This window comes from Streptomyces sp. NPDC104106 (assembly GCF_055584345.1).
Genome location: NZ_JBVJMF010000019.1, coordinates 115,343 through 163,630 on the forward strand (window position 1 = coordinate 115,343; position 48,288 = coordinate 163,630).

The 48,288-nt window shown below is 72.8% G+C and carries 45 protein-coding genes (1 of these 45 running past the window's edge); 22 read left to right on the forward strand and 23 right to left on the reverse strand.

Annotated elements, in window-relative coordinates:
* The 4 genes in view from pcaH to ACZ60X_RS34360 are tightly spaced (at most 16 nt apart) and all read right to left on the reverse strand, a layout consistent with a single transcriptional unit that may run on beyond the window.
* On the reverse strand, nucleotides 1-15 hold the start of the coding sequence (gene pcaH / locus ACZ60X_RS34345; RefSeq protein ID WP_469607037.1) for a protocatechuate 3,4-dioxygenase subunit beta. The gene continues 759 nt to the left of window position 1, outside the view; 15 of the gene's 774 nt are visible here — the first part of the coding sequence; it begins with the start codon at nucleotides 13-15; its stop codon lies off the left edge, out of view.
* Nucleotides 16-31: 16 nt separating this feature from the next.
* Complete coding sequence (locus ACZ60X_RS34350; protein ID WP_469607040.1) at nucleotides 32-1,252, reverse strand: thiolase family protein; 1,221 nt, start codon at nucleotides 1,250-1,252, stop codon at nucleotides 32-34.
* On the reverse strand, nucleotides 1,249-1,893 hold the full coding sequence (locus ACZ60X_RS34355; RefSeq protein WP_469607042.1) for a CoA transferase subunit B: 645 nt from the start codon (nucleotides 1,891-1,893) through the stop codon (nucleotides 1,249-1,251). The genes ACZ60X_RS34350 and ACZ60X_RS34355 overlap by 4 nt, the downstream gene beginning before the upstream one ends.
* The gene (locus tag ACZ60X_RS34360) at nucleotides 1,893-2,648 is read right to left on the reverse strand and encodes a CoA transferase subunit A (RefSeq protein ID WP_469607045.1); all 756 of its coding nucleotides are present in this window, start codon (nucleotides 2,646-2,648) and stop codon (nucleotides 1,893-1,895) included. The genes ACZ60X_RS34355 and ACZ60X_RS34360 overlap by 1 nt, the downstream gene beginning before the upstream one ends.
* A 182-nt stretch (nucleotides 2,649-2,830) precedes the next feature.
* Between ACZ60X_RS34360 and ACZ60X_RS34365 the strand changes: the two genes are divergently transcribed.
* A complete protein-coding gene (locus tag ACZ60X_RS34365) occupies nucleotides 2,831-3,295 on the forward strand; it encodes a MarR family winged helix-turn-helix transcriptional regulator (protein ID WP_469607048.1) in 465 nt (154 codons plus the stop codon).
* A gap of 163 nt (nucleotides 3,296-3,458) precedes the next feature.
* On the opposite strand, the gene ACZ60X_RS34370 is transcribed toward ACZ60X_RS34365, so the two are convergent.
* The gene (locus tag ACZ60X_RS34370; RefSeq protein ID WP_469607050.1) at nucleotides 3,459-4,511 is read right to left on the reverse strand and encodes a DUF3048 domain-containing protein; all 1,053 of its coding nucleotides are present in this window, start codon (nucleotides 4,509-4,511) and stop codon (nucleotides 3,459-3,461) included.
* 204 nt (nucleotides 4,512-4,715) lie between these two features.
* Complete coding sequence (locus ACZ60X_RS34375; RefSeq protein ID WP_469607052.1) at nucleotides 4,716-5,777, reverse strand: ATP-dependent DNA ligase; 1,062 nt, start codon at nucleotides 5,775-5,777, stop codon at nucleotides 4,716-4,718.
* A gap of 104 nt (nucleotides 5,778-5,881) precedes the next feature.
* On the opposite strand from ACZ60X_RS34375, the gene ligD reads away from it, so the two are divergent.
* From ligD to ACZ60X_RS34390, 3 genes are all read left to right on the forward strand, one after another.
* Nucleotides 5,882-6,901, forward strand: coding sequence for a non-homologous end-joining DNA ligase (gene ligD / locus ACZ60X_RS34380; RefSeq protein ID WP_469607053.1), 1,020 nt, complete (start codon nucleotides 5,882-5,884; stop codon nucleotides 6,899-6,901).
* Complete coding sequence (locus ACZ60X_RS34385; protein ID WP_469607148.1) at nucleotides 6,813-7,241, forward strand: hypothetical protein; 429 nt, start codon at nucleotides 6,813-6,815, stop codon at nucleotides 7,239-7,241. The genes ligD and ACZ60X_RS34385 overlap by 89 nt, the downstream gene beginning before the upstream one ends.
* 241 nt (nucleotides 7,242-7,482) lie before the next feature.
* On the forward strand, nucleotides 7,483-8,556 hold the full coding sequence (locus tag ACZ60X_RS34390) for a LacI family DNA-binding transcriptional regulator (RefSeq protein WP_469607056.1): 1,074 nt from the start codon (nucleotides 7,483-7,485) through the stop codon (nucleotides 8,554-8,556).
* Nucleotides 8,557-8,714: 158 nt separating this feature from the next.
* On the opposite strand, the gene ACZ60X_RS34395 is transcribed toward ACZ60X_RS34390, so the two are convergent.
* Nucleotides 8,715-9,503: a VOC family protein gene (locus ACZ60X_RS34395; RefSeq protein ID WP_469607058.1), complete on the reverse strand. Its 789-nt coding sequence runs from the start codon at nucleotides 9,501-9,503 to the stop codon at nucleotides 8,715-8,717.
* 273 nt (nucleotides 9,504-9,776) lie between these two features.
* Here ACZ60X_RS34395 and ACZ60X_RS34400 point away from each other — a divergent pair, with 273 nt between their 5' ends.
* Entirely contained in the window at nucleotides 9,777-10,022 is a 246-nt protein-coding gene (locus tag ACZ60X_RS34400; RefSeq protein ID WP_469607150.1) for a WhiB family transcriptional regulator, read from the forward strand.
* A gap of 74 nt (nucleotides 10,023-10,096) precedes the next feature.
* Here ACZ60X_RS34400 and ACZ60X_RS34405 read toward each other — a convergent pair whose 3' ends face one another.
* The 4 genes from ACZ60X_RS34405 to ssgD all read right to left on the reverse strand — a co-directional run bounded on the left by ACZ60X_RS34405 (nucleotide 10,097) and on the right by ssgD (nucleotide 14,646).
* Nucleotides 10,097-11,071, reverse strand: coding sequence for an acyl-ACP desaturase (locus ACZ60X_RS34405; protein ID WP_469607060.1), 975 nt, complete (start codon nucleotides 11,069-11,071; stop codon nucleotides 10,097-10,099).
* Between the two features lie 253 nt (nucleotides 11,072-11,324).
* Nucleotides 11,325-12,101: a dimethylargininase gene (gene ddaH / locus ACZ60X_RS34410; protein WP_469607063.1), complete on the reverse strand. Its 777-nt coding sequence runs from the start codon at nucleotides 12,099-12,101 to the stop codon at nucleotides 11,325-11,327.
* A 169-nt stretch (nucleotides 12,102-12,270) separates the two neighbouring features.
* Complete coding sequence (locus ACZ60X_RS34415; protein WP_469607066.1) at nucleotides 12,271-13,896, reverse strand: ABC-F family ATP-binding cassette domain-containing protein; 1,626 nt, start codon at nucleotides 13,894-13,896, stop codon at nucleotides 12,271-12,273.
* 333 nt (nucleotides 13,897-14,229) lie between these two features.
* A complete protein-coding gene (ssgD, locus tag ACZ60X_RS34420; protein ID WP_469607069.1) occupies nucleotides 14,230-14,646 on the reverse strand; it encodes a spore wall synthesis regulator SsgD in 417 nt (138 codons plus the stop codon).
* A gap of 252 nt (nucleotides 14,647-14,898) precedes the next feature.
* Between ssgD and ACZ60X_RS34425 the strand changes: the two genes are divergently transcribed.
* The gene (locus ACZ60X_RS34425) at nucleotides 14,899-15,999 is read left to right on the forward strand and encodes a WD40/YVTN/BNR-like repeat-containing protein (protein WP_469607072.1); all 1,101 of its coding nucleotides are present in this window, start codon (nucleotides 14,899-14,901) and stop codon (nucleotides 15,997-15,999) included.
* A gap of 12 nt (nucleotides 16,000-16,011) precedes the next feature.
* On the opposite strand, the gene ACZ60X_RS34430 is transcribed toward ACZ60X_RS34425, so the two are convergent.
* Complete coding sequence (locus ACZ60X_RS34430) at nucleotides 16,012-16,308, reverse strand: YciI family protein (protein ID WP_469607074.1); 297 nt, start codon at nucleotides 16,306-16,308, stop codon at nucleotides 16,012-16,014.
* A 58-nt stretch (nucleotides 16,309-16,366) separates the two neighbouring features.
* Here ACZ60X_RS34430 and ACZ60X_RS34435 point away from each other — a divergent pair, with 58 nt between their 5' ends.
* Nucleotides 16,367-17,110, forward strand: coding sequence for an endonuclease V (locus ACZ60X_RS34435; RefSeq protein ID WP_469607077.1), 744 nt, complete (start codon nucleotides 16,367-16,369; stop codon nucleotides 17,108-17,110).
* On the opposite strand, the gene ACZ60X_RS34440 is transcribed toward ACZ60X_RS34435, so the two are convergent.
* Both ACZ60X_RS34440 and ACZ60X_RS34445 read right to left on the reverse strand, forming a co-directional pair.
* Nucleotides 17,074-17,262, reverse strand: coding sequence for a hypothetical protein (locus ACZ60X_RS34440; RefSeq protein WP_469607080.1), 189 nt, complete (start codon nucleotides 17,260-17,262; stop codon nucleotides 17,074-17,076). The genes ACZ60X_RS34435 and ACZ60X_RS34440 overlap by 37 nt on opposite strands.
* A gap of 147 nt (nucleotides 17,263-17,409) precedes the next feature.
* A complete protein-coding gene (locus tag ACZ60X_RS34445) occupies nucleotides 17,410-18,588 on the reverse strand; it encodes a saccharopine dehydrogenase family protein (RefSeq protein ID WP_469607081.1) in 1,179 nt (392 codons plus the stop codon).
* Nucleotides 18,589-18,865: 277 nt separating this feature from the next.
* Between ACZ60X_RS34445 and ACZ60X_RS34450 the strand changes: the two genes are divergently transcribed.
* The 3 genes from ACZ60X_RS34450 (at nucleotide 18,866) to ACZ60X_RS34460 (ending at nucleotide 23,495) form a co-directional block, all read left to right on the forward strand.
* A complete protein-coding gene (locus tag ACZ60X_RS34450; protein ID WP_469607083.1) occupies nucleotides 18,866-20,002 on the forward strand; it encodes a CaiB/BaiF CoA transferase family protein in 1,137 nt (378 codons plus the stop codon).
* A gap of 64 nt (nucleotides 20,003-20,066) precedes the next feature.
* Nucleotides 20,067-21,281 carry an acetyl-CoA C-acetyltransferase gene (locus ACZ60X_RS34455; RefSeq protein ID WP_469607085.1) on the forward strand — a complete coding sequence of 405 codons (1,215 nt, stop codon included), beginning with the start codon at nucleotides 20,067-20,069 and terminating at the stop codon, nucleotides 21,279-21,281.
* 42 nt (nucleotides 21,282-21,323) lie between these two features.
* A complete protein-coding gene (locus ACZ60X_RS34460; protein WP_469607086.1) occupies nucleotides 21,324-23,495 on the forward strand; it encodes a 3-hydroxyacyl-CoA dehydrogenase NAD-binding domain-containing protein in 2,172 nt (723 codons plus the stop codon).
* 224 nt (nucleotides 23,496-23,719) lie between these two features.
* Here the strand turns inward: ACZ60X_RS34460 and ACZ60X_RS34465 are convergent, their stop codons facing one another.
* Nucleotides 23,720-24,472, reverse strand: a complete 753-nt coding sequence (locus ACZ60X_RS34465; protein WP_469607089.1) for a MerR family transcriptional regulator — start codon at nucleotides 24,470-24,472, stop codon at nucleotides 23,720-23,722.
* Nucleotides 24,473-24,707: 235 nt separating this feature from the next.
* Here ACZ60X_RS34465 and ACZ60X_RS34470 point away from each other — a divergent pair, with 235 nt between their 5' ends.
* The 3 genes from ACZ60X_RS34470 to ACZ60X_RS34480 are packed head-to-tail and all read left to right on the forward strand — an operon-like array spanning nucleotide 24,708 to nucleotide 27,674.
* Nucleotides 24,708-26,174, forward strand: a complete 1,467-nt coding sequence (locus tag ACZ60X_RS34470) for an amino acid permease (protein ID WP_469607092.1) — start codon at nucleotides 24,708-24,710, stop codon at nucleotides 26,172-26,174.
* Between the two features lie 43 nt (nucleotides 26,175-26,217).
* Nucleotides 26,218-26,706 (forward strand): macro domain-containing protein, encoded by a 489-nt coding sequence (locus tag ACZ60X_RS34475; RefSeq protein WP_469607095.1) that lies wholly within the window; start codon nucleotides 26,218-26,220, stop codon nucleotides 26,704-26,706.
* Nucleotides 26,703-27,674 (forward strand): adenosine kinase, encoded by a 972-nt coding sequence (locus ACZ60X_RS34480; RefSeq protein WP_469607098.1) that lies wholly within the window; start codon nucleotides 26,703-26,705, stop codon nucleotides 27,672-27,674. The genes ACZ60X_RS34475 and ACZ60X_RS34480 overlap by 4 nt, the downstream gene beginning before the upstream one ends.
* A gap of 11 nt (nucleotides 27,675-27,685) precedes the next feature.
* Here the strand turns inward: ACZ60X_RS34480 and ACZ60X_RS34485 are convergent, their stop codons facing one another.
* A complete protein-coding gene (locus tag ACZ60X_RS34485; protein ID WP_469607100.1) occupies nucleotides 27,686-29,188 on the reverse strand; it encodes a M1 family metallopeptidase in 1,503 nt (500 codons plus the stop codon).
* 224 nt (nucleotides 29,189-29,412) lie between these two features.
* Between ACZ60X_RS34485 and ACZ60X_RS34490 the strand changes: the two genes are divergently transcribed.
* A complete protein-coding gene (locus ACZ60X_RS34490) occupies nucleotides 29,413-31,413 on the forward strand; it encodes a Xaa-Pro dipeptidyl-peptidase (protein ID WP_469607103.1) in 2,001 nt (666 codons plus the stop codon).
* Nucleotides 31,414-31,652: 239 nt separating this feature from the next.
* On the opposite strand, the gene ACZ60X_RS34495 is transcribed toward ACZ60X_RS34490, so the two are convergent.
* Nucleotides 31,653-32,564, reverse strand: coding sequence for an FAD-dependent oxidoreductase (locus ACZ60X_RS34495; RefSeq protein WP_469607152.1), 912 nt, complete (start codon nucleotides 32,562-32,564; stop codon nucleotides 31,653-31,655).
* Between the two features lie 100 nt (nucleotides 32,565-32,664).
* Here ACZ60X_RS34495 and ACZ60X_RS34500 point away from each other — a divergent pair, with 100 nt between their 5' ends.
* Nucleotides 32,665-33,708 carry an oxidoreductase gene (locus tag ACZ60X_RS34500; RefSeq protein WP_469607106.1) on the forward strand — a complete coding sequence of 348 codons (1,044 nt, stop codon included), beginning with the start codon at nucleotides 32,665-32,667 and terminating at the stop codon, nucleotides 33,706-33,708.
* A gap of 200 nt (nucleotides 33,709-33,908) precedes the next feature.
* Complete coding sequence (locus ACZ60X_RS34505) at nucleotides 33,909-35,549, forward strand: ABC-F family ATP-binding cassette domain-containing protein (protein ID WP_469607109.1); 1,641 nt, start codon at nucleotides 33,909-33,911, stop codon at nucleotides 35,547-35,549.
* A gap of 11 nt (nucleotides 35,550-35,560) precedes the next feature.
* Here ACZ60X_RS34505 and ACZ60X_RS34510 read toward each other — a convergent pair whose 3' ends face one another.
* Together ACZ60X_RS34510 and ACZ60X_RS34515 are read right to left on the reverse strand one after the other, a co-directional pair.
* Nucleotides 35,561-36,130: a DinB family protein gene (locus tag ACZ60X_RS34510; protein WP_469607111.1), complete on the reverse strand. Its 570-nt coding sequence runs from the start codon at nucleotides 36,128-36,130 to the stop codon at nucleotides 35,561-35,563.
* 204 nt (nucleotides 36,131-36,334) lie between these two features.
* Nucleotides 36,335-38,746 carry a Tex family protein gene (locus ACZ60X_RS34515; protein WP_469607114.1) on the reverse strand — a complete coding sequence of 804 codons (2,412 nt, stop codon included), beginning with the start codon at nucleotides 38,744-38,746 and terminating at the stop codon, nucleotides 36,335-36,337.
* A 178-nt stretch (nucleotides 38,747-38,924) separates the two neighbouring features.
* Here ACZ60X_RS34515 and ACZ60X_RS34520 point away from each other — a divergent pair, with 178 nt between their 5' ends.
* Together ACZ60X_RS34520 and ACZ60X_RS34525 are read left to right on the forward strand one after the other, a co-directional pair.
* Entirely contained in the window at nucleotides 38,925-39,884 is a 960-nt protein-coding gene (locus tag ACZ60X_RS34520) for a GlxA family transcriptional regulator (RefSeq protein ID WP_469607117.1), read from the forward strand.
* Nucleotides 39,885-40,015: 131 nt separating this feature from the next.
* A complete protein-coding gene (locus ACZ60X_RS34525) occupies nucleotides 40,016-40,651 on the forward strand; it encodes a DJ-1/PfpI family protein (protein WP_469607118.1) in 636 nt (211 codons plus the stop codon).
* Here ACZ60X_RS34525 and ACZ60X_RS34530 read toward each other — a convergent pair.
* The gene (locus tag ACZ60X_RS34530) at nucleotides 40,638-41,411 is read right to left on the reverse strand and encodes an enoyl-CoA hydratase/isomerase family protein (protein WP_469607119.1); all 774 of its coding nucleotides are present in this window, start codon (nucleotides 41,409-41,411) and stop codon (nucleotides 40,638-40,640) included. The genes ACZ60X_RS34525 and ACZ60X_RS34530 overlap by 14 nt on opposite strands.
* Nucleotides 41,412-41,509: 98 nt before the next feature.
* Here ACZ60X_RS34530 and ACZ60X_RS34535 point away from each other — a divergent pair, with 98 nt between their 5' ends.
* Both ACZ60X_RS34535 and ACZ60X_RS34540 read left to right on the forward strand, forming a co-directional pair.
* On the forward strand, nucleotides 41,510-42,109 hold the full coding sequence (locus ACZ60X_RS34535; protein ID WP_469607122.1) for an HdeD family acid-resistance protein: 600 nt from the start codon (nucleotides 41,510-41,512) through the stop codon (nucleotides 42,107-42,109).
* A 175-nt stretch (nucleotides 42,110-42,284) separates the two neighbouring features.
* A complete protein-coding gene (locus ACZ60X_RS34540; protein WP_469607154.1) occupies nucleotides 42,285-42,773 on the forward strand; it encodes an ATP-binding protein in 489 nt (162 codons plus the stop codon).
* 271 nt (nucleotides 42,774-43,044) lie between these two features.
* Here the strand turns inward: ACZ60X_RS34540 and idi are convergent, their stop codons facing one another.
* The 3 genes from idi to galE all read right to left on the reverse strand — a co-directional run bounded on the left by idi (nucleotide 43,045) and on the right by galE (nucleotide 45,938).
* Nucleotides 43,045-43,638, reverse strand: coding sequence for an isopentenyl-diphosphate Delta-isomerase (gene idi / locus ACZ60X_RS34545; protein WP_469607124.1), 594 nt, complete (start codon nucleotides 43,636-43,638; stop codon nucleotides 43,045-43,047).
* A gap of 174 nt (nucleotides 43,639-43,812) precedes the next feature.
* On the reverse strand, nucleotides 43,813-44,754 hold the full coding sequence (locus ACZ60X_RS34550) for a cation diffusion facilitator family transporter (RefSeq protein WP_469607127.1): 942 nt from the start codon (nucleotides 44,752-44,754) through the stop codon (nucleotides 43,813-43,815).
* 188 nt (nucleotides 44,755-44,942) lie between these two features.
* Complete coding sequence (galE, locus tag ACZ60X_RS34555; RefSeq protein WP_469607129.1) at nucleotides 44,943-45,938, reverse strand: UDP-glucose 4-epimerase GalE; 996 nt, start codon at nucleotides 45,936-45,938, stop codon at nucleotides 44,943-44,945.
* 333 nt (nucleotides 45,939-46,271) lie between these two features.
* Here galE and ACZ60X_RS34560 point away from each other — a divergent pair, with 333 nt between their 5' ends.
* Nucleotides 46,272-48,077 carry a DUF5941 domain-containing protein gene (locus ACZ60X_RS34560; RefSeq protein ID WP_469607131.1) on the forward strand — a complete coding sequence of 602 codons (1,806 nt, stop codon included), beginning with the start codon at nucleotides 46,272-46,274 and terminating at the stop codon, nucleotides 48,075-48,077.
* Nucleotides 48,074-48,288, forward strand: a 215-nt coding sequence (locus ACZ60X_RS34565) for a sugar phosphate nucleotidyltransferase (protein WP_469607134.1), incomplete at its 3' end; no start/stop codon positions are given. The genes ACZ60X_RS34560 and ACZ60X_RS34565, both read left to right, overlap by 4 nt.

Consider the following 48,288-nt stretch of genomic DNA (forward strand, 5'->3'; position numbering starts at 1 on the left):
TTGCGTGAGCGTCATGGGAAGGTCCTAGGGGTCAGCGTTCCAGTACGAGGGCGAGGCCCTGGCCCACGCCGATGCAGAGGGTGGCCACGCCGGTGCCGGAGCCGCGGCGGGCGAGCTGGTGGGCGACGGTGCCGGCGAGCCGGGCACCGGAGGCGCCGAGGGGATGGCCGAGCGCGATGGCACCGCCCTGGGGGTTGAGGACCGCCGGGTCGAACGCGGGCCACTCGGCGAGACAGCCGAGCACCTGGGCGGCGAACGCCTCGTTCAGCTCCAGGACCGACAGATCGGCGAACCCCCTGCCCGCCCTGGCGAGTGCCCGGTTGACGGCCTCGACGGGGGCGAGCCCGAAGTAGTGCGGGTCGGTCGCACAGACACCGGTCGCTCGGATGCGGGCCAGGGGCTCGCGGCCGGTGGCCCTCAGGCCCTCCTCGTCGGTGAGGAGCAGTGCGGCGGCGCCGTCGTTGAGCGGCGAGGCGTTGCCCGCGGTGACCGTGCCCCCCTCCTGGCGGAACGCCGGCCTGAGCTTCGCCATCGCCGCCAGGGAGGCGTCCGGCCGTACGCACTCGTCGTCGGCGACGACGACCGGTTCGCCCTTGCGCCGCGGCACCGGGACGGGCGCCAACTCGGCGTCGAACAGCTCCTGTTCGCGGGCGGCGGCGGCCTTGCGGTGGGAGGCGAGGGCGAACTCGTCCTGCTGCTCGCGCGAGATCCCGTGCTTGTCGGCGATCAACTCGGCGCTCTCGCCCAGTGCGATGGTCCACTGCGGGTCCATCCTCGGGTTGACCATGCGCCAGCCGAGCGTCGTGGAGTACAGCTCCGCGTGCCCGGCGGGGAACGGCCGGTCCGGCTTGGGCAGGACGTAGGGGGCGCGGGTCATGGACTCCACCCCGCCCGCGAGCGCGATGTGCGCGTCGCCGACGGCGATGGCGCGGGCCGCCTGGACGACCGCCTCCAGGCCGGAGGCGCACAACCGGTTGACGGTCACGCCCGGCACGGAGGTCGGCAGACCGGCGAGCAGCGCGGCCATCCGGGCCACGTTGCGGTTCTCCTCGCCGGCGCCGTTGGCGTTGCCGAGGTAGACGTCCTCGACACGGGCCGGGTCCAGGTCCGGGGTGCGGTCGAGGAGCGCGCGCAGGGTGTGCGCGGCGAGGTCGTCCGGGCGTACGGCGGCCAGGGCGCCGTCGTAACGGCCGAACGGGGTGCGGACCGCGTCGACGATGTACACCGTGTTGAGCCTGTGAGCGCCGTTCACAGCAGATTCTTCGCAATGGCGAGTTCGGCGTCGGTCCGGGCGACGACCTCGTCCACGGTGACGCCGGGGGCGGTCTCCGTGAGCGTCAGCCCCTCGTCGGTGACGTCCAGCACCGCCAGATCCGTGATGACACGGTTCACGCACGCCTTCCCGGTGAGCGGTAGCGCGCACTCCTTGAGGATCTTGGGGGAGCCGTCCTTCGCGGTGTGGGTCATCACCACGATCACCTGCCGGGCACCGTGCACCAGGTCCATCGCTCCGCCGATGCCGGTGACCAGCTTGCCCGGCACCGCCCAGTTCGCCAGGTCGCCGCCGGCGGACACCTGCATGGCGCCGAGCACGGCCACGTCGATGTGCCCGCCGCGGATCATCGCGAAGGACAGCGCGGAGTCGAAGAAGCAGGCGCCCGGCAGGACGGTGACGGTCTCCTTGCCGGCGTTGATCAGGTCCGGGTCGACCTGGTCGGCGCTCGGGTACGGCCCGGTGCCCAGGATGCCGTTCTCCGATTCAAGGATCACCTCGACCTCCGGCGGCAGATGGTTCGGGATGAGCGTCGGCAGCCCGATGCCCAGGTTGACGTACTGGCCGTCGCGCAGCTCGCGGGCCGCGCGGGCGGCCATCTCCTCGCGTGTCCAGGCCATCAGTTGCTCACCGTCCGCTGCTCGATCCTCTTGTCCGCCGCCTGCTGCGGGGTCAGTGCCACGACCCGCTGGACGAAGACGCCCGGCAGATGCACGGCGTCCGGGTCGATCCCGCCGGGCTCGACCAGTTCCTCGACCTCGGCGATCGTGATCCGGCCGGCCATGGCGGCGAGGGGGTTGAAGTTCCGGGACGACTTGTTGAACACGAGATTCCCGTGCCGGTCGCCCTTCGCGGCCCTGACCAGCGCGAAGTCGGTGCGGATGGCGCGCTCCAGGACGTACGGGACGCCGTCGAACTCCCGCACCTCCTTCGGCGGCGAGGCCAGTGCGACACCGCCGGAGCCGTCGTAACGCCAGGGCAGTCCGCCCTCGGCGACCTGGGTGCCGACCCCGGCCGGGGTGTAGAAGGCGGGGATCCCGGCGCCGCCCGCGCGCAGCCGCTCGGCCAGCGTGCCCTGCGGGATCAGCTCCAACTCCAGCTCGCCGGCCAGGTACTGGCGGGCGAACTCCTTGTTGCCGCCGATGTAGGAGCCGGTCACGCGGGCGATCCGGCCCGCGGCCAGCAGCACCGCGAGCCCGGTCTCCATCGCGCCGCAGTTGTTCGACACCACGCTCAAGGAGTCGACTCCGTGCTCGTGGAGCGCCTCGATCAGTACGTTCGGCACACCGCTCAGCCCGAACCCGCCGACCGCGAGGGACGCGCCGTCCGGGACATCGGCCACCGCCTCCAGGGCCGTGGCGACCACCTTGTCCATCCGTGAAGCCCCATCTTCTCAATTAATCAGGGCACTGAGTATTTCAGCGAGGTGTCCTTCACGCTGCCACCGAAGGGTGAAGTCCGTCAAGGCCCCTATTGATGAGCACTTCGGTGGCGAGACACAACGACTCTTCGCCGGTTATTGTTCAGTACACCAACTAACTGATCAGGGGAGTGCACATGGCCGCGGTGGATCTCACGACCCATCCCGGGCATCTGGCCCGGCGGCTCCAGCAGGCGCACTATCTGCTGTGGAACACGATGGTCTCCGAGGAGATCACCTCGCCGCAGTTCGCGGTCATGAACGCGCTCGTCGCCGAGCCCGGTCTCGATCAGCGGACGGTCGGGGAGCGGGTGGGGCTGGACCGCTCGACCATCGCCGAGGTCATCAGCCGGCTCGGCCGCCGGGGCCTGCTCACCAAGGTGCGCGACCCGCAGGACGGCCGGCGCTTCCTGCTCAGCCTCACCGACGACGGCCGGCGCACCCACCGCAAGCTCACCGTGCGCACCGCCAGGATGAACCAGGTCTTCCTCGCGCCCCTGTCGGCCGAGGAGCAGGCGCTGTTCTTCGACCTGATCCGCCGGGTCGCGGACGCCGCCGAGGGCCTGCGGCATCCGGCAGAGCCGGCGCCGGCGCAGGGCTGAGCCGGCGCAGGGCTGTGGATGCCCCCGCCGGCTCGGGGCCTGTGGAGACCTCCGCCGACTCGGGGCCCGTGAAGACCCGCGTCAGCCGGCTCGGGGGCCGACGGCGGTGTGCACGGGCCCCGAGTCCACGGAGGTGCACACCGGTCGCGGATTCCGGGGGAGTTCACCGCGCCGGGGCGAACACCACCCACACCTGGCCCGTGGCGAAGTTCAGCGGGCGGCCGTCGACCGCCGTGAACGTCGTACCGCCCGTCGCGACCGGCCGCGCCCAGGAGGCGGCGAAGGACCGCCCGTCGCGCAGCACCTCCGCCCTTCCCGAGCCGACCGTCTGCGTGTACGGCGTGCGGTTGCCGAGCACGTCGTGGTAGCGGGAGGCATGGACGGGGACGTACTGCACGACGACCGTGGCCGGGGCCACCGGCGCCCCGGCGGGCGTCACCGTCGGCCTGCCGTCCATCGCGACCAGCCAGCGGCCGCGCGCGGCGGACCAGGTGAAGGTGAAGCGGGCGGCCGGGTAGCGGACGGTGCGCGACGGGGTGGGGACGCCGCCGGCCGCGGGGGCGGGGCCGTAGCCGAAGCCGGTCGTCAGCGCCGCGCGGCCCGGGGAGGCGGACAGTACCGCGCCCGGACGGAGATAGAGGTTGTGCGGGGCTGGCCTGCCGCGCTCCCGGTGGTAGGCGGCCGGGGCCCGCTCGGGCGACTCCGCCCGCAGCGGTGCCCGGTGGATCAGCGGCAGCAGCTTGCGCTGGGCGCCGGAGAAGGCGAGCACCGGCCGGCCGAACTGACGCAGCAGTTCCAGGTCGGACTCACGGGCGCTGCGCACAGGTCCGACGGTGGCCGGCAGCCGGGTGGCGTACACCGCCATCAGCCGGCTCAGCCCGCCCTCCACCTGTTCCGTGTAGACCACGTCCGCCGCGTCCAGGCCGGTCTGCGGGCGGGCGGCGGGCGAGTTGTCGATCTTCACGGCGAGCGGTGCCCCGGCCGCGGCGACCAGGGCTGTGGAGGCGGGTGCCCGTGCCGGTGACGGTGCGGCGGGCGCCCCGGACGACGCCGGGGTGCGTTGCGGGGCCCGGTGATCGTCCGGGCCTGCGTGGGCGCAGCCCGCCGTGAGGGAGGCGGCCACCGCGGCCGCCGTCAGTACCGCGCGCCGTGAGCGCGCCCCGCATCTCATGCCCACCGTCGCCACCCTGTCCGCGTTGTCTGATTGTGTGCTCATCGGGTCGACGGTGGCTCTACCCGGTCACATACGGTCGTGCGCGGTCGGTGGGCCGTTCGGGCGCACAGTGTGACCCGCGAGTGTCGGCGGCCCGAAGGAGAGCGGGTGGCGGGGCGACCGGCCCCCCGCGGCGCCGCGGTCACGGACGACATGGCGCGTCGCCCGGAAGGGTCCCCGCATCCCTCCCGCTTCCCGGCGGAGCCCCTAGCCCAGGATCTCCGCCAAGTCGTACCGCACCGGCTCCTCCAGCTGCGCGAACGTGCAGCTCTCCGGTGTGCGGTCCGGGCGCCAGCGGCGGAAGCGGGCCGTGTGCCGGAAGCGGCGGCCGTTCTCCATGTGGTCGTAGGCGACCTCCGCGACCCGTTCCGGCCGCAGCGGCACCCAGGACAGGTCCTTCTTGCCGGACCACCGGCTCGGCGCGCCCGGCAGCCGGGCCGTCTCGTGGGCGGCCTCGTCCGACCAGGCGGCCCACGGGTGCCCGGTCACGTCGTCCATCCGCAGAGGCTCCAGCTCCTCCACCAGGTCGGCCCGCTTCTTCATGGCGAAGGCGGCCGAGACGCCCACGTGCTGGAGCGCGCCGTGCTCGTCGTACAGCCCGAGCAGCAGCGAGCCGACCACCGGGCCGCTCTTGTGGAAGCGGTAGCCGGCCACGACGACATCGGCCGTCCGCTCGTGCTTGATCTTGAACATGGCCCGCTCGTCCGGGAGATAGTGCAGCGTGAGCGGCTTGGCGACGATTCCGTCCAGCCCGGCGCCCTCGTACTGCTCGAACCACCGCTCGGCCACCGTCGGGTCCGTCGTCGCGGGGGCCAGGTGCACCGGCGGGGTCGACGCGGCGAGCGCCTGCTCCAGCAGGGCGCGGCGGTCGCTCAGCGGCGTGTCGAGCAGCGAGGCGTCGCGCAGCGCGAGCAGGTCGAAGGCGACGAAGGAGGCCGGCGTCCGCTCGGCCAGCATGCGCACCCGGGAGTCCGCCGGGTGGATGCGCTCGGTCAGCGCGTCGAAGTCCAGCCGCCCGTTCCGCGCGATCACGATCTCCCCGTCGAGCACGCACCGCCGCGGCACCCGATCCCGCATCGCCGCCACCAACTCCGGAAAATACCTGGTCAACGGCTTTCCGGTACGGCTGCCCAGCTCGATGTCGGACCCGTCGCGGAACACGATCGCCCGGAACCCGTCCCACTTCGCCTCGTAGTGCATGCCCGGCGGGATCTTCGCCACGGGCTTGGCGAGCATGGGTTTCACGGGCGGCATCACCGGCAGATCCATGTGTCCGATTCTGCGCGCATATACAGGTGTATGCCCTCTTGAATCCCCTTACTTCGGCTCTCTGCCGGTATGCGCGGTGCCCGAGGTGCGCTTACCGTGGCCGCATGGGTGATGCGGTGGAACTGGAGGTGGCCGGCCGCACGGTACGGCTGTCCAGCCCGGACAAGGTCTTCTTCCCGGAGCGCGGTTTCACCAAGCTGGACCTCGCGCGCTACTACGCCTCCGTCGGGCCCGGCGTCCTGCGCGCCCTGCGCGACCGGCCCACCACCCTCCAGCGGCACCCGGACGGCGTCGACGGCGAGTGGTTCTACCAGAAGCGCGCCCCCAAGGGCATGCCCGACTGGATCCCCACCGCCCACATCACCTTCCCCAGCGGCCGCAGCGCCGACGAGATGTGCCCCACCGAGGAGGCCGCCGTGGTGTGGGCCGTCCAGTACGGCACGCTCACCTTCCACCCCTGGCCGGTGCGCCGCACCCGGGTCGACCATCCCGACGAACTGCGCATCGACCTCGACCCGCAGCCCGGCACCGACTTCGCCGACGCCGTCCGCGCCGCCCATGAACTGCGCGCGGTTCTCGACGGGTTCGGCGGACTGCGCGGCTGGCCGAAGACCTCCGGCGGCCGTGGCCTGCACGTCTTCGTCCCCATCGAACCCCGCTGGACCTTCACCCAGGTGCGGCGCGCCGCGATCGCGGTCGGCAGGGAGATGGAACGCCGGATGCCCGAGCAGGTGACGATCAAGTGGTGGAAGGAGGAGCGGGGCCGCCGCATCTTCCTGGACTACAACCAGACGGCCCGCGACCGCACCATCGCCTCCGCCTATTCCGTACGGCCCAGCCCGCACGCCCCCGTCTCGGCGCCGCTGCGCTGGGAGGAGGTCGACACGGTCAACCCCCGGGACTTCGACCTCGCCACCATGCCGGCCCGCTTCGCGGAACTCGGCGACGTACACGCCGGCATGGACGACCACGCCTATTCCCTGGACGCCCTGCTGGAACTGGCCCGCCGAGACGAACACGACCACGGCCTGGGCGATCTGCCGTACCCGCCGGAGTACCCGAAGATGCCGGGCGAACCCAAGAGGGTCCAGCCGAGCCGGGCACGCAAGGAAGGGGCGCCCTGAGCGCACCCGCCCCGGCCGGCACTTCACGAGCCTCGGCACCGACGAGCCCGGCAAGCGGGAACTCGCCGCCGACCTGCTCGACGCCGCGCTGCTCGTCGTCGACGACGAGGAACTCGCGCTCCAGGCAGGCGCGTTGGCGGCCCCCGGACTCGTCCGGGCCGGCGCCGACGCCACCCTCACCGAGATTCTGCGGGGTACGCACCCGGGGCGCACCTTCGCCGGACAGCGCACGGTGTACGCCCCGGTCGGGCTGCCCTGGCAGGATCTCGCCCTCTCGTGGCTCGCGTGGCGGGAGGCGGAGCGCCGGGGCGTGGGCGCGACCATCGACCTGCTGGGCTGAGCCCACGGCGCAGGCGGGCAGGGCGACCGCGTGTCCTTCCCTACGGCCCACCGCTCGTCGGCCCGTCCGGCCGCAGGCACCGGCTGTGAGCAGGGTGCCGTCACCGGTCAACTCGCCCCGGGCAGCCGCTTCGGCCGGCCCGCTGCGGCCCGTTCGGCACCGTCGGGCCGCCGTGCGGGCACCGACGGCCGTGCCACCTCGCGGCTATCCTGACCGGCAGCCGCCGATGAGGAGTCCCGCAGTGACCGACGCAGTGTCGCGCCCCACACTGGAGGCCGTGGCCGCGCGGGCCGGTGTGTCCCGGGCCACCGTCTCGCGGGTGGTCAACGGCGGCGACGGAGTGCGCGAGCCGCTGGCCGCACGGGTCCGCCAGGCCGTGGCGGAGCTGGGCTACGTGCCCAACCAGGCGGCGCGCAGCCTGGTCACCCGGCGGCACGACGCCATCGCGGTCGTCATCGCCGAGCCCGAGACCCGGGTCTTCGCCGACCCCTTCTTCGCCCGCCAACTGCGCGGCATCAGCAAGGAGCTGACCGCACACGACAACCAGCTGGTGCTGCTGCTCATCGAGGGCCGTGACGACCACGCGCGCGTGGCCCGCTATCTCGCCGGCGGTCACGTCGACGGCGCGCTCGTCTTCTCCCTGCACCTCGACGATCCGCTGCCCGGCCTCATCCACGACGCCGGTGTGCCCACCGTGTTCGGCGGGCGGCCCGGCTGGGGCGACGACACGCGGGCGGGCCACCGCACGGGCGTGATCTACGTCGACTCCGACAACCGGGGCGGAGCCCGCGCCGCCGTACGCCATCTCGTGGACCTCGGCCGGCGGCGGATCGCGCATCTGACCGGGGCCCTGGACCAGACCTCCGCCGTGGACCGGCTCGACGGATACCGGGACGTGATGGCCGGCGTGCCGGGCGGGGACGATCCCCGGCTGGTCGTGGAGAGCGACTTCACCCCGGCCGGCGGGGAACGCGCGATGCGCGAACTCCTCGACCGCTGCCCGGACGTGGACGCCGTGTTCGCCGCGAACGACCTCACCGCGCTCGGCGCCCTGCGGGTGCTGCGGGCGAGCGGCCGGCGCGTGCCCGAGGACGTCGCCGTGATCGGTTTCGACGACATGCTGCCCGTGGCCATGGAGGCCGACCCGCCGCTGACGACGGTCCGCCAGGACATCGAGGAGATGGGCCGGCTGATGGCGCGCCTGCTGCTGCGCGGTCGGCCCGGTGGGCGCGCCCGCACCGCGCCGCCGCAGGACACGCCGCCGCCCGGCGGCGTGATCCTCCCGACGACCCTGATCCGCCGCGCCTCCGCGTAACCGGAACCGGCCGGCGCCTCCGCGCGGCCTCCGCACGCACGCAGGCACGTACGTACGCACGCACGTCCGCGCCGGGCGGTCGTTCCTTCCGTGACCACGAATCGCCGTGTCGGCGCTCGGCGGCCTCGTCGCTGTCGGCGGCTTCGGCAGGCCGGCGCTCAGCCCGGCTGCGACGCGCTGTGGATCAGCGCGAAGCGGGCTCCGTACGGGTCGGTGAGCTGGGCCATGCGGCCGACGCCCTCCAGGGTCGTCGCCGGCATGCGGACCGTCCCGCCGAGCTGCTGCGCCTTGCCGACCGTGGCGTCCGTGTCCGCGACCTCGAAGTACGGCAGCCAGAACGGGCGGCCCTGCGCCGCGCCGCCGTCGGCCAGGGACATGATCCCGCCGAACATCGAATCCTCACCGGCACCCGCGGGGTTGACGCATGTGTACGTGCCGCCGGGGAAGGACGCCGAGGAGGTCTCCAGGCCGAGCACCCGGTGGTAGAAGGCGGCGCCCGCCGCGACGTCCGGTGTGTACAGCTCGACCCAGCACAGGGAGCCCGGCTCGCTCGCCACCTCGATGCCCTTGGTCTGCCCGGGCTGCCAGATCCCGAACCGAACACCCGCCTGGTCGGCGAGGATCGCCAGGTGCCCCTGGCCCATCACGTCCATGGGCGGTACCAGCACCCTGCCGTGAGCCTGCTCGACGGCCTCGGCCGTGGCCTCGGCGTCCGCGCTCTGGAAGTACACCGTCCACGCGGGCGGGCCCTGCTCCGGGGCGTTCGGCCCGATGCCCGCCGCCGTTCTGCCGTCCAGCTGGAAGAAGCCGTAGCCGCCGGCGTCCGGGCCCGCCGACTGGAACTGCCAGCCGAAGAGATCGCCGTAGAAGGAGCGGGCGCCGTCGATGTCGGAGCTGGTGACATCGATCCAGTTCGGGGCGCCGTCGACGAAACGGGTGCTGAGCATCTTCGCCCTCCTTCAAAGGGTCCCGTCCTGTGCACTGCCGAGTCTGGCACCCCCCACTGACACTCGCCGCCGGAGCACCGCCACCCGCCGCGGCGCCTGCCTGGGCCGCGTCGTCGCCGGTGCCGCGGCGGCCCCCGGATTTCGTACCCGCTCCGCGCGCCGCCGTGCACGCGGCAGGACCGCGGGAGCATGATCGGGGCGGCCGGAGACGCCGAGGGCGGCGTTGAGCAGGCGTTGATCGAACGTTTTTCGCCGGGCGGCACGATCCTGGCCATGCACTTCGACACGATCACCCCGGCCGACGACACGTGGCAGGCGCAGGCCCTGTGCGCCCAGACCGGGCCGGAGTTCTTCTTCCCCGAGCCCGGCAGCTCGGTACGCGAGGCGAAGCGCATCTGCGCCATGTGCGAGCTGCGCCCGGCCTGCCTGGACTACGCCCTCGCCAACGACGAGCGCTTCGGCGTCTGGGGCGGGCTCTCCGAGAAGGAACGCCTCGCCCTGCGCCGCGCCTCCCACTGACCCCGGCACGGCCCGCCACCGGGCAGGCGGCCCCGACACCGGGCAGCCCGCCGGCACGGGGCCGGACCCGGCCGTCAGGAACCGCTTCGGGCCGCCATGCGGGCCTTGCGCGCGGCCAGCTTCTCGTCGAACTTCGTGGCCTCGTCGTTCAGGCCGCCCAGGAACAGGCCCAGCTCCTCCTGCGCCTGGCGTCCTTCGGGGCCGAGGCCGTCGATCTCCATGACCTTCAGGAAGCGCAGTACCGGCTGGAGCACGTCGTCGTGGTGGATGCGCAGGTTGTAGACCTCACCGATCGCCATCTGCGCGGCGGCCCGCTCGAAGCCGGGGATGCCGTGGCCGGGCATCCGGAAGTCGACCACCACGTCCCGTACCGCCTGCATGGTCAGGTCGGGCGCCAGCTCGAAGGCGGACTTCAGCAGGTTGCGGTAGAAGACCATGTGCAGGTTCTCGTCGGTCGCGATGCGGGCCAGCATGCGGTCGCAGACCGGGTCGCCGGACTGGTGGCCGGTGTTGCGGTGGGAGATCCGGGTGGCCAGCTCCTGGAAGGCGACATACGCGATCGAGTGCAGCATCGAGTGCCCGTTGTCGGACTCGAAGCCCTCGCTCATGTGCGCCATGCGGAAGCGCTCCAGCTTGTCGGGGTCCACCGCGCGCGAGGTGAGCAGGTAGTCGCGCATCACGATGCCGTGCCGGCCCTCCTCGGCCGTCCAGCGGTGCACCCAGGTGCCCCATGCGCCGTCGCGGCCGAAGAGCGACGCGATCTCGTGGTGGTAGCTCGGCAGGTTGTCCTCGGTGAGCAGATTGACCACGAGGGCGATCCGGCCGATCTCGGTCACCTTGGACTGGTCCTTGTCCCAGGCCTCGCCGTCCTCGAACAGGCCGGGGAAGTTACGGCCGTCGCTCCACGGCACGTACTCGTGCGGCATCCAGTCCTTGGCGACCTTCAGGTGCCGGTCCAGCTCCCTTTCGACCACTTCCTCCAGCGCGTACAGCAGGCGCGCGTCGGTCCAGGCGGACGGGCTGCCGAGGTGGGGGGAGGTGATCGTCACAGGGACTCCAGGGGGACGCCGGGCAAGAGCGGGGGAAGGGGACGGTCCGGCGAGCGGGGCCGGGAAACCTACGAGATCGTAGGCTACGAATCCGTAGGTTACGAACCCGTAGGTTAAGTTCGCTGTAAAGATCGCTGATCAACAGCCCCCGCACCGTTTTCCGACACGCCGAGGACCCTTTCCGCAGCATGCCCGACCGCCCCGGGACAGGCAGGCGTCCCCTGGGGGCCGTTCGAGTGGCGGGATCACCCGGTCAGGCGTACAGCTCCCGCAGGCGTACCGAGAGGCAGGTCACGCAGCCTTCCAGCTTCTCGAACTCGCTGATGTCCACGGTGACGACCTCGTGGCCGAGATCGGTCAGCAGCTCCGCCGTCCTCGGGGCGCTCGCCGCCATCAGCAGCGTGTGGCCGCCGAGGAGCACCACGTGGGAGCCGGACTCCTCCGGCACCGACAGGAAGCCGGGGAACAGCGACGGCCGGTCCAGTTTCGGGATGTGCCCGATCACCGTGCCGTCGGGCAGCGCGGTCACCGCCGACTTCAGGTGCAGCACCCGGCTCACCGGGACGGCCACCACCCGGGCGCCCAGCGGCTCGAAGGCGGCCCTCAGCTGCTGCACCCCGGCCACGTTGGTACGCCCGCCCCGGCCGACGTAGACGGTGTCGCCGACCTTGAGCACGTCACCGCCGTCCAAGGTGCCCGGCTCCCATATCCAGTTCACCGAGCAGCCGAGCCGGGCCACCGCCTCCTCGACCCCGACGGTCTCCATGCGCCGGGACGCGGCGCCGGGCCGGGTGATCAACGCCACGTTCTTGTACATGACGACGGTGTCCTCGACGAACACCGCGTCGGGGCAGTCGTCCTCGGGGTCGACCTCGATCGTCTCCCAGCCGTGCGTGCGCAGCGCCTCGACGTAGGCCTCCCACTGCTCGATGGCGAGCCCCGGATCGACCTTCTCCCGCTCGATGTGCGTCACCAGGCCTTCGGCGAGGCGGGGACCGGGGCGGCGGACGAGGGCCTTCTTGCTGGGCACGAGGGGCCTTTCGAATCGATGGTGCGGTGGTCGGCGCCGGTGTGCACGGCACCGGTTCGCCATCATGCAGCCCGCTCCCGCCAGGGCAAAACCCTCGTTGCCAGGCTGTGCTTCTCCTGAGACGTGCCGGCCGTGCCCGGCACGTCCCGCCCTCGGCGCGCGGCCCGCGCTACGCCGGGAACCCGGTGTCCTGCGCCGCGACCTCCTTCAGCTCGCCGTCCTCCAGCAGCAGCCGGCGCGTGATGCCGATCGACTCCAGGAACGGCATGTCGTGGCTCGCGACGAGCAGCGCGCCCTCGTACGACTCCAGGGCCGAGGTCAGCTGCCGCACGCTCGCCATGTCCAGATTGTTGGTGGGCTCGTCGAGCAGCAGCAACTGGGGTGCCGGTTCGGCGAGCATGAGCGCGGCCAGCGCTGCCCGGAACCGCTCACCGCCCGACAGGGTGGCCGCCTGCTGGTCGGCCCGCGCGCCCCGGAACAGGAAGCGGGCGAGGCGCGCCCGGATCCGGTTGTTGGTGGCGCCCGGCGCGAAGCGGGCCACGTTCTCGGCGACCGTCAGCGCGTCGTCCAGCACGTCCAGCCGCTGGGGCAGGAAACGCAGCGGCACGTGTGCGCGTGCCTCGCCCGCCACCGGCGCCAGCTCCCCGGCGACGGTGCGCAGCAGCGTCGTCTTCCCGGCGCCGTTGCGGCCGATGAGGGCGATCCGCTCCGGGCCGCGCAGGTCGAGGATTCCCTCGATCCGCGCCCCGTAGGCCAGGTGCAGGTGCTCCAGGGTGAGCACCTGCCGGCCGGGCGGCACGGCCGTGTACGGCAGGTCGACGCGGATCTCGTCGTCGTCCCGCACGGCCTCCACCGCTTCGTCCAGCCGCTCGCGCGCCTCGGCGAGCCGCTCCTCGTGCATGATGCGGTGCTTGCCGGCGGACTCCTGGGCGGCGCGTCTGCGCGCGCCCATGACGATCTTCGGCTCCCGCTTCTGCTCGAACATCTTCTGTCCGTACCGCTTGCGGCGGGCCAGTTTGACCTGGGCGTCGGCCAGTTCGCGCTTCTGCTTGCGCACATCGGCCTCCGCCACGCGCACCATCCGCTCGGCGGCCTCCTGCTCGACGGCGAGCGCCTGCTCGTACGCCGAGAAGTTGCCGCCGTACCAGGTGACCTCCCCGGAGCGCAGTTCCGCGATCTGGTCGACCAGGTCGAGCAGTTCCCGGTCGTGACTGACCACGACCAGGACGCCGGGCCACGCGCTGACGGCCTGGTAGAGCCGCCGGCGCGCGTACAGGTCCAGGTTGTTGGTGGGCTCGTCCAGCAGCAGGATGCCGGGGCGGCGCAGCAGCAGCGCGGCGAGCCGCAGCAGCACCGACTCACCGCCGGAGACCTCGCCGACGGTCCGGTCCAGGCCGATGTGGCCGAGGCCGAGTTCACCGAGCGTGACCAGGGCGCGCTCCTCGACGTCCCAGTCGTCGCCGACCGTCTCGAAGTGCTCCTCGGTGACGTCGCCCGCCTCGATGGCGTGCAGCGCGGTCCGCTGCGCGGCGATGCCGAGGGCCTGGTCGACGCGGAGAGTGGTGTCGAGGGTGACGTTCTGCGGGAGGTAGCCGACCTCGCCGGCCACCTTGACGCTGCCGTCGACCGGGACGAGTTCCCCGGCCAGCAGCTTCAACAGGGTGGACTTTCCCGATCCGTTGACGCCGACGAGCCCGGTCCGGCCGGGGCCGAAGGCGACGTCCAGCCCGTCGAGGACGGTGGTGCCGTCTGCCCAGGCGAAGGTCAGGGACGTGCAGGTGAGAGAGGATGACATGAAGGCCTCGCGATGACGTGCGTGCGGTAGGGGGACGCATCTCGAGACACCGCGAGGCGGGAACCGAAGGGTCTGGGCACAAGGGGCCGGAAAAAAAAGAAAGGCCTGTGCCGGAGGACGGCTCGGACGCCGAGGTCGTACGCCGCGCACACCTCACCGGTGCGACGCGGTGCCTCAGGACCTCAGACGAGCAACGTCCTTCTCCAATCGACGGCAACAGGACCGACGTACACGCTAAGAGGGGCGTTCGCGGGTGTCAACGCAATTGACCGAGGCGGGCCCTCGGCCGGGGCGTGCCGGTGCGGGAAAACGCCGGTCACGCGCGCGTGGCGCTCAGCAGGCGTCCCGCATCAGTTCGGCCAGGTCGTGGTCGAGGTCGAGCTGGAGGTGTTCGAGGCCGGCCGGCACCAGCTCGTCGGCCGCCTCCAGGAAGCGCCGGATCTCGCCCGAGCGCACGTGCACGATGGCGGTGCCCTCGGGGGCGTGGAACTCCAGCACCGTACGGTCGTAGCCGTACGGCCGCACCCGGACGTCGCCCTGGCCCTCGGGCGCCTGCATCCCGGCGATCAGCAGCTCGCGCGAGAAGGTCCAGCGGACCTCGACGCCCTCCAGGGTGGCCGGGGCCGGGAACGTCATGACGACGGCGAAGGGGTCGCGCCGGTCGTAGCGCAGCGTGGCGGGAATGTTCGGCATGCGCGGTGCGGCGGCGACGAGTCGGGCCTCTACGGGCTGCTCGATGACGGTGGACAACGCCTTACTCCCTCGTGACGGCTGGACTACGGCCGGATGTGCGGCACCTGGCACTGGAAGAGACGTCTGATCAGGCCGGTGCGTGCACACACAGAACGAGTGACCTCGGTCACCGCTTTCATGCGTGGCGCCTTATGGGCCGTTCGTCCCGTGGCGAGGGGCAGTTGGTCCTCAGGACGGCCAGGGGCGGTGGTCCCCGGCCGCCCTGGACGGCGCCGGCCCGGTGGGCTAGCTTCGCCCGCCATGAGGCGCATGGGGAGCACGCGAGGCAGGGGACGGACCGGCCGGCTGGTAGCGGCGGGGGTGGTGTGCGGGGCGGCGCTGGCCGCGCTGACCGTCCCGGCGGCCGAGGCCCGCACACCGGGACCGGAGGCCGGGGGAGTGCACTGGTCGGTGAAGGACCCCGGGACCCCGCAGGTCCGCTTCCGGGGGCTCGCGGCCGTCGACCGGCACACCGCCTGGCTGGCCGGCACCGGCGGCACGGTGCTGCGCACCACGGACGGCGGGTCCAGCTGGCGGAACGTCTCTCCGCCGGGGGCGGGCGACCTGCAGTTCCGGGACGTGGAGGCGTTCGACGCGCGGCGCGCGGTGGTGCTGGCCGTCGGGGAGGGCGAGGCCTCCCGCGTGTACCGCACCGACGACGGCGGGGCGAGCTGGACCGAGTCCTTCCGCAACACCGACCCGAACGCCTTCTACGACTGCCTGGCCTTCTTCGACCGCCGCCACGGCCTCGCCGTGGGCGACCCGGTGGACGGGAAGTTCCGCCTCCTGACCACGGGCGACGGCGGCCGCTCCTGGCGGGTGCTGCCCACCGAGGGCATGCCGCCGGCCCTTCAGGGCGAGGCCGGCTTCGCCGCGAGCGGCCAGTGCCTGGTCACCTCGGGCCAAAAGGACGTCTGGCTGGCCACCGGCGGCGGCGCCCACGCGCGCGTGCTGCACTCCGCCGACCGCGGCCTGAACTGGACCGCGGCCGACACCCCCGTCCCGGCCGGCGATCCGGCCAGGGGTGTCTTCGCCCTCGCCTTCCGCGACCGCGACCACGGCCTCGCCGTCGGCGGCGACTACCGTCCCGGCGAACCCTCGCCGCGGGCCGCCGCCGTCACCGCCGACGGCGGCCGCACCTGGAACCCGGCCGGCACGCCCCCGCCGGCCTACCGCTCCGGCGCCGCCTGGCTGCCGCACAGCCGCGGCGCCGCGCTCGCCGTCGGTCCCACCGGCACCGACCTGACCACCGACGGCGGCCGCACCTGGCGGACGATCGACACCGGCTCGTACGACACCGTGGCCTGCACACCGGACCTGAGCTGCTGGGCCGCCGGGGAAGGGGGCAGGGTGGCCCGGCTGGAACGCTGACGGGGGGCGGGCTCAGCCCGGGGTCCGGCGGTGCCGCTCCAGCTCGGGGGCCGTCTTCGTGGCGATGAACTCCGTGACGCGGTAGGTGCACACGCCGGCGACGGCGAACGGGTCGCGCGCGATGGCCTCGTCGATCACGGCACGGTCCGCGGCGACGGCCAGGATCACCCCGCCCTCGCGCGGCTCCTTGCGCCCGGAGGCCAGGAACATGCCCTTGCCGTACTGCTCCTCCAGCCAGGCCACGTGGTCGGGCAGCAGCGCGTCGACGGCGTCGAGCGGTGCGGTGTACGTCAGCTCCAGTACGAACATGATCACGAGGTTACCCCCGGGCACGGACAATCCCCGGGGGCCGTACAGTCTGGTCACCATGACGACCGTAGGCGTACCGGCGGGCTGGCCCGCGACCGAGGACGAGGCCCGCGCCGTGCAGGACGAACTGCGCGGGCGGGTGGTGCTGGACGAGCCCGGACCACCGCCCGGGCAGGGGCGCGTCACGGGCGTCGACGTCGCCTACGACGACGCCCGCGACCTCGTCGCCGCGGCGGCCGTGGTGCTGGACGCCGCCACCTTGGAGGTGGTGGCCGAGGCGACGGCGGTCGGCCGGGTGTCCTTCCCGTACGTGCCCGGTCTGCTCGCCTTCCGGGAGATCCCCACCGTCCGGGCCGCCCTGGACCGGCTCCCGTGCCCGCCCGACCTGGTCGTGTGCGACGGCTACGGCCTGGCCCATCCGCGCCGCTTCGGCCTCGCCAGCCATCTCGGCGTGCTCACCGGCCTGCCGGTCATCGGCGTCGCCAAGAACCCGTTCACCTTCACGTACGACGAGCCGGGGCCCGCGCGGGGCGCGTCCGCCGCGCTGCTCGCCGGGACCGAGGAGGTCGGGCGCGCCCTGCGCACCCGGGACGGGGTCAAGCCGGTCTTCGTCTCGGTCGGCCACCGGGTGAGCCTGGACAACGCCCTGGCCCACACCCTGGCCCTGACCCCGCGCTACCGGCTGCCGGAGACCACGCGCCGGGCGGACTCCCTGTGCCGCCGGGCGCTGCGCGAGGCGGCACAGGGCACAGCCCACGGTGCTGCTCAGGAGGCGACGACGCGCCAGGCACCGACCTCCTGATACGCCGAGTCGTAGACGTCCGAGCCATCGCCCGGTTCGAGGGCGTAGTGGTGCAGATTGCCGCCCCAGTAGCGCAGGATCCGGCCCAGCTCACGCGCCCGGTCCTGCGCCGATGCGCCCTCGTCCACCGTCACTTCGAGTACGAACTTCACGCTCTCCTCGCCTCCTTGCGGCCACCTCCGTCCAGGGCTCCATCGTTTCATTGAACGGCCCAGTGAGACTTTTGCGCGCAAGGCCGGGGACAGGCGGCATGCCCGAGCCGCAAAGTCTCAAACCGGGTGGCGCCGCAAAAGCCACGTCTACCCTCCGGCCGCCACCCGGAAGGTGATCCCCGCGGCGCGCAGCCGCCCGGTCAGGGCGTCGCCCATCGCCTCGGCCGTGGTGACCTGCCCGGCCGTCGGCGGAAGGTCGTCGAAGGCGAGGCACAGGGCCGCCTCGGCGAACATCTTCGCCGTCTCGTCGTAGCCGGGATCGCCGCCCGCGACCTCCGTGCACACGCGCCGGCCGCCGCCCTCGCCGACGAACCGCACCGCGAACCGGCTCCTCGCCCGCTTCTCCGGGCTCGGCCCCTCACCCGGCTTCAGCCGGTCCGACAACCAGCGCCGCGCGGGCGGCAGTTGGGCTGCTGCCGCCACCGCGCCGACGGCGGCGACCCCGCCGAGGGCGACCGGCAGATGCCGTACCGCCGCGTAGTGCCGGTAGCGGAAGTCCGGGCCGTAGCGCTCCAGGGCCCGCGCCGAACGGCGCACGATCTGCGGGTCGAGGGTCGGCAGCGGCAGCGCCCAGGCGCCGACCTCCCCGGCGAAGCGCGGCGCGCCCGTGGACGCCGCGACCCGGCGGCCCGGCAGCCGCGGCTCGTGCCGCCCCCGGTCGCGCGCGGCGGCCAGCATCCGCCGGCCGCGGGCGAACTGGTTCAGCGCCGAGGCCAGTGTGCCGCCGGAGAAGGCCGCGTCGACGCTGACGTACCCGTCCACCCGCAGCGGCACTCCCTCCGGCAGGTGCCCCACCGTGAAGTGAACACCGAGGTCGTGCGGTACGGAGTCGAAGCCACAGGCGTGCACCAGGCGCGCCCCCGTCTCCCGCGCGCGTGCGTCGTGCCGGACGTACATGAGGTCCACGAACTCCGGCTCGCCGCTCAGGTCCAGATAGTCGGCGCCGGTGTCCGCGCAGGCGGCGACCAGCCCCTCGCCGTACAGCACGTAGGGACCGACCGTCGTGGCCACCACGCGCGCGTGCTCCGCGAGGGCGCGCAGGGTGGCCGGTTCGGCCACGTCGGCCCGCAGGACGCCGATGTCCGCACCGCCGGGCAGCCGTTCGCGCAGCCGCTCCAGCTTGCGTGCGTCCCGGCCGGCGACGGCCCAGCGCAGACCGTCCGGCGCGTGCGCGGCGAGATACTCCGCCGTGAGGACGCCGACGAAGCCGGTGGCTCCGAAGAGCACGAGGTCGTAGGGACGGTCCGTCCTTTTTATCCTGCTCATGACACCCCTTGGTCGTGCAGCCCGCGCCGCTGTCGGTGGCTGAGGCTAGCGTGAGGTGTGCGCACGCCGGCCACCGGCTGCGCTCCGACGGCGGTGGGGCGACAGGAGTGGGCCGGGCCGGCGCACGGCTCACCTCCGTCTCACCCGTTCGGGTGGTCTCCGAGGTGCCGGGCACTTGGCTAAGCGCTTGCTCGTTCAGGTCTTGTGCCAGATGGAACGCGTTCTTAGCATCGCAGGTGTTACATCAGTTGTGTCACACACGCTTGGGGGCTGGAGCATGACGACGGCAGCGAAGCCGGGGCAGGGCCCGCTCTCCGGCGTGCGCGTGGTCGAGCTGGCCGGCATCGGCCCCGGCCCGTTCGCCGCCATGCTCCTGGCCGACCTGGGCGCGGACGTCGTCCGGGTGGACCGGCCGGGCGGGCCAGGTCTCGCGATCGATCCGGCGTACGACGTGACGAACCGCAACAAACGCTCGGTCGTGGTCGACCTGAAGGCGCCGGACGGTCCCGCGCGCGTGCTCGACCTCGCCGAGCGTGCCGACGTCCTCATCGAGGGATACCGCCCGGGCGTCGCCGAGCGCCTCGGCGTCGGCCCCGAACAGTGCCACGCCCGCAACCCCCGCCTCGTCTACGGCCGGATGACCGGCTGGGGCCAGGACGGCCCCCTCGCTCATCGCGCGGGCCACGACGTGGCCTACATCGCGCTCACCGGCACCCTCGGCATGATCGGCCGCCCGGACGAGCCCCCGGCCCTCCCCGCCAACCTCCTCGGGGACTACGCGGGCGGCTCCCTCTACCTCGTCGTCGGCGTCCTCGCCGCCCTGCACCACGCGCGCGCGACCGGCACCGGGCAGGTCGTCGACGCCGCCATCGTCGACGGCACGGCCCATCTGTCGGCGATGATCCACGGCATGCTCGCGGCCGGCGGCTGGCAGGACCGGCGTGCCGCCAACCTCCTCGACGGCGGCTGCCCCTACTACGGCACCTACGAGACCGCCGACGGCGGATACATGGCGGTCGGCGCCCTGGAGGGCCCGTTCTACGAGGAGTTCCTGCGCCTGCTCGGCCTGGACGACCTCGCCGGAGCCCGCAAGGACTGGACGCGCTGGGGGGAGCTGCGCGAGAGGATCGCCGCCCGTTTCAGGTCCCGCACGCGCGAGGAGTGGACGGCCGTCTTCGAGGGCACCGACGCGTGCGTGGCCCCCGTGCTGTCCCTGCGCGAGGCCCCGCGCCACCCGCACCTCGCCGCCCGCGGCACCTTCACCGACCACGGCGGCATCACCCAGCCCGCCCCCGCCCCCCGCTTCTCCGCGACCCCCACCACCGTCCGTACCGGCCCCGCCCTGCCCGGCGCGGACACCGAAGCGGTGGCGCGGGACTGGGGGATACCGGCGGCGGCGAACGACGACTCGTGAACGACGACCCGGTCGCGGGCAGCGACCGACCCCGCTCGGCCCACCCCTTCCGAAAGGCACACCAGTGAGCACCGAAGCGTACGTGTACGACGCGATCCGCACCCCGCGCGGCCGCGGCAAGGCGAACGGCGCCCTGCACGGCACCAAGCCCATCGACCTGGTCGTCGGCCTCATCCACGAGATCCGCGACCGCTTCCCCGGCCTCGACCCGGCCGCCGTCGACGACATCGTCCTCGGGGTCGTCGGCCCCGTCGGCGACCAGGGCTCCGACATCGCGAGGATCGCCGCGATCGCCGCCGGGCTGCCCGACACGGTCGCGGGCGTGCAGGAGAACCGCTTCTGTGCCTCGGGCCTGGAGGCCGTCAACCTCGCCGCCGCCAAGGTCCGTTCGGGCTGGGAGGACCTGGTCCTCGCGGGCGGCGTGGAGTCGATGTCCCGGGTGCCGATGGCGTCCGACGGCGGTGCCTGGTTCAACGACCCGATGACCAACCTCGCGGTGAACTTCGTGCCGCAGGGCATCGGCGCCGACCTCATCGCCACCATCGAGGGCTTCTCGCGCCGCGACGTCGACGAGTACGCGGCCCTGTCCCAGGAGCGCGCGGTCACGGCCTGGAAGGAGGGCCGCTTCGACCGCTCGGTGGTCCCCGTCAAGGACCGCAGCGGCCTGGTCGTCCTCGACCACGACGAGCACCCGCGCCCCGGCACCACCGCCGGCTCCCTCGCGTCGCTCAAGCCGTCGTTCGCCGACATCGGCGAACTCGGAGGTTTCGACGCCGTCGCCCTGCAGAAGTACCACTGGATCGAGAAGATCGACCACGTCCACCACGCGGGCAACTCCTCCGGCATCGTGGACGGCGCCTCACTCGTGGCGATCGGCTCAAGGGAGGTCGGCGAGCGCTACGGCCTCACCCCCCGCGCGCGGATCGTCTCCGCGGCCGTCTCCGGCTCCGAGCCCACCATCATGCTCACCGGGCCCGCCCCCGCCACCCGCAAGGCCCTGGCCAAGGCCGGCCTCACCATCGGCGACATCGACCTGGTCGAGATCAACGAGGCGTTCGCCGCGGTCGTGCTCCGCTTCGTCAAGGACATGGGCCTCTCCCTGGACAAGGTCAACGTCAACGGCGGCGCCATCGCCCTCGGCCACCCCCTCGGCGCGACCGGCGCGATGATCCTCGGCACCCTCGTGGACGAACTGGAGCGCCAGGACAAGCGCTACGGCCTCGCCACCCTGTGCGTCGGCGGCGGCATGGGCATCGCCACCATCGTCGAACGCATCTGAACTCCCCGCGGAACCACCAGACTTCGACGAAAGACGACTGCCATGACCGAAAGCACGACCATCCGCTGGGAGCAGGACGACACCGGTGTCGTCACCCTCGTCCTGGACGACCCGGACCAGTCCGCGAACACCATGAACCAGGCGTTCCGCGCCTCCGTCACGGCGATCGCCGCCCGCGCGGAGGCCGAGAAGGACTCCATCCGCGGCATCATCTACACCTCCGCCAAGAAGACCTTCTTCGCGGGCGGCGACCTCAAGGACATGATCAAGGCCGGCCCCGAGGACGCCCAGCAGGTCTTCGAGACCGCGACCGAGATCAAGAACGCGCTGCGCCGCATCGAGACCCTCGGCAAGCCGGTCGTCGCCGCCATCAACGGCGCGGCCCTGGGCGGCGGGTACGAGATCGCCCTCGCCTCCCACCACCGCATCGCGCTCGACGCCCCCGGCTCCAGGATCGGCCTGCCGGAGGTCACGCTCGGTCTGCTGCCCGCGGGCGGCGGCGTCACCCGCACCGTACGCCTGATGGGCATCACGGACGCGCTGCTGAAGGTGCTGCTCCAGGGCACCCAGTACAACCCGCGCCGCGCGCTGGACAACGGCCTGGTCCACGAGGTGGCCGCCACGCCGGAGGAGATGCTCGCGCGGGCGCGGGCCTTCATCGACGCCCACCCCGAGTCGCACCAGCCCTGGGACGTGCCCGGCTACAAGATCCCGGGCGGCACTCCGGCCCACCCGAAGTTCGCCGCCAACCTGCCAGCCTTCCCGGCCAATCTGCGCAAGCAGACGAACGGCGCGCCCTACCCCGCCCCGCGCAACATCATGGCCGCGGCCGTCGAGGGCGCCCAGGTCGACTTCGAGACCGCGATCACCATCGAGACCCGCTACTTCACCGAGCTGGTCACCGGGCAGACCGCCAAGAACATGATCCAGGCGTTCTTCTTCGACCTCCAGGCCGTCAACTCCGGTGCGAACCGGCCGAAGGGCGTCGAGCCCCGCCAGGTCCGCAAGGTCGCCGTCCTCGGCGCCGGCATGATGGGCGCCGGCATCGCCTACTCCTGTGCCCGCGCGGGCATCGACGTCGTCCTGAAGGACGTGACCCCGGAGGCGGCCGCCAAGGGCAAGGCCTATTCCGAGAACCTGTGCGCCAAGGCCGTCGCCAAGGGCCGTACCAGCCAGGAGAAGGCGGACGCGCTGCTCGCCCGGATCACGCCCACCGCAGAGGCGGCCGACCTCGCCGGCTGCGACGCGGTCATCGAGGCGGTCTTCGAGGACACCGCGCTCAAGCACAAGGTGTTCCAGGAGATCGAGTCCGTCGTCGCCCCCGACGCGCTGCTGTGCTCCAACACCTCCACACTGCCCATCACCACCCTCGCCGAGGGCGTGGAGCGCCAGGCCGACTTCATCGGACTGCACTTCTTCTCACCGGTCGACAAGATGCCGCTGGTCGAGATCATCAAGGGCGAGCGCACCGGCGACGAGGCACTTGCCCGCGCCTTCGACCTGGTCCGCCAGATCAACAAGACGCCGATCGTGGTCAACGACTCGCGCGGCTTCTTCACCTCCCGGGTGATCGGCCACTTCATCAACGAGGGCGTCGCCATGGTCGGCGAGGGCGTCGAACCCGCCTCCGTCGAGCAGGCCGCGGCCCAGGCCGGCTACCCCGCCAAGGTGCTCTCCCTCATGGACGAGCTGACCCTCACGCTCCCGCGCAAGATCCGCAACGAGAGCAGGCGGGCCGTGGAGGAGGCCGGGGGCACCTGGACCGCGCACCCGGCGGAGGCGGTGATCGACCGCATGGTCGACGAGTTCGGCCGCCCCGGCCGCAGCGGCGGCGCAGGCTTCTACGAGTACACCGACGACGGCAAGCGCGCCGGACTCTGGCCGGGCCTGCGCGAGCACTTCACCAAACCGGGGCACCGGATCCCGTTCCGGGACATGCAGGAGCGGATGCTCTTCGCCGAGGCGCTCGACACCGTACGGCTCCTGGAGGAAGGTGTCCTGACCTCGGTCGCCGACGCCAACATCGGCTCGATCTTCGGCATCGGCTTCCCCGGCTGGACCGGTGGCGTCCTGCAGTACATCAACGGCTACGACGGCGGCCTGCCGGGCTTCGTCGCCCGCGCCCGGGAACTCGCCGCGGCCTACGGCGACCGCTTCACCCCGCCCGCACTGCTCGTGGAGAAGGCGGAGAAGGGGGAGCACTTCACCGACTGACACCGAACCCCGACGCCCCCCCTGCCCGCCCCGGCCCCACCCGCCCCGCAGACCCCGGCCCGCCCGGCTTGTGGGTCCGGTCCCGCCCGGACCGGGGGGTCCGGCGCGGACCGGGGGGTCCGGCGCGGACCGGGGGGTCCGGCCCGGACCGAGCCGCCGCATCCATCCGCGCCCCGCCCCCCGGTCCGGTCGCAGCCGAGCCGCAAGGTCCCGGCCGTGCCTGGTCAGCCGGGGCCGGCCGCGCCGGATCCGCCGGCTCCCTCCCCGTCCGGTCCGCCGACCCACTCGCTCAGCTCTTCTCGCAGCGACCGCTGGAACGTCGTCAACAGCGCCTGCACCACCAACGGGTGCATGTGCGCCGACAGGGACTTCACGTCCCGGGCGGCCCGCTCGGACACCTCGTCGCGGAAGAGCTGGGACAACTCGTGGGCCGCGGCGCGCGAGTGCTCGATGAGCACCGTGCGCGCCGCGAGGATCGCCTCCTGCGACAGCGGTACGTCGAGCAACTCCACGCCGAGCCGGAGCAGCCCGGTGTCGACACGGAAGGTGCCGTCCCCGGCCTCCCGGACCACGCTCATCGCCGCCAGCCGCGCCACGTCCTCGGCGGACAGCGCCCGCCCGGCCCGCCGCTCCAGCTCCCGCCGCGACACCGCCTCCACCGCGTCCGGCGCCCAGGACGCCACCACCGCCCGGTGGATGGCGAGGTCGTGCGGGCTGAGCCCCGGCGGCAGCTGCCGCACGTACCGTTCGATCGCCGCCAGCGTCATGCCCTGCTGCTGCAACTCCTCGATCAGGGCGAGCCGCGCCACGTGTCCGGCGCCGTACCGGCCCACCCGGCGCGGACCGATCTCCGGCGGCGGGAGCAGCCCCTTGCTGCCGTAGAACCTCACGGTGCGCACCGTGACGCCCGCGCGGGCGGCCAGTTCGTCGATCGTGAGAGTCTGCTCCCCGGGCTCGGACGTCGCGTCGGTCGTCATGTGCAGCAGTATCGCTGTCTCACCGATCGTGTGAAACCTGTCGTGAACGTCGGGTGATCATCGAATGGATCGTGTGAGAAGTAACGCTCTGTGACGTGGGCCACCGACTACCGCCGGATCTTTCTGGGAAGCTGCTGCCTTGGTCTGTGCCGCAACTCGACAGGGTGGTGCGGGCCGACCCCTGCACGACCCCCGGGCTCACGAGGTCCGGGCGCACCAGGAAGTGGAACCACCCGTGAGCAACGACGCCGTGGACTCGGCCCAGGCCGTATCCCCCGCCCAGACGGCCGCGACGCCCGCGGACGCGGGCGACGCCGGTTACAGCAAGGACCTCAAGGCCCGCCACATCAACATGATCGCCATCGGCGGCGCCATCGGCACCGGCCTCCTCCTCGGAGCCGGCGGCCGACTGCACAACGCCGGTCCGGCGCTCGCCCTGGCCTACCTGGTCTGCGGCGTCTTCGCCTTCTTCGTCGTGCGTGCGCTGGGCGAGCTGGTCCTGTACCGGCCGTCCTCCGGCTCCTTCGTGAGCTACGCGCGCGAGTTCCTCGGCGAGAAGGGCGCCTACGTCGCCGGCTGGATGTACTTCCTGAACTGGTCGACCACCGGTATCGCAGACATCACCGCGATCGCGCTCTACACGCACTACTGGAGCTTCTTCACCTCGATCCCGCAGTGGGTCCTCGCGCTGATCGCCCTCGCGGTGGTCCTCGCCGTGAACCTGATCTCGGTGAAGATCTTCGGCGAGATGGAGTTCTGGTTCGCGATCATCAAGGTCGCCACCATCGTCGGCTTCATGCTGATCAGCATTTTCCTGCTCGCCACCCAGCACAAGGTCGACGGCCACACCCCCGGCCTGAGCGTGATCAACGACCACGGCGGCATCTTCCCGCACGGCCTGATGCCGGTCGTCCTGATCATGCAGGGCGTGATCTTCGCGTACGCCGCGCTGGAACTGGTGGGTGTGGCGGCCGGTGAGACCGCCGAGCCGGAGAAGGTAGTCCCGCGCGCGGTGAACTCGATCATGTGGCGCGTCGGCCTGTTCTACGTCGGCTCGGTCGTCCTGCTCGCGCTGCTGCTGCCCGGTTCGGTGTACTCCGCCGACGAGAGCCCGTTCGTGACCGTCCTGTCCAAGATCGGCGTCCCGGCGGCCGGTGACGTGATGAACCTCGTCGTGCTGACCGCCGCCATGTCCTCGCTCAACTCCGGCCTGTACTCCACCGGCCGCATCCTGCGCTCGATGGCCATGGCGGGCTCGGCGCCCAAGTTCACCGCCAGGATGAGCCGCAGCCAGGTGCCCTACGGCGGCATCCTGCTGACCTGCGCCGTCTGCGTGCTCGGCGTCGGCCTGAACTACCTCGTGCCCAGCCAGGCCTTCGAGATCGTGCTGAACGTGGCCTCCCTCGGCATCATCAGCACCTGGGTGATCATCATGGTCTGCCACATGATCTTCGTCCGCCGCGCCCGCGCGGGCCTCGTGACCCGGCCGCACTTCCAGCTGAAGTTCAGCCCCGGCACCGAGATCGCCACGATCGCCTTCCTGCTGGTGTGCCTCGGCATGATGTGGAACGACCCGGGCGTCGGCCGCAAGACCATCCTGCTCATCCCGGTGATCGCCGTGATGCTGGTCGCCGGCTGGTTCGGGGTGCGCCGCAGGGTGGCCGCGACCGCCGCCAAGGAGCCGGAGCAGCTGGCGAAGTAGCAGTTCAGAGCCACTGTCAGTGGCATCGCCTACGGTTGGCGTCATGTCGGGGATCACATACATCCGGGGTGACGCCACCGTTTTGTCGGTCAGGGGCGTCAAGGTGATCGCCCATGTCTGCAACGACATCGGCGGCTGGGGCAAGGGCTTCGTCCTGGCGCTCTCCCGCCGCTGGCCGGAGCCGGAGCGCGCGTACCGCGCCTGGCACCGCGACCGCGCCCGCAACGACTTCGGGCTCGGCGCGGTCCAGCTGGTCCGCGTCGAGCCGTACGTCTGGGTCGCGAACATGATCGGCCAGCGCGGGACCAGGACCGGCAGCAAGGGCGTCCCCGTCCGCTACGAGGCGATCGACACCGCCCTCACCCGCCTCGCCGACGAAGTGGTCGAACGCCGCGCGTCCGTGCACATGCCCCGCATAGGCTGCGGCCTGGCGGGCGGCACATGGTCCCGCATAGAGCCGCTCATCACCGAGCGGCTGGTGCGACGCGGCATCACGGTGACGGTGTACGACCACGGGGAGGGCGGGGGATGACCACACGGACCGGCGAGGCACAGGCGGCACGGCCCGAGGCCACCCGCACCGATGCGCCGGACACCGGTAGGACGGACGTCCTGGTGCTGGGCGGAGCCGGCGTGGACACCATCGTCCACGTCCCCGAGCTGCCCCTGCCCTACGCCGACAGCTACATGATCGACTCCGGGATCCGCACCCGGGCCGGGCAGACCGGCGACTTCGTCGCGGTCGGTCTCGCCGCCCTCGGCCTGCGCACCCACCACCTCGACCTGCTCGGCGACGAGCCCGAGGGCGACCTCGTGCGCGCCCTGCACCGCGAGCACGGCATCGCACTCACCGCGCTGCCGCAGCCCGCCGGGACCAAGCGCGCGGTCAACCTCGTCGGCCCCGACGGCCGCCGGCTCTCCCTGTACGACACCAGCCGCGCCCGCCCCGGCGACCGCTTCCCGGAGCGGACGCTGCGCGCGCTCGCCGAGACCAGCAGGCACGTCCACGTGACCCTCACCCAGCCCTGCGCCCAGGCGCTGCCGGTGCTGGCCGCGACGGGCGTGCCGCTCTCCACGGACCTGCACGACTGGGACGGCGAGAACCCGTACCACGAGCCGTTCGCGTACACGGCCGATGTCGTCTTCCTGTCCGCGGCCGCCCTGACCGACCCCGAGCGGACCCTGCGGCGCATCGCCGAGCGGGGCCGCGCCCGCACCGCGGTCGCCACCGCGGGCGCCGAGGGCGCGTATCTGCTGGCCGACGGCGAGCTGACCCGGGTGCCCGCCGAGACCCCGCCCGCCCCGGTGGTCGACTCCAACGGCGCGGGCGACGCCTTCGCCGCCGCCTTCCTCTACGGCCGCCTCACCGGCGAGCCGCCCGAGGTCTGCGCGCGCTACGGCACCCTCGCCGGAGCGTACGCCTGCACGGTCCCGGCCTCCCGCACGGACGCGATCGACCGGGACCAGCTGCTTCAGCGGGCGGCCCGGGCGAGACCCTAGACCCGCCCGGGTCAGTGCTCGCGCGTGGCGTGGACGTCGTTCGTCGCCTCGATCTTCTTCCACGACTTCGGCTGCGTCACCGCCGTCCCCGCCTTCGCCAGCGACGCGGCGCGGGCCGCGGACACGGCCGGCTTCGACGGCTGGAACAGCCAGGTGTCGAAGAACGCGGCGAGCGGTTTGCCGGACACCTGCTCGGCGTACCGCTGGAAGTCGGCCACCGAGGCGTTGCCGTACGCGTGCTCCTTCGGCCAGCCCTTCAGGATGGCGAAGAACGCGTCGTCGCCGACCTCCTTGCGCAGCGCCTGGATGGCGAGCGCGCCCCGGTCGTAGACGGCGTCGTCGAACTGGTGGTCAGGTCCCGGGTCACCGGGCTCGACCGTCCAGAACGGGTCGTCGGCGGGGTGCGAGGCGTACACGTAGTCGGCGAGCTGCTGCGTGGTGCCCTCGCCCTCGTGCTCGGACCACAGCCACTGCGCGTATGTCGCGAAGCCCTCGTTGAGCCAGATGTCCTTCCAGCGCTTGAGCGACACGTCGTCGCCGTACCACTGGTGCGCCAGCTCGTGCACGACCACCGACGTGTTGGCGCCCTTCGCGAACTGCTTGGGGCTGTAGTACACCCGGGTCTGGGTCTCCAGGGCGTAGCCGGTGGTGGTGTTCGGGACGTACCCGCCGGCCGTGCTGAACGGATACGGCCCGAAGTAGCCGCTCAGCCAGTCGACGATCTCGCCGGTGCGCTCCACGCTCGCCCGCGCGGCACCGTCGTTGTCGCCGAGGTCCTTGCTGTAGGCGTTGACGACCGGCACCCCACCGTCGGAGGTGCTCGTCGTGATGTCGAACTTGCCGATGGCGAGCGTGGTCAGATAGGTCGCCTGCGGCTTGTCCTGCCGCCAGCTGTAGCGGGTCCAGCCCAGCTTCGAACTGGTCGACTGCAGCGTGCCGTTGGAGATGGCCTGGGTGCCGTCCGGCACGGCCACGGACACGTCGTAGGTGGCCTTGTCGCTCGGGTGGTCGTTGCTCGGGAACCACCACCAGGCGGCCTCGGGCTCGTCGGCGGCCACCGCGCCGTCGGGCGTGCGGTGCCAGGTGTCGAAGCCGTAGGCGCTCTTCGTCGACGGCACCCCGCTGTAGCGGACCACGACCGTGATCGGCGTGCCCTTGGCCAGCGGTGCCTTCGGTGTGACGACCAGTTCGTGCTGCTGGGAGTGCGCGAACGCGGCCTTGGCGCCGTTGACCCGCACCTCGCTGACGTCCAGCAGGAAGTCCAGGTCGAAGCTGGACAGGTCCTGCGTGGTCTTCGCCAGGATCGTCGCCGTGCCCTGCAACTCGTCCGTCTTCGGCTGGTACTGAAGCCTCAGGTCGTAGTGCGAGACGTCGTAGCCGCCGTTGCCGTAGTACGGGTAGTAGGGGTCGCCGATGCCCGGCGCGCCGGGGGTGTAGCTCGCGGCCGATGCCGGGATCGCCAGCAGGAGGGAGGCCGCCGCCAGTGCGCCCGGCGCGATGATTCTGCGGTGCACGTCAGCTCCAAGTCGTCGGGATTGCAAGTCCGTTCGGAGGATCTGTTCGGTCGATCCTTCCGTCGATCTTTCCGTCGATCTGTTCGGAGCCTATTCATTCCCTGTGACCCCTGGCCTGTCCATGGCACCGGCTGTCACACGATCGCCATTCAGCCGTCACGCGTCACCCGGAGTGCCGGAGAGCCCTCTTCAGCACGGGAGTTGACCGGAGTACCGTCCCGCGCATGCCGAAACGCACGCGCCGCACGATCTGGAGACCGCTCGTGACGGCGGTCGCCGTCATCCTGACGGCCGCCTTCCTCACCCCGGCCGCCGCACAGGCCGCCGGCCGCCAGGCCCCGCCCGTCCCGCACAGCCGGGCCACGCAGGCGAGCCGTTCGGTCCGCGAGAGCCGGCCCGTCTACTCCTACGCCCACGCCATCCGCGAGTCCGTCTGGGTGGACACCGGCCTCGACGGTGACGGCGACGGCAAGCCCGACCGGGTCGCCGCCGACATCGTCCGGCCCTCCGAACCCGCCCGCCAGGGCCGCAAGGTGCCCGTCATCATGGACGCGAGTCCCTACTTCTCCTGCTGCGGACGCGGCAACGAGAGCCAGGTCAAGACGTACGACGCCAAGGGCCGCCCGGTCCAGATGCCGCTGTTCTACGACAACTACTTCGTGCCCCGCGGCTATGCCGTCATCGGCGTCGACCTCGCCGGCACCAACCGCTCCGACGGCTGCGTCGACGTCGGCGGCCGATCCGACATCCAGTCCGCCAAGGCCGTCGTCGACTGGCTGAACGGCCGCGCCACCGCCTACACCAGCCGCACCGGGACGAAGACCGTCGAAGCGACCTGGACCGACGGCCGCACCGGCATGATCGGCAAGAGCTGGGACGCCACGATCGCCAACGGGGTTGCCGCCACCGGCGTCAAGGGCCTGAAGACCATCGTCCCGATCAGCGGGATCTCCTCCTGGTACGACTACTACTTCGCGCAGGGCGCCCCGCTCTACGACGGCGGCCCCGCCGACCTGGCCGGCGACGTCGAGAGCGACGCGGCCCGGGCCCACTGCGCGGCCGTCCAGCGGAAACTGGCCGACGGCAGCCCGCGCAGCGGCGACTGGACGCCGCTGTGGACCGAGCGGGACTACGTCAAGGACGCGGCCAAGGTGCGCGCCAGCGTCTTCCTGGTGCACGGCGTGCAGGACCTCAACGTTCGCACCAAGCACCTCGGCCAGTGGTGGGACGCCCTCGCCGCGCACGGTGTCGAGCGCAAGATCTGGCTCTCCCAGACCGGGCACGTCGACCCCTTCGACTACCGGCGCGGCGTCTGGGTGGACACCCTGCACCGCTGGTTCGACCACGAACTCCTCGGCTACGCCAACGGCATCGACCGCGCGCCGATGGCCGACATCGAGCGTCACCCCGACCAGTGGGTGACCTCCTCCGTCTGGCCCCCGCGCACCACCCGGGCCACCGTCCTGCACCCGGCCCCCGGTGCCGGTCCCGGCGTCGGCACGCTCGGCCTGCGCCCGGCCGACGGCACCGAGACCGTCACCGACGACCCGAAACTCAGCGAGACCGACTGGGCCGCCCACCTCACCACGCCGACCCCCGAGAAGGCGGGCTTCGTCACCGCACCGCTCACCCACGACCTGAGGCTGTCGGGCTCGTCGCGAGTGACGGTCACCGTGACCCCGACGACGACCTCAGCCCATCTGTCAGCGGTCCTGGTCGACGTCGGCCCGGACACCATCCGCGACTACGCCGACGCCGCCGAGGGCATCACCACGCTGCCGAACCGCACCTGCTGGGGCGAGAGCACGGCCGGTGACAGCGCCTGCTTCAAGGAGACGAAGGCGAAGACCGTCGAGGTCGGCGACACGGTGTTCAGCCGCGGCTGGGCCGACCTCGGCCACCACGCCTCCCTCGGCAAGGGCGGCCCGCTCACCCCGGGCAGGCCCTACACGATGACCCTGGACCTCGCGGCCACCGACCACGTCGTCCCGGCGGGGCACCGCCTGGCCCTGATCGTCGCAGGCACCGACAAGAACCTCATCGATCCTCCGTCCACCCGTCCGACGCTCATGTTGGACCTCTCCCGTACGACGGCGTCCCTTCCGCTGGACGGCGGCGCACAGGCGTTCGCCCGCGCCACGTCCGGCTCCACGGCCCCGGCCCCCGCGCCGGTGTCCCTGGACGGCGTCCGCGCACCGCGCGGGGGGCGGCCCGCCCCGCGGTAGGCGCAGGGGCCCGCGCCGCGCGGCCGCCGTTCCCCGCGCCCCGGGGAACGGCGGCGCCGTTCGGCCGGAGGTGGCGGGCCGACCCCGATCAGCGCCCCGCGGCCCCGCCCGAGCGACCGGCGCACAGCGCGTGCGACCGGTGCACAACCCCAGCGACCGGCGCACAGCGCGTGCGACCGGCGGACCGCACGGGTGAGCGCCGTGCCTCGCGAGAGACCGTCCCGCCGCTTCGCGGCGTCTCAGGCGGCCGGAAACGCGAGCCCGGCCGCCTCGCGGGCACATCCCCACGCCACCGTCACCCCGGCCCCGCCGTGCCCGTAGTTGTGCACCAGCACGCGGCCGTCCGGCAGGAGCTGCCGTTCCAGCCGTACCGCGCTCCGGGCAGGGCGCAGGCCCACCCGGTGGTCCAGCACCCGGGCCCCCGCGATCTCCGGCCGGACGGCCGCGCACCGGGCGACGATCGCCTCGGCAACGGCCGGCTCGGGGGCCAGGGACCAGTCGTCCTCCTCCGCCGTGCCGCCCAGCAGCAGGCCGTACGGCTGCGGGATGAAGTACACCGAGGCGGAGGAGTGATCGACCGAGGTGAACCAGGTCGTGATCCCGGGGTTCGCCACGACGACCAGTTGTCCGCGCACCGGGCGCACCCGGGGGTCCGGCACGAGCGAACGGGCCCCCAGGCCCGTGCAGTTGACCACGACAGGGGCGGGTACGGCCGTCAGGTCGGTCACCGCCCGGATCTCCACCCGCCCGCCCGCCGTCACCAACCGCTCCCGCAGCCAGGCCAGATACGCCGGCATGTCGATCACCGGCAGCCGGGCCGCCAGGCCGCCCGTCGTCTGCCTGAGCCCCGGCACCCGGCCTGCCCAGTCGCCCAGTTCGTCCAGCCTGGTCCCGCCATGTACGCCGTCGACCAGGCGTACGCCCGTCTCCCGCGGCCGCCTGGCCTGCTCCTCGTACACGGCGAGCGACTGAAGCGCCCAGGCGCCTACCAGCCGCTCGGGTTCGATGCGGTACGGCCACCACAGGCCACCGGCGACCGCCGAGGTCGTACGCTCGGCGGGCTCCCGTGCCCACACCCGCACCCGGCGCCCGGACTCGGCCAGCAGCACGGCCGTCGTCAGCCCGGCGACCCCGCCTCCGACCACGATCACTTCGTCATTCGGCTCGCTGTCCACGCCAGGACGATAGGTCCTCGCCGGACGACCATGTCATGCCGCGCTCAGACGGCGCCGCTGTGGGGATACTCACAGCATGTCTGCCGCATACGCGACCTTCGGCCTGGCACCGGCGACGCGCGCCGGCGGTGTCCTCGCCGACGGCGGCCACCAGGTCCACCGCGACTTCGTGGACTTCGTCGTGGACGGCCGTCCGCTGCTGTTCCGGCTGTCCGACGCGGAGGCGGTGTCCGACCTGGACGCGGTCTCCCCGCTCGCGTCGGACGTGCCGCCCGCCATCTTCACCGCGCAGGTGCGCGCGCTGCTGCTGGAGGCCGAACCGCCGCTACCGGACGGCCGGTTCGTCCTCTACGGCTGCCCCGAGTGCGAGGACCTCGCCTGCGGAGCGGTCACCGCCGTCATCCAGCGCGACGGCGAGGACTACGTCTGGCGGGACTTCGCCTGGCAGACGGACGAGCGCGCCGACCTGGAGCGCAACGGCTACCCAGGCATGGGGCCGTTCCGGTTCCGCGGGTCCGAGTACCGTGCGGCCCTCACCTCCCTGAGCGACGGCACGCCCCGCCGCCGGGTCCTGCTGATCGGCCCCCGGGTCGCCGTCCTCGCCCGGCTGGCCGCCGCGCTGCGCACCATCGGCATCGGCGCCGACATCACCCAGGACGCCCGCGAGGTCCCGGCCGAGGAGCTGCGCGGCTACGGCGCGGTCGCCTTCGGCCCGTCCGTCGGCGCGGCGGAACGCGCAGCCGTCCTCGCGTCGTTCGAGCACGTCGGGGTGGCGGTCGCGGCGGTGACCGGCCTCGCCCCGATCGTGCCGTTGCTCGTCGCCCAGATCGAGCAGGCCCTCGACCGGGGCCCGCTCGCGCGCCGCCCGCTGACCGCTCTGACCGCGGCCGGCACCGCCGCGGACGTCGAGGTCGGGGTGCCCTGCCGGGTGCGCATCACCACGTACCGCCGGGACCGGCTGCACCGCACCCGCGCCCATGAGGTGTTCGACGGCGTCCTGGAACCCGGCCGGCACCGGATCCCCCTGGATCCGCGCCCGGTCAAGGGAGCGGCCTACGTCGTCGCCCGCACGGCGTCGACCGTGCTCACGGCACCGGTGACCGGCGGGAACCGGGGGTAGACGGCGGTGCGGCGCCTACGGGACGGGCTGGAGGGGCGAGTCTCCCAAGGCAGTCCGTCCGAGCGGCAGCCGCGGAGTCCGTCGGAGGCGGCGCCGGAGGCGAGCGCGGGCTCGCCGGAGTCAGAGCCGGGGGCGGGTGCCGGCGGCGCCGGAAAGGGGGCTGAGAGGCGGGCGGCGGGCGCATTAGGATCGGCGTCCTGATGACTGCCACCCTCGTCGCCAAGAACCTCGCCGCCGGGCACGGCGACCGCTCCCTCTTCTCCGGGCTCGACCTCGTCGTCGCGCCCGGCGACGTGATCGGGCTGGTCGGTGCCAACGGCGCGGGAAAGTCCACGCTGCTGAAGCTGCTCGCCGGCCTCACCGTGCCCGAACAGGGCGAGCTGCGGCTGTCCCCGCCCACCGCGACCGTCGGCCATCTGCCGCAGGAGCCGGAGCGCAGGCCGGGGGAGACCGTCCGGGAGTTCCTGGCCCGCCGCACCGGCGTCGCCGAGGCGCAGCGCGTGATGGACGAGGCCACGCAGGCCCTGGTCGACGGCGCGCCCGGCGCGGACGACGCCTACGCGGTGAGCCTGGAGCGCTGGCTGAACCTGGGCGGCGCCGACCTGGACGAGCGCGCCGAGGAGGTCGCCGACTCGCTCGGCCTCGCCGTGGACCTGGACCAGCCGATGACCGCCCTCTCCGGCGGCCAGGCGGCCCGCGCCGGCCTCGCCTCGCTCCTGCTGTCCCGCTACGACGTCTTCCTGCTCGACGAGCCCACCAACGACCTCGACCTGGACGGCCTGGACCGGCTGGAGCGGTTCGTCACCGGCCTGCGCGCCGGGACGGTCGTCGTCAGCCACGACCGCGAGTTCCTCACCCGCACGGTCACCAAGGTCCTCGAACTCGACCCCGCCCAGCGGCAGGTCAACCTCTACGGCGGCGGCTACGAGGGCTATCTGGAGGAGCGCGAGGTGGCCCGCCGGCACGCCCGCGAGGACTACGAGGAGTACGCCGACAAGCGCGCGGCCCTCCAGGACCGGGCGCAGACACAGCGGGCCTGGATGGACAAGGGCGTCAAGAACGCCCGGCGCAAGGCCGGCAACGACAACGACAAGATCGGCCGCAAGTTCCGCAGCGAGGCCAGCGAGAAGCAGGCCGCCAAGGCACGGCAGACGCAGCGCATGATCGAGCGGCTGGAGGTGGTCGAGGAGCCGCGCAAGGAGTGGGAGCTGCGCATGGAGATCGCCTCCGCCCCGCGCTCCGGCGCCGTCGTGGCGACCCTGCGGGACGCCGAGGTCCGGCGCGGCGGCTTCACCTTCGGCCCGGTGTCCCTGCAGATCGACTGGGCGGACCGGGTCGCGATCACCGGGGCCAACGGCGCGGGCAAGTCCACCCTGCTCGGCGCGCTGCTCGGCCGCGTACCGCTCGACGCGGGCCACGCCGGCCTCGGCTCCGGCGTCCTGGTCGGCGAGGTCGACCAGGCCCGGGGGCTGTTCCACGGCCCCGAGACCCTGCTCGACGCCTTCTGCGCGGCCGTCCCGGACACCGAGCCGGTCGACGTGCGTACTTTGCTCGCCAAGTTCGGCCTGAAGTCCGAGCATGTGCTGCGCCCGGCCGCGACCCTCTCCCCGGGCGAACGCACCCGCGCCGCCCTCGCCCTGCTCCAGGGCCGGGGCGTCAACCTGCTGGTCCTCGACGAGCCGACGAACCACCTCGACCTGCCCGCCATCGAGCAGCTGGAGTCGGCCCTCGACTCCTACACCGGCACACTCCTGCTGGTCACCCACGACCGCCGCATGCTGGACGCGGTCCGGGTGAGCCGGCGACTGGAGGTGGCGGACGGCAAGGTGACCGAGCGGTAGCGCCGCGCGGCTCACGAGGAGCGCGCCGCCGCCTCCTTCGCCGCCCGCTCGACCCGGTCCCGGTGCCCGGGGTCGTACGGCGCGACGTTGCGGCCGTCCGGCCGCTGACCGGTCGACCCGTCGATCAACTCCCGTACGACGTCGGCGTGTCCGGCGTGCCGCTGGGTCTCGGCGATCATGTGGGTGAGGACCCGGTGCAAGGTGGTCTCCCGTGCCGCGCCCGGTATACGCCCGACCGCGCCCAGGGGGAGGGCCGCGATGGTCTCGTCGGAGCGCGCCCACGCCGCCCGGTACCCCGCGACGACGTCCTCGCGCCTCTCGTCGGCCCGGGCCCACAGGTCGGAATCGGGCTCCGCGTCGCCGGTGATCCACAGTGGCGTCCCGGCGAAGGGCCGGCCGAACGTCGCGCCGAAGTACAGGGCCTCGGCACCGGTCAGGTGCTTCACCAGGCCCAGCAGATTCGTGCCGGTGGGGGTCAGCGGGCGGCGCACGTCGTACTCCGCCAGCCCGTCGAGCTTCCAGAGCAGGACGTCACGCGCGTCCTGCAGATAGACGCGCAGGTCTTCCTTGGGATCGGTCATGCGGTCAGTCTGCCGACGCGACGATCTTGGGACCACGGGAGTTCGGGGCGGCCGGGACGTGCGACGCGACAGGCGCGACCGTCTCCGGCACGGCGGGCGGGACGGCCGGCGCACCGCGGCCGGCGACGGACAGGTGCGATGTGTCCGCCGCCGGCAGGGCGGCGCGGAGCCGTACGCCACGGCCCCGTCCCCCGCCCCGGCCGGTCAGCGCTTCTTCGGGTCGAGCAGGCCCGCCCGGCGCAGCGCGTCGGCCATCGCGCTGTTCGCCGGGGCCGGGGCCTGCCGCCCGCCCCGGTCGCCGCCGCGTCCCTGCCGCTGTCCCTGGCCGCCCTGCCGCTGGCCCTGACCCTGGCCGCCCTGCCGCTGCTGGGGCGGCCGGCCACCGCTGCGCTGCTGGCGTCCGCCGCCGCCCTGGCCCTGCGGGGCGGCCTCGTCGTCCAGGCGCAGGGTCAGCCCGATCCGCTTGCGCGGGATGTCCACGTCCAGGACCTTCACCTTGACGATGTCACCGGGCTTCACGACGTCACGCGGGTCCTTGACGAAGGTCTTCGACATGGCGGAGACATGCACCAGCCCGTCCTGGTGGACGCCGATGTCCACGAACGCGCCGAAGGCTGCCACGTTCGTCACCACACCCTCCAGGATCATCCCGGCGGACAGGTCGGAGATCTTCTCCACGCCCTCCTTGAAGGCGGCCGTCCTGAAGGCGGGACGCGGGTCGCGCCCGGGCTTCTCCAGCTCCTTGAGGATGTCGGTGACCGTCGGCAGACCGAAGGTGTCGTCCACGAAGTCGGCGGGCCGCAGCGAGCGCAGCACACCCGTGTTGCCGATGAGCGAGGCCACCTCCTGGCCGCTGGTCTTCACCATGCGGCGCACCACCGGGTACGCCTCGGGGTGCACGCTGGAGGCGTCCAGCGGGTCGGCGCCGCCGCGGATGCGCAGGAAGCCCGCGCACTGCTCGTACGCCTTGGGGCCGAGCCGCGCCACCTTCTTCAGCTCGGCGCGCGACCGGAACGGCCCATGGGCGTCGCGGTGCGCCACGATGTTCTCGGCGAGGCCGGAGGAGATGCCCGACACCCGCGAGAGGAGCGGGACGGACGCGGTGTTGACGTCCACCCCGACGCCGTTCACACAGTCCTCGACGACCGCGTCCAGCGAGCGCGACAGCTTCACCTCGGACAGGTCGTGCTGGTACTGGCCGACGCCGATGGACTTCGGGTCGATCTTCACCAGCTCGGCCAGCGGGTCCTGCAGCCGGCGGGCGATGGAGACCGCGCCGCGCAGCGACACGTCCATGTCGGGAAACTCCCGCGAGGCGTACTGCGACGCCGAGTACACCGACGCGCCCGCCTCGGACACCATCACCTTGGTGAGCCCCAACTCCGGGTGCTTCGCGATCAGTTCACCGGCGAGCTTGTCGGTCTCGCGGGACGCCGTGCCGTTGCCGATCGCGACCAGCTCGACCGCGTGCTCCTCGGCGAGCCGGGCCAGCTTGGCGAGGGCCTCGTCCCACTTGTTGGCCGGGACGTGCGGGTAGATCACGTCCGTGGCGACGGCCTTGCCGGTCCCGTCGACCACGGCGACCTTCACACCCGTGCGGAAACCGGGGTCCAGGCCCAGGGTCGCGCGCGTACCGGCCGGGGCGGCCAGCAGCAGGTCGCGCAGGTTCGCCGCGAACACGTTCACCGCCTCGTCCTCGGCGGCCGTGCGCAGCCTGAGCCGCAGGTCGATGCCGAGGTGGACGAGGATGCGGGTGCGCCAGGCCCAGCGGACCGTGTCCGTCAGCCACTTGTCGGCGGGGCGGCCCCGGTCGGCGATGCCGAACCTCGACGCGACGATCCCCTCGTACGAGGACGGGCCCTCCGTCGGCTCCTCCGGCTCCAGTACGAGGTCGAGGACCTCCTCCTTCTCGCCGCGCAGCATCGCCAGGATCCGGTGCGAGGGAAGCTCGGTGAACGGCTCGGCGAAGTCGAAGTAGTCGGCGAACTTGGCGCCCGCCTCCTCCTTGCCCTCGCGCACCTTCGCGGCGAGGCGTCCGCGCACCCACATCCGCTCGCGCAGCTCGCCGATCAGGTCGGCGTCCTCCGAGAACCGCTCGGTGAGGATCGCCCGCGCGCCCTCCAGCGCGGCCTGCGCATCGGCGACGCCCTTGCCGGCGTCCACGAACGCGGCGGCAGCGGCCGGCGGTTCCACGGTCGGGTCGCCGAGCAGCCCCTCGGCCAGCGGCTCCAGGCCGGCCTCGCGCGCGATCTGCGCCTTGGTGCGCCGCTTGGGCTTGTACGGCAGGTAGATGTCCTCCAGGCGCGCCTTGGTCTCGGCGCCGCGGATCCGGGCCTGCAGCTCGTCGGTGAGCTTGCCCTGCTCGCGCACCGACTCCAGGATCGCGGCCCGCCGCTCCTCCAGCTCCCGCAGATAGCGCAGCCGCTCCTCGATCGTGCGCAGCTGCGCGTCGTCGAGCATCTCGGTCGCTTCCTTGCGGTAGCGGGCGATGAAGGGCACCGTCGAACCGCCGTCGAGCAGCTCCACCGCGGCCTTCACCTGCCGCTCCCGTACGCCGAGTTCCTCGGCGATCCTGCCTTCGATGGACCCTACTTCGATGGACCCGGGTGTCGTCACGATCCCGTACCGCCTTCTCCACTGAGGTTGCGCGGCAATTGTGGCAGGTGGCACCGACAACCGGTGCTCAGGGCGCCCCACCGGCGGGCCGCCGGTCACCGTGCCGGGCCCGATGCATGGCAGGAAAGGTGGGAAACACGTCATTGCGGCCATGCGCCGGGCGCCGAAGAATCGAGGCATGCCGCAGCGCACGCTCCTCTTCGTCCTCTTCGACGGCGTCCAGAGTCTCGATGTCACCGGCCCGCTGGAGGTGTTCGCCGGCGCCGAACAGCGCAGGCCGGGGACGTACCGCATCCGCACGGCCTCGCTGGACGGCGGGCCGGTGCGCACCTCCGGCGGGCTGGGTCTCGTCCCCGACGAGGCGCTCACCGACGCCCCCGATCCGCACACCCTGCTGGTCCCCGGCGGCCAGGGCACCCGCGCCCCCGACCCCCGGCTGATCGACTGGCTGCGCGCGCACGGCCCGCGCGCCCGGCGCCTGGTGTCGGTGTGCACCGGCGCGATCCTGCTCGCCGCCGCCGGGCTGCTCGACGGCCGCCGGGCGACGACCCACTGGGCCTACTGCGACAAGCTCGCCCGGGACCATCCGGCCGTCACGGTCGACCCGGAGCCGATCTACGTCCGGGACGCAGAGGTCGCCACCTCGGCCGGGGTGACGTCGGGTATCGACCTCGCCCTGGCCCTGGTCGAGGAGGACCTGGACCGGGACATGGCGCTCACCATCGCCCGGCACCTGGTGGTGTTCCTGCGCCGGCCCGGCAACCAGGCGCAGTTCAGCGCCCAGCTGGCGGCCCAGACCGCCCAGCGCGAGCCGCTGCGGGAGGTCCAGCGCTGGATCACGGAGCACCCGGCCGGCGACCTGACCGTCGAGTCGCTCGCCGCCCGGGCCCGGCTGTCCCCGCGCCACTTCGCCCGCGCCTTCCGCGAGGAGACCGGGATGACCCCCGGCCGCTATGTCGACCGGGTACGCCTCGAACACGCCCGCCGCCTGCTGGAGGACACCGCCGACGGCATCGAGGCGGTCGCCCGCGCCAGCGGCTACGGCACTCCCGAGGCCATGCGCCGGGCCTTCCTGCGCGCCCTGGACACGCCCCCCGCGGAATACCGCAGACGCTTCCACCCGGCCCTGTCCGGCTGACCGCGGCTCGGCCGCCCGTCCCACGCGCGCGCCGGACCGCAAGATGCGTGGCGAGGCCGCTGTGCCTGTCCGCCGTCGCGCCCCCCGCACTCTGTGCGCACCCCTCGCCCGCACCCACGCAAGGAGCCCCCGTGCACATCGCGCTCGTCGTCTACGACCGCTTCACCGCCCTGGACGTCGTCGGCCCCTACGAGATCCTCAGCTGGCTCCCGGACGCGCACCTCACCTTCGTCGCCGAGCGCGCCGGTGCCGTCCGTACGGACACCGGGTTCCTCGCCGTCACCGCCGACCGGGCGCTGGCGGAGGTGCCGAGCCCCGACCTCGTGGTGGTCGCCGGCGGTCCCGGCACCATGGCCCAGCTGGAGAACCCGGCCCTGCTGGACTGGCTGCGCGCGGCCGACGCGGCGAGTACCTGGACGACCTCGGTCTGCTCGGGCTCGCTGCTGCTCGCCGCCGCGGGACTGCTGCGCGGACGGCGCGCGACCAGCCACTGGGCCGCCCTGGAACTGCTGGAGAGGTTCGGCGCCCAGCCGACGGGCGAGCGGGTGGTGGCCGACGGCAAGTACGTCACCGCCGCCGGGGTCTCCGCCGGCATCGACATGGCGCTCACCCTGACCGGACGGATCGCGGGCGACGAACACGCCCAGGCCGTCCAGCTGTTGACGGAGTACGACCCGCAGCCGCCGTACGACGCCGGTTCCCCGGACAAGGCGCCCGCGCATCTCGTCGCGGAGTTCCGCGCGGGCCGCCGGTTCAGCCTGACGTAGGCACGCTCCGCGGCTCGCCCACGCTCCAGGTGAAGCGCGGCTGCCGGCGCTCCAGGAAGGCGGTGACCCCCTCGACGGTGTCGGGGTTGCCGCGCGCCTGCTCGGCCCAGTGGGCGTCCCGGTCCGTCCGGCCCCCGCTGAACTCCTTCGCGGCGGCCTGCGTGAGCTGCGAGCGGGAGACCAGGATCCGGGTCAGCTCGCCCACTCGCTTGTCCAGTTCGCCGTCCGGCAGCATCTCGTCCACGAACCCGGTGCGCAGCGCCCTCGCGGCATCGATCAACTCGGCCGTGAACAGCAGGTACTTGGCGGTGGCCGGACCGACGAGCGAGACCAGCCGGCGCGTGGAGGAGGCCGGATACACGATGCCGAGCCGGGCCGGCGTCACCCCGAACAGCGCGCCCTCCTCCGCCAGCCGCAGATCACAGGCCGCCGCGAGCTGCGCCCCGCCGCCCACGCAGTGCCCGCGCACTGCGGCGACGGTCGGCTTGGGAAACGCCGCGAGGGCTTCCTCGGCCGCCACCGCGAGCCCCTGCGCCCGCTCCGGCGAGCCCTGGAGCGTGCTGATGTCCGCGCCCGCGCAGAAGGTCCCGCCCGCCCCGGTCAGCACCAGCGCCCGCACCCCCGGATCGTGCGCGAGGGCGTCCAGCAGCGGTGGCAGCGCCCGCCACATCGCGGCGGTCATGGCGTTGCGCTTGGCCGGGTTGCGGATGACGACGGTGGCGACAGCGCCTTCGACGCGGTGCGACAGCTCGGGCTCCATGGCCGCGATGCTATGCGCACCCCCAGGCGTTACCGAACCCGCCCTGAGGGAAAAACCATGAAAGACCTGAACGAAAAGGGCCTTCCTGGGAGGCTGTGATGGCCAGAGCCGGCAAGCGGAAAGACAGCGCCACATCACTGCGCCGCGGCTTCGGTCTGCTCGCGGTGCTCGGGATGATCCTCGTCCTCGCCGGGCTCGTGGGACTCGTCTACACCGCGGTCGCCACGCTGACCTCGATGCTGCTGTTCGGCTGGCTGCTGCTGTTCGGCGGGATCGTCGGCCTGCTGCACGCGACCCAGTCCCGCGGCACCAGCTTCTTCTGGCTGGGGGTCATCGTTGCCGCCCTGTACATCGCGGCCGGAGTCGTCGTGATCCGCCTGCCCCACGCCGCGGCCGCCGCCCTCACCATGTTCGCCGCGCTGCTGTTCCTCACCGGCGGGATCTTCCGGCTGGCCGGCGGGCTGGTCGTGCGCGGACCGCAGCTGGGCTGGACGCTGCTGCTCGGCGCCTTCGACCTGCTGCTCGGGGTCCTGGTCCTCGCCTCCTGGCCGAGCAGCAGCCAGTACGTGATCGGCACCTTCTTCTCGCTCGCCCTGCTCTTCGACGGCCTCGGTCTCGTGGCCACCGGCTACGGCGGGCGCCGTGTCGTGGGGCTCGTCTCGGGCGACGGCGGGCGCGAACCCGTACAACCCGAATAGTTCGCGAAGCGGCGTACGGCAGGCAGGAAACAGTCCCACACGTGACCGTGTCATACGCACTCGGTCACAAACCGCTCGATACACGCTGACTTGTGTTCAGGTATCCGGGCCGGAGCGGATCGTTACCAACACTCGACGTGTGGTGACAATCGAGCGTGAGGGTGGCGACCGGACGATGGACAACCACGGGCGCGGGGACGACCCGAGCCCAGCGGGGGGCGCCGAGCGGCCGCCCGATCCACTGCCGTACGAGGGCGTCTGGCGGTTCACCGCTCCGGCCGTGGACGCCTCCGTCCCGCAGGCCCGGCACGCGGTGCGGGACCTGCTGCTGCGCCAGGGCGTACCGGTCTCCGACGAACTGGAGTACGGCCTGCTGCTGATCGTCTCAGAGCTGGTCACCAACGCGGTCCGGCACGCGGCGGTGCTGTCGCCGGTGCTCGCCGTGGAGGTCGCCGTCGGCGCCGAGTGGGTGCGGGTGTCCGTGGAGGACAACCACCCCTACCGGCCGACCGCGCTGGAAGCCGACCACGGCCAGACCGGGGGCCGGGGGCTGCTGCTGGTCAGCGAGGTGGCCCGGGAGGCGGGCGGCACGGTCGACGTGGAGCACACGGCGAGCGGCGGCAAGGTGATCTGGGCCGCCCTGCCGCTCAAGCCCGCGCCTTAGGCCCTGTCGTCACATTTCCGGCGGCCGTGCGGCGTCTGGCACGCACATCTGCGGCGGCGTCGTCAGTCGCCGACTCTCCCACGCTCGGCTTCTCCCCCTAGGCGGGGGACCTCCATCGCGTCGAGTCCCTCCTCCGCCTTGCGGCCGCACGCACCAGACGCCGCGCGGCCCCCCTCCAGGTGGACGGCGGGGATGTGACGACAGGCCCGGCCCGGAGGCCGAACGGTGCGCCGAATGCCACGTCGGGTGGCGCGACGTCCGGTACGGCGGCTCACCAGCCGGCCGACGCTCCGGTCAGCTCCCTGACCGCCGGGCGCGCGGCGTCCAGCACGGTCATGAACCAGGCCGAGAACGGGTCGCGGGCGTGCCGCTCCGCCAGTTCGGCCGCCGTCACGAAGGCGGCCTCGGCGACCTCCTCCGGGTCGGGCGCGAGCGGCGCCTGCACCAGGCCGACGAACAGGTGGTTGAACTCCTGCTCGACCAGGCCCGACTTCGGGTCCGGGTGGTTGTAGCGGACCGTGCCGGCCTCCGCGAGCAGCGAGGGGGACACCCCCAGCTCCTCGAAGGTGCGCCGGGCCGCCGCCGCGAACGGCGCCTCACCGGGGTACGGGTGGCCGCAGCAGGTGTTGGACCACACACCGGGGGAGTGGTACTTGCCGAGCGCGCGCTGCTGCAGGAGCAGCCGGCCCTGCTCGTCGAAGAGGAACACCGAGAACGCGCGGTGCAGCTGCCCCGGTGGCTGGTGGGCGGCGAGCTTCTCCGCCGTGCCGATCGTCACACCCTTCTCGTCGACCAGTTCCAGCAAAATCTGCTCTGCGGTGCCCGTCGACGAGCTGTGCGTCGCGGTGGCAGGTGTGATCGGCATACCCATCCTTCGCCTCGTTCTTCGCACCCCAAGTCTGCCGTACGAATCCGGCACTCCCGGCACTTCCCCGCACGTCGCGCGCGGCGCCGTACCGGGACGGGGACCCGGTAGATCATCGTGCCCGGAGGTCGCCGCCCGGAACCGCCCGCAGGGGGCGAACACCCGTGCCAGGCGTCAGTGGCACAGCCGTGCCTCGTGCTCCGCGTGCCCGCCCGGCTCCAGCTGGAAGGTGCAGTGCTCCACGTCGAAGTGGTCGCCGAGGCAGCCCTGCAGCTCGTGCAGCATCTTCTCGTGGCCGATGGCGTTCAGCGCCTCCGAACTGACGACCACGTGCGCCGACAGCACCGGCATGCCCGAGGTGATCGTCCAGGCGTGCAGGTCGTGGACGTCCTCCACGCCGTCCAGCGCCAGGATGTGCGCCCGTACCTCGGCCATGTCCACGTTCTTCGGGGCCGCCTCCAGCAGCACGTCCAGCGTCTCGCGCAGCAGCTTCAGCGTCCTCGGAACGATCATCACGCCGATGACCAGCGAGGCGACCGGGTCGGCGCCCTGCCAGCCGGTGGTGAGGATGACCACCGCCGAGACCAGCACCGCGAACGAGCCGAGCGCGTCGGCGGCGACCTCCAGGAAGGCACCGCGCACGTTCAGGCTCTCCTTCTGCCCGCGCATCAGCAGGGTCAGTGAGACGGAGTTCGCCACCAGGCCGATCAGACCGAACACGACCATCAGCCCGCCGCGCGTCCCGGCCGGCGTGACGAACCGCTGGGCCGCCTCGTACAGGACGTAGCCGCCGACGCCGAGCAGCAGCAGACAGTTGGCCAGGGCGGCGAGGATCTCGGCGCGGGCGTAACCGAAGGTGCGGTTGGTGCTCGCCGGCCGGTTCGCGAAGTGGATCGCGAGCAGCGCCATGGCGAGGCCCACCGCGTCGGTCGCCATGTGCGCCGCGTCCGCGATCAGCGCGAGCGAGTCCGCGGCCAGGCCGCCGACGATCTCGACGACCATGATCGTGAGTGTGATGCCCAGCGCGATCCGCAGCCGTCCGCGGTACGCGGCCGCGGCCGTACCCGTGGGCGGCGCGTGGCTGTGCGCGTGCCCGTGATCGTGCCCTGCCCCCATGGAGAAACCACCCTTCCGCTCACTGCGAGATCCGTCCGGCAGGCCCAGTGAACTACGGGTGGGGGGTATGGGGCAACGCGGTACTGAACACCGTTGTCATGTGCCCTGACCTGCGGAAACGTTCCGCAGGTCAGCGTGCCGAGCAGGGCCGAGCGGAAGACCGTGGGCCCAGCCGCCCAGCCGTGGGCTCAGTCGCCGGGAGGGGCGGGGTTTCCGGCGCCGTGGTGCAGTTGCCAGCCCTGCCAGGCGGAGGAGACCATCTCGCGGACCCCGCGCCCGGCCCGCCAGCCCAGCTCGCGGGCGGCACGCTCGGCGGAGGCGACCGCGCGCGGCGCGTCCCCGGGCCGGCGGGCCTCGATCACCGGCGCCCGGCGGTCCCCGGTCACCTCCCCGATGACGGTGATCAGCTCGCGCACCGAGACACCCTCGCCGCGCCCGATGTTCAGCGTCAGGTCGCCGGCCGGCCCCTCCTCGGCGAGCCGCCGCGCCGCCGCGAGGTGCGCCTCGGCCAGATCGGCCACATGGATGTAGTCCCGCACACAGGTGCCGTCCGGCGTCGGATAGTCGTCGCCGAAGATCCGCGGGGCCTCGTCGCGGGTGAGCCGGTCGAAGACCATGGGCACGATGTTGAACACACCCGTGTCCGCCAGCTCCGGCGCCGCCGCGCCCGCCACGTTGAAGTAGCGCAGACACACCGTGGAGATGCCGTACGCCTGTCCCGCCGCCCGCACCAGCCACTCCCCGGCGAGCTTGGTCTCGCCATAGGGGTTCACCGGGGCGCAGGGGGTGTCCTCGCTGATCAGGTCCGTGTCCGGGTTGCCGTACACGGCCGCCGACGACGAGAACAGCAGCCGCCGGATCCCGGCCTCGGCGACCGCGTCCAGCAGCGTGGCGAGGCCGCCCACGTTCTCCCGGTAGTAGCGGGTCGGCTCGGCCACCGACTCCGCGACCTGCTTGCGGGCCGCGAGATGGACGACGCCCGTGACGCCGTACCGCGCGAAGACCCGCTTCAGCCGCTCCCCGTCCAGCGTCGAGCCCTCGACGAGCGGGACGTCGGCGGGCAGCCGCGTAGGCACCGCCGCCGACAGGTCGTCCAGGGCTACGACGCTCTCCCCGGCGCCCCTCATGGCCCGTGCCACATGGGCCCCGATGTATCCGGCTCCGCCGGTGATCAACCACGTCATGGTCGCCCACCCTAAGTCGCCCACCCCGGGCGGACCGCCCGATCCGGGCGGAAGCGACGGCAGGCCAGCCGTGCCGGTGCGGCCCGGGCGCGGACGCCGTGGGCTTGTCCCGGTTGCCCGGGTCTGCGCCGACGGGTTTGTGGGGCGGGCCTCGGATCCCTGATGATGATCGCGGCAAAGGCCGGGACAGTCGCCGTGGGCCGGGCCGTGAACGGTCGGTGAACGCGGGCCCGGAGCCGTCCGATAGCCTCTGCCGACACCCGGGTGCCCAGGCAGGCGCCCCATCCACGCAAGCGATCGGCGCCCGCGCCGGCACCCAGGGAGTGAGTTCGGTTGTCGACCGCCATCGTCACCGGTCAGCCGGTCCCCGGATCGTCACTGGAGAACGATCTGCGGTCCCTCGGATTCGACGTCCGGGTGGCGGCGGACGCCGCGGTGGCCGAGACCCTCCTCGCCGGCGTTCCGTCCGGCGAGCGCGTGGCCCTGGTCGACGCCCGCTTCGTCGGCCACACCCACGCGCTGCGGCTCGGCCTGACCGACCCCCGCTTCCCGCTGTGCGCCGTCCCCGGCGCCGTCACCGCCCAGCCGGCCGCCCGGCAGGCGCTGACCCGGGCCCTCGCCCGTGAGACCTCCGCGGTCGGTGGCGGCGGCACCGCGGTCGACGTCGGCACTCTCGCCGACCGCGTCGTCACCGTTCTCGACGCCGACGGCGGCGAGGTGCACCGGCCGGAACTGGGCAGTCTGGTCGCCGCCGTCCCTGCCGACCCGCAGGCTCGCAACGAGGTCCGGCAGGCCGTCGCCGCCGTGGACGACGAGGCCGTGCGCCTGAAGTCGGCCGTGAAGTCCCGCGACGGCTTCTTCACCACCTTCTTCATCAGCCCCTACTCGCGCTACGTGGCCCGCTGGTGCGCCCGCCGGGGCCTTACCCCGAACCAGGTCACCACGGCCTCGCTGCTCACCGCTCTGATCGCCGCGGGCTGCGCGGCCACCGGCACGCGCGCGGGGTTCGTCGCGGCCGGTGTGCTGCTGATCGCGTCCTTCGTGCTGGACTGCACCGACGGCCAGCTCGCCCGCTACGCCCTGAAGTACTCCACGCTCGGCGCCTGGCTGGACGCCACCTTCGACCGGGCCAAGGAGTACGCCTACTACGCGGGCCTGGCGCTCGGCGCGGCCCGGGGCGGCGACGACGTGTGGGCGCTCGCCCTTGGTGCGATGGTCCTGCAGACCTGCCGGCACGTGGTCGACTTCTCCTTCAACGAGGCCAACCACGACGCCACGGCCAACACGAGCCCCACCGCCGCCCTCTCCGACCGCCTCGACACCGTCGGCTGGACGGTGTGGGTGCGGCGGATGATCGTCCTGCCGATCGGGGAACGCTGGGCGATGATCGCGATCCTCACCGCGGCCACCACCCCCCGCATCACCTTCTACGCCCTGCTCGTCGGCTGCGCCCTCGCCGCCACGTACACCACCGCGGGCCGAGGCTTGCGCTCCCTGGCCCGCAGGGCACGGCGTACCGACCGGGCCGCCCGGGCGCTCGCCGACCTCGCCGACTGCGGGCCGCTCACCGAGGCCGTGCGGCGGGTGGCCGGGCGGGACCTGCCGGGCCTCGCCGTACCCGCCGCCGCCTTCCTGGGCGGCGCCGCGGTCGTCGCCTGCGCCGCACTCACCGGCTTCGGCTCGGTGCTGCCGGTGGTCGGTGCCCTTCTCTACGTCCTGACCTCGGCCCTCGCCGTCGCCCGCCCCCTCAAGGGCGCCCTCGACTGGCTGGTCCCGCCCTTCTTCCGGGCCGCCGAGTACGGCACCGTGCTCGCCCTGGCGGGCAAAGCCGGAGTAAACGGATCCCTTCCTGCGGCTTTCGGACTGGTGGCCGCAGTCGCCTACCATCACTACGACACGGTGTACCGCATCCGCGGCAACGCCGGAGCACCCCCGGCCTGGCTGACGCGCGTCATCGGGGGGCACGAGGGGCGGACGCTGCTCGTCGCCGTCCTGGCCGCGGTGCTCACCGCCTCGCAGTTCACGCTCGCGCTCACGGTCCTCGCCGTGGCCGTGGCGCTCGTGGTGCTCGCCGAGAGCATCCGCTTCTGGGTGTCCGCAGGGGCGCCCGCCGTACACGACGAAGGAGAACCCGCATGATCGGCCTCGTGCTGGCGGCCGGCGCCGGACGGCGTCTGCGCCCCTACACCGACACCCTGCCCAAGGCGCTGGTGCCGGTGGGGCCCGAAGGCGCGGAGGACTCGATCACGGTGCTCGACCTCACCCTCGGCAACTTCGCCGAGATCGGGCTGACCGAGGTCGCGGTGATCGTCGGCTACCGCAAGGAGGCCGTGTACGAGCGCAAGGCGGC

Coding starts and splice junctions, on each gene's coding strand:
- ACZ60X_RS34445 (WP_469607081.1), bottom strand. CDS start 18,588: ATGAGCAGGATAAAAAGGACGGACCGTCCCTACGACCTCGTGCTCTTC.
- ACZ60X_RS34465 (WP_469607089.1), bottom strand. CDS start 24,472: ATGACGACCGACGCGACGTCCGAGCCCGGGGAGCAGACTCTCACGATC.
- ACZ60X_RS34450 (WP_469607083.1), top strand. CDS start 18,866: ATGACGACGGCAGCGAAGCCGGGGCAGGGCCCGCTCTCCGGCGTGCGC.
- ACZ60X_RS34480 (WP_469607098.1), top strand. CDS start 26,703: ATGACCACACGGACCGGCGAGGCACAGGCGGCACGGCCCGAGGCCACC.
- ligD (WP_469607053.1), top strand. CDS start 5,882: ATGGGTGATGCGGTGGAACTGGAGGTGGCCGGCCGCACGGTACGGCTG.
- ACZ60X_RS34395 (WP_469607058.1), bottom strand. CDS start 9,503: ATGCTCAGCACCCGTTTCGTCGACGGCGCCCCGAACTGGATCGATGTC.
- ACZ60X_RS34375 (WP_469607052.1), bottom strand. CDS start 5,777: ATGGATCTGCCGGTGATGCCGCCCGTGAAACCCATGCTCGCCAAGCCC.
- ACZ60X_RS34535 (WP_469607122.1), top strand. CDS start 41,510: ATGGCCAGAGCCGGCAAGCGGAAAGACAGCGCCACATCACTGCGCCGC.
- ACZ60X_RS34425 (WP_469607072.1), top strand. CDS start 14,899: ATGGGGAGCACGCGAGGCAGGGGACGGACCGGCCGGCTGGTAGCGGCG.
- ACZ60X_RS34540 (WP_469607154.1), top strand. CDS start 42,285: ATGGACAACCACGGGCGCGGGGACGACCCGAGCCCAGCGGGGGGCGCC.
- ACZ60X_RS34360 (WP_469607045.1), bottom strand. CDS start 2,648: ATGGACAAGGTGGTCGCCACGGCCCTGGAGGCGGTGGCCGATGTCCCG.
- ACZ60X_RS34370 (WP_469607050.1), bottom strand. CDS start 4,511: ATGAGCACACAATCAGACAACGCGGACAGGGTGGCGACGGTGGGCATG.
- ACZ60X_RS34490 (WP_469607103.1), top strand. CDS start 29,413: ATGCCGAAACGCACGCGCCGCACGATCTGGAGACCGCTCGTGACGGCG.
- ACZ60X_RS34435 (WP_469607077.1), top strand. CDS start 16,367: ATGACGACCGTAGGCGTACCGGCGGGCTGGCCCGCGACCGAGGACGAG.
- ACZ60X_RS34355 (WP_469607042.1), bottom strand. CDS start 1,893: ATGGCCTGGACACGCGAGGAGATGGCCGCCCGCGCGGCCCGCGAGCTG.
- ACZ60X_RS34415 (WP_469607066.1), bottom strand. CDS start 13,896: ATGTCATCCTCTCTCACCTGCACGTCCCTGACCTTCGCCTGGGCAGAC.
- ACZ60X_RS34520 (WP_469607117.1), top strand. CDS start 38,925: ATGCCGCAGCGCACGCTCCTCTTCGTCCTCTTCGACGGCGTCCAGAGT.
- ACZ60X_RS34530 (WP_469607119.1), bottom strand. CDS start 41,411: ATGGAGCCCGAGCTGTCGCACCGCGTCGAAGGCGCTGTCGCCACCGTC.
- galE (WP_469607129.1), bottom strand. CDS start 45,938: ATGACGTGGTTGATCACCGGCGGAGCCGGATACATCGGGGCCCATGTG.
- ACZ60X_RS34475 (WP_469607095.1), top strand. CDS start 26,218: ATGTCGGGGATCACATACATCCGGGGTGACGCCACCGTTTTGTCGGTC.
- ACZ60X_RS34460 (WP_469607086.1), top strand. CDS start 21,324: ATGACCGAAAGCACGACCATCCGCTGGGAGCAGGACGACACCGGTGTC.
- idi (WP_469607124.1), bottom strand. CDS start 43,638: ATGCCGATCACACCTGCCACCGCGACGCACAGCTCGTCGACGGGCACC.
- ACZ60X_RS34400 (WP_469607150.1), top strand. CDS start 9,777: ATGCACTTCGACACGATCACCCCGGCCGACGACACGTGGCAGGCGCAG.
- ACZ60X_RS34500 (WP_469607106.1), top strand. CDS start 32,665: ATGTCTGCCGCATACGCGACCTTCGGCCTGGCACCGGCGACGCGCGCC.
- ACZ60X_RS34550 (WP_469607127.1), bottom strand. CDS start 44,754: ATGGGGGCAGGGCACGATCACGGGCACGCGCACAGCCACGCGCCGCCC.
- ACZ60X_RS34510 (WP_469607111.1), bottom strand. CDS start 36,130: ATGACCGATCCCAAGGAAGACCTGCGCGTCTATCTGCAGGACGCGCGT.
- ACZ60X_RS34365 (WP_469607048.1), top strand. CDS start 2,831: ATGGCCGCGGTGGATCTCACGACCCATCCCGGGCATCTGGCCCGGCGG.
- ACZ60X_RS34430 (WP_469607074.1), bottom strand. CDS start 16,308: ATGTTCGTACTGGAGCTGACGTACACCGCACCGCTCGACGCCGTCGAC.
- ACZ60X_RS34505 (WP_469607109.1), top strand. CDS start 33,909: ATGACTGCCACCCTCGTCGCCAAGAACCTCGCCGCCGGGCACGGCGAC.